General features: G+C 37.5%; 51 protein-coding genes. 26 read left to right on the top strand and 25 right to left on the bottom strand.

From position 1 onward, the window contains the following. Nucleotides 1-189 precede the first annotated feature (189 nt). The 7 genes from AC06G9_RS13350 (at nt 190) to AC06G9_RS13320 (ending at nt 9368) form a co-directional block, all read left to right on the top strand. The gene (locus AC06G9_RS13350) at nt 190-807 is read left to right on the top strand and encodes an RNA polymerase sigma factor (protein ID WP_248753419.1); all 618 of its coding nucleotides are present in this window, start codon (nt 190-192) and stop codon (nt 805-807) included. Nucleotides 808-872: 65 nt separating this feature from the next. Then, a complete protein-coding gene (locus tag AC06G9_RS13345; protein WP_480956464.1) occupies nt 873-1847 on the top strand; it encodes a FecR family protein in 975 nt (324 codons plus the stop codon). 126 nt (nt 1848-1973) lie between these two features. Beyond that, nucleotides 1974-5621, top strand: coding sequence for a SusC/RagA family TonB-linked outer membrane protein (locus tag AC06G9_RS13340; protein ID WP_480956463.1), 3648 nt, complete (start codon nt 1974-1976; stop codon nt 5619-5621). A 15-nt stretch (nt 5622-5636) separates the two neighbouring features. Further along, nucleotides 5637-6707, top strand: coding sequence for a SusD/RagB family nutrient-binding outer membrane lipoprotein (locus AC06G9_RS13335; RefSeq protein WP_480956462.1), 1071 nt, complete (start codon nt 5637-5639; stop codon nt 6705-6707). Continuing rightward, a complete protein-coding gene (locus AC06G9_RS13330) occupies nt 6697-7290 on the top strand; it encodes a SusD/RagB family nutrient-binding outer membrane lipoprotein (RefSeq protein WP_480956461.1) in 594 nt (197 codons plus the stop codon). The genes AC06G9_RS13335 and AC06G9_RS13330 overlap by 11 nt, the downstream gene beginning before the upstream one ends. Nucleotides 7291-7318: 28 nt before the next feature. Next, nucleotides 7319-8518 (top strand): purple acid phosphatase family protein, encoded by a 1200-nt coding sequence (locus tag AC06G9_RS13325; RefSeq protein WP_248753423.1) that lies wholly within the window; start codon nt 7319-7321, stop codon nt 8516-8518. 1 nt (nt 8519) lies between these two features. After that, nucleotides 8520-9368: a glycerophosphodiester phosphodiesterase family protein gene (locus AC06G9_RS13320; RefSeq protein WP_480956460.1), complete on the top strand. Its 849-nt coding sequence runs from the start codon at nt 8520-8522 to the stop codon at nt 9366-9368. Nucleotides 9369-9476: 108 nt separating this feature from the next. On the opposite strand, the gene AC06G9_RS13315 is transcribed toward AC06G9_RS13320, so the two are convergent. The 10 genes from AC06G9_RS13315 to AC06G9_RS13270 form a co-directional block, all read right to left on the bottom strand. Further along, nucleotides 9477-9674, bottom strand: a complete 198-nt coding sequence (locus AC06G9_RS13315; protein WP_480956459.1) for a hypothetical protein — start codon at nt 9672-9674, stop codon at nt 9477-9479. 142 nt (nt 9675-9816) lie between these two features. Beyond that, nucleotides 9817-10317: an SDR family NAD(P)-dependent oxidoreductase gene (locus AC06G9_RS13310; protein WP_480956458.1), complete on the bottom strand. Its 501-nt coding sequence runs from the start codon at nt 10315-10317 to the stop codon at nt 9817-9819. A 72-nt stretch (nt 10318-10389) separates the two neighbouring features. Next, the gene (locus AC06G9_RS13305) at nt 10390-11298 is read right to left on the bottom strand and encodes a helix-turn-helix domain-containing protein (RefSeq protein ID WP_480956457.1); all 909 of its coding nucleotides are present in this window, start codon (nt 11296-11298) and stop codon (nt 10390-10392) included. 413 nt (nt 11299-11711) lie between these two features. Further along, nucleotides 11712-12722, bottom strand: coding sequence for a purple acid phosphatase family protein (locus tag AC06G9_RS13300; protein ID WP_434439541.1), 1011 nt, complete (start codon nt 12720-12722; stop codon nt 11712-11714). 12 nt (nt 12723-12734) lie between these two features. Further along, nucleotides 12735-14384, bottom strand: coding sequence for a RagB/SusD family nutrient uptake outer membrane protein (locus AC06G9_RS13295; RefSeq protein WP_480956456.1), 1650 nt, complete (start codon nt 14382-14384; stop codon nt 12735-12737). Nucleotides 14385-14399: 15 nt separating this feature from the next. Next, nucleotides 14400-16991 carry a SusC/RagA family TonB-linked outer membrane protein gene (locus AC06G9_RS13290; RefSeq protein ID WP_480956455.1) on the bottom strand — a complete coding sequence of 864 codons (2592 nt, stop codon included), beginning with the start codon at nt 16989-16991 and terminating at the stop codon, nt 14400-14402. After that, on the bottom strand, nt 16988-17425 hold the full coding sequence (locus AC06G9_RS13285; protein WP_480956454.1) for a carboxypeptidase-like regulatory domain-containing protein: 438 nt from the start codon (nt 17423-17425) through the stop codon (nt 16988-16990). Before AC06G9_RS13285 ends, AC06G9_RS13290 begins: the two co-directional genes overlap by 4 nt. Nucleotides 17426-17444: 19 nt before the next feature. After that, nucleotides 17445-18554: a FecR family protein gene (locus tag AC06G9_RS13280; RefSeq protein ID WP_480956453.1), complete on the bottom strand. Its 1110-nt coding sequence runs from the start codon at nt 18552-18554 to the stop codon at nt 17445-17447. A gap of 163 nt (nt 18555-18717) precedes the next feature. Continuing rightward, on the bottom strand, nt 18718-19242 hold the full coding sequence (locus AC06G9_RS13275) for a sigma-70 family RNA polymerase sigma factor (protein WP_248753431.1): 525 nt from the start codon (nt 19240-19242) through the stop codon (nt 18718-18720). A 163-nt stretch (nt 19243-19405) separates the two neighbouring features. Continuing rightward, nucleotides 19406-20485, bottom strand: coding sequence for a baeRF3 domain-containing protein (locus AC06G9_RS13270; RefSeq protein WP_248753432.1), 1080 nt, complete (start codon nt 20483-20485; stop codon nt 19406-19408). A 559-nt stretch (nt 20486-21044) separates the two neighbouring features. On the opposite strand from AC06G9_RS13270, the gene AC06G9_RS13265 reads away from it, so the two are divergent. The 3 genes from AC06G9_RS13265 (at nt 21045) to AC06G9_RS13255 (ending at nt 24166) form a co-directional block, all read left to right on the top strand. Then, nucleotides 21045-22349: a Gfo/Idh/MocA family protein gene (locus AC06G9_RS13265; protein WP_293925156.1), complete on the top strand. Its 1305-nt coding sequence runs from the start codon at nt 21045-21047 to the stop codon at nt 22347-22349. A 459-nt stretch (nt 22350-22808) separates the two neighbouring features. Next, complete coding sequence (locus AC06G9_RS13260; RefSeq protein ID WP_045755869.1) at nt 22809-23165, top strand: response regulator; 357 nt, start codon at nt 22809-22811, stop codon at nt 23163-23165. A gap of 281 nt (nt 23166-23446) precedes the next feature. Further along, entirely contained in the window at nt 23447-24166 is a 720-nt protein-coding gene (locus AC06G9_RS13255; RefSeq protein ID WP_480956452.1) for a YoaK family protein, read from the top strand. A gap of 15 nt (nt 24167-24181) precedes the next feature. Here the strand turns inward: AC06G9_RS13255 and AC06G9_RS13250 are convergent, their stop codons facing one another. The 4 genes from AC06G9_RS13250 to AC06G9_RS13235 all read right to left on the bottom strand — a co-directional run bounded on the left by AC06G9_RS13250 (nt 24182) and on the right by AC06G9_RS13235 (nt 27781). Continuing rightward, on the bottom strand, nt 24182-24778 hold the full coding sequence (locus tag AC06G9_RS13250; RefSeq protein ID WP_045755871.1) for a methyltransferase domain-containing protein: 597 nt from the start codon (nt 24776-24778) through the stop codon (nt 24182-24184). 617 nt (nt 24779-25395) lie between these two features. Next, on the bottom strand, nt 25396-25581 hold the full coding sequence (locus AC06G9_RS13245) for a hypothetical protein (protein ID WP_045755873.1): 186 nt from the start codon (nt 25579-25581) through the stop codon (nt 25396-25398). A gap of 312 nt (nt 25582-25893) precedes the next feature. Continuing rightward, entirely contained in the window at nt 25894-26259 is a 366-nt protein-coding gene (locus AC06G9_RS13240; protein WP_045755874.1) for a response regulator, read from the bottom strand. Next, the gene (locus AC06G9_RS13235; protein ID WP_480956451.1) at nt 26252-27781 is read right to left on the bottom strand and encodes a PAS domain-containing sensor histidine kinase; all 1530 of its coding nucleotides are present in this window, start codon (nt 27779-27781) and stop codon (nt 26252-26254) included. Before AC06G9_RS13235 ends, AC06G9_RS13240 begins: the two co-directional genes overlap by 8 nt. A gap of 493 nt (nt 27782-28274) precedes the next feature. Between AC06G9_RS13235 and AC06G9_RS13230 the strand changes: the two genes are divergently transcribed. Both AC06G9_RS13230 and AC06G9_RS13225 read left to right on the top strand, forming a co-directional pair. Beyond that, nucleotides 28275-30788 carry a cation-translocating P-type ATPase gene (locus AC06G9_RS13230; protein ID WP_480956450.1) on the top strand — a complete coding sequence of 838 codons (2514 nt, stop codon included), beginning with the start codon at nt 28275-28277 and terminating at the stop codon, nt 30786-30788. Nucleotides 30789-30979: 191 nt separating this feature from the next. Continuing rightward, entirely contained in the window at nt 30980-32419 is a 1440-nt protein-coding gene (locus tag AC06G9_RS13225; RefSeq protein ID WP_480956449.1) for an SDR family oxidoreductase, read from the top strand. Between the two features lie 31 nt (nt 32420-32450). Here the strand turns inward: AC06G9_RS13225 and AC06G9_RS13220 are convergent, their stop codons facing one another. From AC06G9_RS13220 to AC06G9_RS13205, 4 genes are all read right to left on the bottom strand, one after another. Then, nucleotides 32451-32951 carry an RNA polymerase sigma factor gene (locus AC06G9_RS13220; protein ID WP_293925161.1) on the bottom strand — a complete coding sequence of 167 codons (501 nt, stop codon included), beginning with the start codon at nt 32949-32951 and terminating at the stop codon, nt 32451-32453. Nucleotides 32952-33385: 434 nt separating this feature from the next. Then, complete coding sequence (locus AC06G9_RS13215) at nt 33386-33739, bottom strand: hypothetical protein (RefSeq protein WP_248753439.1); 354 nt, start codon at nt 33737-33739, stop codon at nt 33386-33388. A 175-nt stretch (nt 33740-33914) separates the two neighbouring features. Next, complete coding sequence (locus AC06G9_RS13210) at nt 33915-34370, bottom strand: hypothetical protein (RefSeq protein WP_248753440.1); 456 nt, start codon at nt 34368-34370, stop codon at nt 33915-33917. 108 nt (nt 34371-34478) lie between these two features. Beyond that, nucleotides 34479-35861 (bottom strand): type III PLP-dependent enzyme domain-containing protein, encoded by a 1383-nt coding sequence (locus AC06G9_RS13205; RefSeq protein WP_480956448.1) that lies wholly within the window; start codon nt 35859-35861, stop codon nt 34479-34481. A 510-nt stretch (nt 35862-36371) separates the two neighbouring features. On the opposite strand from AC06G9_RS13205, the gene AC06G9_RS13200 reads away from it, so the two are divergent. Genes AC06G9_RS13200 through AC06G9_RS13175 form a run of 6 tightly spaced genes read left to right on the top strand, consistent with a single transcriptional unit; the run spans nt 36372 to nt 45102 of the window. After that, entirely contained in the window at nt 36372-36926 is a 555-nt protein-coding gene (locus AC06G9_RS13200; protein WP_248753442.1) for an RNA polymerase sigma factor, read from the top strand. A 53-nt stretch (nt 36927-36979) separates the two neighbouring features. Continuing rightward, nucleotides 36980-37972, top strand: a complete 993-nt coding sequence (locus AC06G9_RS13195) for a FecR family protein (RefSeq protein WP_480956447.1) — start codon at nt 36980-36982, stop codon at nt 37970-37972. A 1-nt stretch (nt 37973) separates the two neighbouring features. Further along, a complete protein-coding gene (locus AC06G9_RS13190; RefSeq protein ID WP_480956446.1) occupies nt 37974-41012 on the top strand; it encodes a TonB-dependent receptor in 3039 nt (1012 codons plus the stop codon). 4 nt (nt 41013-41016) lie between these two features. Further along, nucleotides 41017-42360 carry a DUF4876 domain-containing protein gene (locus AC06G9_RS13185; protein ID WP_480956445.1) on the top strand — a complete coding sequence of 448 codons (1344 nt, stop codon included), beginning with the start codon at nt 41017-41019 and terminating at the stop codon, nt 42358-42360. Between the two features lie 31 nt (nt 42361-42391). Beyond that, entirely contained in the window at nt 42392-43936 is a 1545-nt protein-coding gene (locus AC06G9_RS13180; protein WP_248753445.1) for a DUF6850 family outer membrane beta-barrel protein, read from the top strand. Nucleotides 43937-43956: 20 nt separating this feature from the next. Continuing rightward, nucleotides 43957-45102: a cytochrome-c peroxidase gene (locus AC06G9_RS13175; protein ID WP_248753446.1), complete on the top strand. Its 1146-nt coding sequence runs from the start codon at nt 43957-43959 to the stop codon at nt 45100-45102. Nucleotides 45103-45105: 3 nt separating this feature from the next. Here the strand turns inward: AC06G9_RS13175 and AC06G9_RS13170 are convergent, their stop codons facing one another. Then, the gene (locus AC06G9_RS13170) at nt 45106-45519 is read right to left on the bottom strand and encodes a DUF6713 family protein (RefSeq protein WP_411028102.1); all 414 of its coding nucleotides are present in this window, start codon (nt 45517-45519) and stop codon (nt 45106-45108) included. A 288-nt stretch (nt 45520-45807) separates the two neighbouring features. Between AC06G9_RS13170 and AC06G9_RS13165 the strand changes: the two genes are divergently transcribed. From AC06G9_RS13165 to AC06G9_RS13150, 4 genes are all read left to right on the top strand, one after another. Then, a complete protein-coding gene (locus AC06G9_RS13165) occupies nt 45808-46188 on the top strand; it encodes a DoxX family membrane protein (protein WP_248753447.1) in 381 nt (126 codons plus the stop codon). Between the two features lie 579 nt (nt 46189-46767). Next, the gene (locus AC06G9_RS13160; RefSeq protein ID WP_045756582.1) at nt 46768-47604 is read left to right on the top strand and encodes a sulfite exporter TauE/SafE family protein; all 837 of its coding nucleotides are present in this window, start codon (nt 46768-46770) and stop codon (nt 47602-47604) included. Next, nucleotides 47604-47984, top strand: coding sequence for a DUF1634 domain-containing protein (locus AC06G9_RS13155; RefSeq protein WP_248753448.1), 381 nt, complete (start codon nt 47604-47606; stop codon nt 47982-47984). The genes AC06G9_RS13160 and AC06G9_RS13155 overlap by 1 nt, the downstream gene beginning before the upstream one ends. Nucleotides 47985-48589: 605 nt before the next feature. Beyond that, nucleotides 48590-49522, top strand: a complete 933-nt coding sequence (locus tag AC06G9_RS13150; protein ID WP_480956444.1) for a hypothetical protein — start codon at nt 48590-48592, stop codon at nt 49520-49522. Nucleotides 49523-49525: 3 nt separating this feature from the next. Here AC06G9_RS13150 and AC06G9_RS13145 read toward each other — a convergent pair whose 3' ends face one another. Further along, nucleotides 49526-49909 (bottom strand): winged helix-turn-helix transcriptional regulator, encoded by a 384-nt coding sequence (locus AC06G9_RS13145; protein ID WP_248753450.1) that lies wholly within the window; start codon nt 49907-49909, stop codon nt 49526-49528. A gap of 153 nt (nt 49910-50062) precedes the next feature. Between AC06G9_RS13145 and AC06G9_RS13140 the strand changes: the two genes are divergently transcribed. Then, complete coding sequence (locus tag AC06G9_RS13140) at nt 50063-50740, top strand: YceI family protein (RefSeq protein WP_480956443.1); 678 nt, start codon at nt 50063-50065, stop codon at nt 50738-50740. A 100-nt stretch (nt 50741-50840) separates the two neighbouring features. Here the strand turns inward: AC06G9_RS13140 and AC06G9_RS13135 are convergent, their stop codons facing one another. Further along, on the bottom strand, nt 50841-51446 hold the full coding sequence (locus AC06G9_RS13135) for an MFS transporter (RefSeq protein ID WP_480958185.1): 606 nt from the start codon (nt 51444-51446) through the stop codon (nt 50841-50843). A 22-nt stretch (nt 51447-51468) separates the two neighbouring features. Further along, nucleotides 51469-52254, bottom strand: a complete 786-nt coding sequence (locus AC06G9_RS13130) for an MFS transporter (protein ID WP_480956442.1) — start codon at nt 52252-52254, stop codon at nt 51469-51471. A gap of 119 nt (nt 52255-52373) precedes the next feature. Here AC06G9_RS13130 and AC06G9_RS13125 point away from each other — a divergent pair, with 119 nt between their 5' ends. Continuing rightward, entirely contained in the window at nt 52374-52712 is a 339-nt protein-coding gene (locus AC06G9_RS13125; RefSeq protein WP_248753453.1) for a winged helix-turn-helix transcriptional regulator, read from the top strand. A 122-nt stretch (nt 52713-52834) separates the two neighbouring features. Further along, nucleotides 52835-53902, top strand: a complete 1068-nt coding sequence (locus AC06G9_RS13120; RefSeq protein ID WP_346574952.1) for a proline and serine-rich protein 1 family protein — start codon at nt 52835-52837, stop codon at nt 53900-53902. Between the two features lie 9 nt (nt 53903-53911). On the opposite strand, the gene AC06G9_RS13115 is transcribed toward AC06G9_RS13120, so the two are convergent. From AC06G9_RS13115 to AC06G9_RS13105, 3 genes are all read right to left on the bottom strand, one after another. Beyond that, entirely contained in the window at nt 53912-54868 is a 957-nt protein-coding gene (locus tag AC06G9_RS13115) for an alpha/beta fold hydrolase (protein WP_293925183.1), read from the bottom strand. A 191-nt stretch (nt 54869-55059) separates the two neighbouring features. Beyond that, nucleotides 55060-55815, bottom strand: coding sequence for a non-homologous end joining protein Ku (ku, locus tag AC06G9_RS13110; protein ID WP_045753955.1), 756 nt, complete (start codon nt 55813-55815; stop codon nt 55060-55062). A gap of 54 nt (nt 55816-55869) precedes the next feature. After that, entirely contained in the window at nt 55870-56061 is a 192-nt protein-coding gene (locus AC06G9_RS13105) for a hypothetical protein (protein WP_045753954.1), read from the bottom strand. Between the two features lie 510 nt (nt 56062-56571). On the opposite strand from AC06G9_RS13105, the gene AC06G9_RS13100 reads away from it, so the two are divergent. Next, complete coding sequence (locus tag AC06G9_RS13100; protein WP_480956441.1) at nt 56572-57624, top strand: hypothetical protein; 1053 nt, start codon at nt 56572-56574, stop codon at nt 57622-57624. Nucleotides 57625-57671: the final 47 nt, after the last annotated feature.

Below are 57671 nucleotides of genomic sequence, written 5' to 3'. Positions count from 1 at the left end.
ATAAGGGTTTCGAGCCGTAAATTTTGATTAAGCTGCCATAGTAATCGTCTCCAGTAGTATCTTAGCAGTACCTTAATAAATACGAATAATACGATCTTTTTATCGACCCTCAAATACGATCTGAATGAATAACAAGGTTGATGATTAATTAATATTAGCGTAATATCCTCAAGCTATCTTTGTCGGGTCATGTCTACCCAAATTAAGAAGGAAATCCTTTATTTATCTCGATTCAAGAACGGAGATCCGCGTGCATTTACATTTTTCTTTGATACTTATTGGGCAGAGCTATATATACTGGCTTATCGGCATGTGCAGGATGAAGCAATTTCGAAAGATATCGTTCAGGAAGTATTTATTCAGATCTGGGAAAAACGCCACCTGCTTAAGGAAGATTACGAATCGTTAAAACCTTATTTTTTTAAGGCAATCAAGAATAAGATTCTAAATCACTATGCGACTGAAAAAGTACGAGAAAACCATATGGAAAAGATGTTATACCGTATGGACAAATTTACTTTTTTAAACGATCATACAACAGCACAGTATCAAGGCTTAGAAAATATAGTAGATCTTGCTGTATCGAGGTTGCCTAAAACCATGCAGGAGGTATATCTTTTGAGAAATGACAATTATTCGATCCAGCAGATTGCTCAAAAACTCAATATTGCCGAGCAGACGGTAAAAAATCATCTGTCTGAGGCAAAGAAAATACTGAAACAGGATCTGACAAAGCGTTTTGCTGACCATGATGATATCTTTTTAGTTTTAGCGAGTGCTTATCTATTTCATCATTTCTTAACATAAAGAAAATAGTTTATTAAAGTACTTTGAGCCTCTTCACCTGTAATAAGTAAAACAATAGGATACAAGTGAAGGTACAACAGTTTAAAAATATCATACAACGTTATCTCGATGGCAAGCTGTCTGAGGAGGAAAAAAAGAACGTAGATAGTTGGTATGATGAAGTGTCTTCTGATCAAGAAGATATTTTTAGAGATCGGCAGCATAAATCGGAAGTAAAGCAGGCGATATTTGCTGCATTTCCTCCAGCCATACAAGCTGCTAAAAAACAGATTCGTATCGTACGATTGCGTTGGATTTCCGTCGCAGCTTCGATGTTGATATTAGGTGCTTCGGGTTTGTTCATCTACCAAAATTTACCACGAATTATTCAAGGGAATACTGCTGCTTCAATTTCTTTAAAAGAGCTGTCGACCTATCCTGGTGAACAACGGGAATTACTACTTCCAGATCATTCTATCATCACGCTGAATGGAAATACCCGGATTCGATATCATGAGCAGGGGTATCTGAAAAACCGAAAAATTTATCTGGAAAAAGGAGAGGCCTTTTTTGAGGTGCAGCGCGATACTTTACATCCATTTTCAATCGAAACGGCAGCATTGACCATCGATGTGCTCGGTACTTCTTTTAATGTAAATCACTCAGAAAAATCAAAAAACATCACCATAGATGTTAAAACGGGACGTGTACGCGTTGCTAACAAATTAAATGCCTCGGTACACGTGCTATTAGCAGGTCAGAGTTTGCAATATGAAAAAGATCTTGGAAGCTATAAACGGTATGATACTAATCCAGATTACGCCAATATCTGGACACGTGGAGGTATTTTAATCTCTGGAGCTAATTTTCAGAAACTACAGGAACTGATTTACAATCGGTATGGCTTGATCTTACACAGTGACGGTTTAGATACTGCCAATTTTAGCTATTCGCTGCTTTTACCCCACGTCAAATCGGTCGATCAGCTGCTTCATATGATCTGTAATATTCACCAAATTAAATTTAGGAGGGAAGGCAATGATATAATACTACATCAATAAACTTATAAAAAGTAAAAGAATGGGAAACGGGGAAGTTTTTCCATAGTAAAGTGCTCATCTGGCAAACCGCAAAATCAACCAGTGAGCACCCTTAGTTCATGTTAATATAAACATTAATGCAAATATATGTATAAAATTACGAAGCTCAGCACAGTTGCCGCTGCATTAGCTTTCAGCTCATATGTACCCATTTTGAAAGCTACTACTGCATCCGTAAATGTCCATAGTAGTCAAGTGAAATTACATGGAATCAATATCCATCTAAAAGCAGGAAATGCCTCTCAGGCCTTATTGCTGTTATCGGAGCAAACTGGTCTTGGCATCGGTTACGATAAAAAAGCGTTGCAATTAGAGAAAGTTGTTATAAAAGAGCGCGCCTTTCAAAATGCTGGTTTTGAAGAGGTACTGCGCTATATTTTGAGAAATACTCATATCCAGTTAAAAAAAGTAAACGGTGGAGTAGTTTTAGTGGCTGGACAAGCACAGCAAACTTTTAATGTGCGGTTTCATGTCAGCGATAATGCCGATAAGCCTATTGCAGGAGCTTCTATTAAAATAGTAGCCAACGGTCAAAGCATATTGACCAATGCTCAAGGTGATGCGCAACTGAAAGTTCCTGCGGGCATTTATACGATTTTGGTTACCCATATATCTTATGGGGCCAAACAAATAAGCGCCGTAAAGGTGGATGCCAATACTGCTGGCGTTCAGGAAGTTGTTTTAGAAGAAAACAAAAATGAAATTGGAGAAGTGGTCGTTACTGCCTTGGGAATCAAACGGCAGGACCGTTCGTTGGGTTATGCCGTCGGTACGATAAAGGGAGAAGATCTCAATCGGGTGAACAATGATAATTTTATGGTTGCTATGGCCGGAAAGGTTCCAGGGGTGTCTGTTAGTGCGACCGGCCCAACCGGTTCTTCAGTGAGCATGGTGATTCGGGGTGCTTCATCCTTAAGTACCGACAATCAGCCTTTATTTGTCGTTGATGGGGTACCGCTCATGAACAAGCTCAATAACATCGGTCAAATTGGTGATGATAACAAAGTCGATTATGGTAATGCGATATCCAATATCAATCCAGAGGATATCGAAAATATTTCCATCTTAAAAGGCCCCAGTGCTGCTGCGCTGTACGGATCTAGAGCTGGCAACGGTGTGGTTTTGATCACCACTAAAAGCGGTAAAAATGCCGAGAAAATGACCATAAACGTGACGAGCAATACCGTTTTTGATATTCCATATCGCTATATCGACTTGCACAATAAATTTGCAAGTGGCACTATGCCCTGGAAACCCGGAGATATCAATGGCGACCTTAAAATAGAGGAAGAGTCCAGTTACATGGTAGGACCTGCATTGGATAAAGGATATCAGGCCATTCAATGGAATAGTCCAATGGATGCGGATGGAAATCCGATTCCGACGGAATTAAAGTCTTACCCCAATAATATCAAGAATTTTGTCCAGACCGGCATAACGAGTACCAACGGGATTTCATTGGCTAATCGCAGTGAACGACTTGATTATCGGTTTTCTTATTCCAATATGAACAATAGGGGTATTGTACCTCATGCTGATTTGTTTAGAAATACGTTGAATATCAATGCAACCATGCGTTTGCGCGATAATCTTTCATTAGGTATGTCTCTGGATGCAAGCCGTAATAATGCTAACAACCGCCCAGCTACCAATCGTGGTACAAACCCGCTACAGGCGGCATATGAAGTTGCCCCGCATATTAATATCTTGGATTTGAAAGATTACTGGATGCCTGGACAGGAAGGGATACAGCAACGCTCCCAGTCTGTAGGAAATTTTAATAATCCCTATTTTCTTGCGTATGGCGTCAACAATGGTTTCGTACGTGATCGGGTATTCGGAAACCTGCGCTTAGATTGGAATATCCGTAAAGATTGGAGTGCGATGATCAGGTACGCGACAGATATTTACTGGGAGAATCGGGAAACCAAGATTCCTTACAGCTATACCAATGAACCAAGAGGTGCTTATGGTATTGTCAATTTGATGAATCTGGAACAGAATATCGATTTTCTGACCACCTACAATAAAAAGATAGGCGATTTTCAAGGTACGGGTTCACTAGGTGGCAATCTGCGCTATTCAAAGTCAACTTCTGTTCAAAATACTTCCAAGCTTGGAGCTGGTCTAACCACTCCCGGTTTATATACGCTTTCCAATATCAGTCCGTTGAATCTGGATTTTGCGAGTATACTATCTGAGGGTGCGGTAAATAGCGTATATGGATTGGTTAACTTAAGTTATCGGGATATGGTATATCTGGACCTTACTGGACGAAATGATTGGTCGAGTACGCTGCCGGCTGCCAACCGTTCTTATTTTTATCCTTCCGCTTCGTTGAGCTTATTGGCTGACCGCATCTTGATGTTACCAAAAGAAGTCAGTTTATTCAAATTACGGGGCGGTATTGCGCGTGTCGGAAATGATACTGGAAGTTATAATCTATTTAATGTATTGAGCAATCCGGGGAGTTGGGGAGATGTATTGCGCCTCACACGTTCTGGAAACCTCTTAATACCTGACCTGAAACCCGAACAGGCGACCTCGTATGAGGTGGGTACAGATATTGGCTTCTGGAAAAACAGATTGAAATTTGAAGGAACCTACTATACATTGGACAATAAAAATCAAATCATCTCTACTGCACTACCGAGTTCCAGTGGTTTTAGTTCGAGAAATATTAATGCCGGTCTACTGAGCAGTAAGGGGATAGAACTGGCATTGTCTGGACGTCCTATTGAAAAAGAAAACTGGACCTGGGATCTAGGTGTTAATTGGCACCGTAACCGAACGCGTATTCAGGAACTTTCAGAAGGTGTTGAATTTCACACGTTCTGGACAGATGGACGTGGTGGAGCACGTACTTACGTTGGGGAAGAGATCGGCGATCTGTATGATTCTAAACTCGTGACTGTTGAAGATCCATCATCGCCTTACAATGGTTATCCTATCTTGGATAAAAATGGTTCTTGGCAGGCCGTCCGTATTAATAATAGCCGCAATAAGATCGGTAATTTTAATCCTGATTTCAGTATGGGTATCCAGTCTTCCCTACGCTATAAAAATTGGACCATGAACATCGCCGCCGATATGCGTTTTGGAGGTAAATTTATGTCCCAGACTTATCGATATTTTGAATCGAACCTCACTACACAGCGATTTTTAGATCAGTTGATCAATCCGAATGGATTGACGGGGGAATCTTTACGTAACTATTTGATTGAAAATGATCTGGTGCGTGTGCAGGGTAATCGTTATCCTATTGTTGGCGGACCTGGTGATGAGTATGGTGGTTATCCAATAAATGTAGGCGGAACGGTCGGAAATTTTGGGGTGTTCAACCCAGGTGTCATTGCGGAATACGATGCCAAGGGAAATATCACGGGATATAAAGAAAATCTCGGAGGTGAGGGTACAAAATATATAGCTTATTCTGATAATTACCCTTGGGATTTTATGAATACGGCAACATTTGACGCTTCATTTATTAAGTTGAGAGAGTTGTCTTTTAGCTATGACTTGAAAGGGAAATGGTTGACCCGTATGGGAATAAATGGCGGAAATGTGGGTGTTTATACGCGTAATCTTATTTTATGGACAAAAGCCAATGTCGGTGTTGATCCTGAAATGGCTTTTCAGTCGGATACAGGAATTGGATTTAAGCAGGGTATCGAGAGGTATAATGTGACTCCCTGGGCAATGCCGATCGGATTTAAAGTTAATATCACTTTTTAATAAAAAGCTATAACGATGAACAATCATTTTAAAACTATAAAAATAGCCGTATTGGCATTGACGCTCAGTTTACAGATGTCGGGCTGTAAAGATCTTACTGAAATCAACATCAATCCCAATGGTGTAAGTGAGGAGCAGGCAAATCCTAACCTGCTGTTGTCGACTATACTTGCTGGTACGGCTAGTAAATATAATGAACTCAGTTTTACAGATCTTGGAGGGGTCGTGCAGTACACGCAATTGGATGCCTGGTTTGATGCACACAATGATTATAAATGGACCGGTGGAATCTTAAGCTGGGATGCTTATTACGGCTATCTACGTGATAACGAGTTGATGCGTCGCCGTGCAGAAGAATTAGGACTAGACTTTCATCAAGGAGTTTCGCTGGTCATGCGTGCTTACCTCTTTGGACTGATCACCGATCTATGGGGTGATGCTCCATATACCGATGCGCTCAAAGCCGAAATGGGAGGGGTGCAGTACAATTTTCCCAAGTTTGATCGACAGGACGTGATCTATAAGGGCATAATTGAAGAACTGAAACAGGCAAACGCCTTGTTTTCAAAACCTAATGGCCGCTATGATGTTTTGGCAAGCGCAGATATCTATTTTGGAGGGAATGTGTCCAAATGGCGTCGCTTTGCCAACTCGCTGGCGCTTCGATATTATATGCGTATCGCTGAGAAAGAAAGTTCGTATGCCAGAAAAGGAATAGAAGAGATGGTCGCAAGTCCGACAGATTTTCCATTAATTACATCTGCGGAGGATGATGTGTTGATGGATTTTATGGGAAATAATGCAGCAGATTCCTGGCCGTCCAATACCGTTTTTGATGCCAGTGGAAGTAACTTCCGAAGAATGAAAATGTGTGCAACACTTGTCGACCGTTTACAAGAGCTTCATGACCCGCGTATCGCTGTATGGGCTAAAAAAGTAGAGATTCCAATTGAAATTCGCTCGACAGAGCCAAATGGAACGGATAAAATTGTAAATGGTAAACGTATTGTTTCTCCAGATGTAGTCAAAGGTATTGCTGTAGATGTAGATGTCGAATACGTAGGATTGCCATCTAGTGTCTTCTAAAAACCCATCAGCTTATAATCTCAATCCTAGCCCGGGGCAGACTTCGATCAATCCACATGTCTCTTATCTGAATGATCGTTATAAAGCCGCTAAAGGTGGGATGCTGAAGGCTCGTTTACTTGCTGCATCTGAAGTGAATTTTATATTGGCAGAAGCTGCCAAGAAAGGATGGACCTTAGCAGGTTCTGCTAAGGCATACTATGAACAAGGGGTGCGCAATTCGCTTAAAAGTTGGGGCGTAGAAAATGATTATAGTGCCTATATTCAACAGCCTGGGGTTGCTTTTGATAATACATTGGCACAGATCATGGAACAGAAATGGATTTCGAATTGGACTACTGCATCTCAAGCTTGGTTTGACTATAGAAGGACAGGGCTTCCGTTGCTAAAGGCAGGTCCTGCAGCTAGCCGTTCACAACTACCCGTAAGGATACCCTATATGCAGAATGAAATGAGTGTCAATCAAAAGAATGCTGCAGAAGCTTTAGCACGTATCGAAAAGACAGCATACTCCCAAGCAGATAATGAAAATAGTGCATGGTCTAAGTCCTGGCTTTTGCAGGGAACTAATAAACCTTGGTAAAACATAGAAAAAACTAATAAAGATGATCATGAATATAAAAAATGTAATGGTATTATTGAGCTTGTGCTGTCTCACACGCATAAGTACGGCGCAAATTCAGAACCAAGGTGCCTATCCTGACCGTATGGTCCTGACTTGGTCCGATAATCCTGCTACGACACAATCCGTGACCTGGAGGATAAATAGCAGTTCCAATAAAATCATAGGACAGGTGGTTGAGGAGCAAAGCGGACCCGATCTGGAGCAGAGCGCACAAACAGTGACAGGGATCAAGAGTCAGTTAAAAATAGAGGGCAGTAGCCAACTAGATAGCTATGGACAAGTTACGTTTGCGCGATTGAAAGCGGGGACAGTATATGCTTATCGTGTAGGCGATGGGGAGAATTGGAGTGCGTGGAATCAGTTTCGTACGGCAGATCTAAAGGGTGGTTTTTCATTTATTTACCTGGGCGATGCACAGAATGATTTACGTTCGAAATGGTCTCGTTCCATTCGTAAAGCTTTTCAACAGGAGCCTAATGCACGTTTTATTGTTCATGCTGGCGATCTGATAAACCGTTCCAATAACGATAGCGAATGGGGTGAATGGCATGAAGGAGCAGGATTTATACATCAGATGATACCTGCTGTACCCACACCGGGCAATCATGAATACCGCAGGGACTCTTTGGGGCAGCTGGTCTTAGATCCGCACTGGAAAATGCAATTTCATCTTCCTAAAAATGGACCTGCGGATATGCAGGATGCGGTGTATTACCTAGATTATCAAGATGTGCGCATGATCTCATTAAATTCACAATTAATCATGTTGGATTCTATTGCTGCTCAAAAACAAGAACAATGGTTAGCGGATGTTCTGGCATCCTCAAAAGCTAAATGGAATATTGTTGTGATGCATCATCCGGTTTATTCAACAGCAAAGAATAGAGATAACACGATCCTTCGTGAACGTTTTAGACCTATTTTCGAAAAGTATGGCGTTGATCTGGTTTTGCAGGGACATGATCATACCTATGCAAGAGGAACAGCTGGTCAAGTTCGTCCAGTATATCTCCTTTCAGTAGCAGGACCAAAGATGTATGGTTCTGATTCGGAACGTTGGATGGAAGTGTCAGGTGCGCAGACACAGCTCTACCAAGTTATTCGGGTGACTGACGAAAAGCTTTATTTTTCAAGTTATAAACTCAATGGGCAGCTGTTTGACTCATTTGAATTATCTAAGAAATAAAATGGGACATGCTATTCGTATATTTTTGATCGCATCATGTTTGTTGTTTTCAACGGTCTATGCACAGTCTGTGCGATTGTTAGCAGAGTTGGGCAAAAAGGACATCCATATTGCGGCACATCGAGGGGTGCATACACAGTATCCTGAAAATTCTATTCCAGCGATATTGGAGGCTATATCTTTAGGGGTTTCTATCGTTGAGATTGATGTCAGAAGTACAAAAGACGGCGTGCTACTCGTGATGCATGATGCAACAGTGGATCGTACCACTACAGGGAAAGGAACGGTCAGTAATCTAACTTATGCTGATATTCAGAAGCTTTATTTGCGCGAGACACCTCATGGTTCTGCTTCTCCATATCAGGTGCCGACTTTGCAGGAAGTACTTCGTATCTGTCAGGGTAAAATTATCGTCGATATCGATTTTAAGGAAGAGAATAAAAAATATATAGCAAACGCTTTTGACCTGATTGCTGCAGAAAATATGGTTGACGAAGTCTTGTTTTTTCTCTATGATCACCAAGATATGAAACACGTTTATTCGCTTCATCCTACGATCACCCTTTTTCCACGAGCAAGAAATAGGAAAGATTTGAATGCCATACTGAAGTCAAAGTTGACCTCTGTGGTGCATATCGATGCATCTTTCGAAAACGTTGAACACTTGAAAAAGCTTAAAGATCAGGGTGTCATCTTATGGATGAATAGTTTGGGTGATATCGATAAGCAAGCGCTTAGGCAGGGTAATCGTGTTTACGAACTGTTTCTAAAGGAGTATCCTTATATTAAGATTATTCAGACGGACTATCCAGCGCTATGGACCAAGATGTTAGGGAGTGAAAATAAATAAATGGAGCAATTATAAACACCAAGTGTCTTCTATCATATGATAGAAGACACTTGGTGTTTTAAAAGCCTGTTTGAGGCTCTATACTTTATTTGTGAAAAAATAATGTCATTATAGTGCCGTTGATAGGGTATAACTTTTCCATTGCTCTACATCATTGGTGAGAATATCTATCTTTTTATAAACAATATCATACGCATCGCTTCCCAAAAACAAATGTACGGGTGGATTTTCTGATTTGCTTATGGCGATTAATGCATCGGCTGCTTTATCAGGATCATTGGGCTGATGGCCATCAATATCGTTCAAGTGTGCTTGTTCAGATTGACGGGCGGCTTCGTATGCTGCTATCGTATGCTGCGGAGTCTGGACAGATCCTTTAGCTAGAAAATCGGTGCGAAAATATCCTGGATATACGACCGTTGCCTTTATTCCAAATCCTTTTACTTCTTCAGCTAAGACTTTCTGTTAAACCCGCAACAGCAAATTTAGTGGCACAATAAATTCCCCAACCTGCAAATCCCCCCGAAAAACCACCTATCGAAGCAATATTAAAAATATGTCCCGATTTATGTTGGCGTAAATAAGGCATCGCGTTTCTAATGATATTTAAGGAGCCGAAGACATTGATGTCAAAACTGCTTCTCGCTTCTTCGTCCGTTAATTCTTCTAAAGTGCCTATTTGTCCAAAACCTGCATTGTTAACGATAACATCTAGCTTTCCAAAATGAGTCATACTCGTTGCAATTGCATTTTTTACATCCTCGTTGTCGGATAAGTTTACTTCTATTGGTAAAAATAAATCCGATACATCACCAAGCTCTTGGATCAAAGCGTGTTTATTCCGAGAGGTGGCAATTACCCTAAATCCTTCTTTTAATAATTTTTTCACTAGTGATAAGCCCAAACCTTTTGAAGCTCCTGTGACTAACCATACTTTTTTTGTATTCATCGTTTTGATTTTTATGATAATACAAATGTAAAATGATGCTCAAGAGTAGGATAACGAAAAGCTAACAATAACTTACGAAATTCTAACATTTCTAAATTTCGTGGGATTAATGTCTAAATGTTTTTTGAAGAAATTATTGAAATGCGTCACTTCGGTAAAGCCTAATGCAAAAGCAATTTCAGATACATTCCAATCGGTTTGGACTAAAAGAACTTTGGCTTCTTGTAGCAAGCGTTCGGCAATGATTTGGGTGGGAGTTTTTTGGGTGATTTCTTTGACTGCTCTGCTCAAATGGTTGACATGCACTGCAAGTTGACCAGCAAAATCAGATGCAGAACGAAAATGTACCCTTTGTCTGGTATCTTCAATAGGAAATTGTCTTTCTAGTAATTCCAGAAACAAAATAGCGATACGATGTGAAGCATTGATTTCCTGTTTTTCGATCTTTTTTGCGGGCTGCATTTTTAAGGTTTGATGCAGAATTTCAAACACCAAATTTCGCAATGCGTCGTATTTATGTACATACTCCGAATCAATTTCTTCGAACATAGTCAAGTAGATATGCTTTATCTTTTCGGTTTGTTCGTCGCTAAGTTCAAAAATTGGAGTTCCATTAGGCTGGAAGACTTCATAATTTCTTAAGTTTCCGAAATGATGAAAAAATGAAGGCGTAAACACACAGAAAAAACCGGATTGCTCGTCATCAATTGATTCCCAATTATAGGGGATCTGAGGGTTGGCAAATAAAAGTGCTTGCTTTTTTATCTCGATTTCCTTATCGGCATAATAAATTTTGTTTTTGCCAATTATTAAGCTGATTTTATAATAGTCTTTCCTACTGTATGGTACCGGTTTGGCATGGCTACCTACAAAATCATCTAATCTAAATACATTAAAATGGCCAATCTCTTTCCGGATATTATCAGGCACCCAATTGAGCTTGGTCTTATAAAAATCTTCGATTGATTGTGTCTTTTCCATTTTTCAAAGTTACAAAAAACAAACAAATGAAAGCGTGCTCGTTTTTCTATAATAGTCTTTAATCCAGACTTCATCGTATCTATTTGAAAAATTTTGATAGATACAATTGGTATAAATACGTTAGCTATTGATGTCCTAGCAGCATTTTTAGCGATCATGAAAAGGGGTGCAATGGATGATGAGTTTAACAAGATCAAGAAAAATTTAGCTTAGCAACACTATGTATCACCAAATTGGATATTATTGCAACTGTTGAAGAGATGGGTCAATATGGAAAAATAGGAGTCTGCTTCCAAAAGGCGTGAGAGTGGTTTTTATGTAAAATAATCTATAATTTTTAATTAAGGTATGGAAAAAAAGGAGATACAAAATCTGTATCTCCTTGTATTACTAGATTGTTTTATTGCTCCTGTTTACGGTGTATCGATAGAAAGGATGGTGCTATAAATAACGTTTCCTTGGTGGTCGATGCACTGCACCTGTAATCGATCCTGATTTAGGGAGAAGTACATAAACCCATAAATAGAGGCCTCAAAGCGACTATAACTTAAACCCTTTTTAACGGGAGTCACTTCAGAACCGCTTCCTGAAATAAACTGATGAAAACAATTGTTATCCATCTTTAAATGCTGCATAGAATGTTCGTGTCCAGACAGGTATAATGGAATCCGATGTTTGGTTAACAAGGGTTGCAAGACCTTCCTGACGGCTAATGTATCATAGTTCTCCGTGCGTGGACCTGCCGTATATAGCGGATGATGCCCCACTACAATCTTCCATTTTGCTTTAGAAGATTGAAGGAGCTCATCTAGCCAAGCGATTTGTTTTTCAGGTTGTTGACCCGTCACATGGGGCCCATATTGGCTATTCTGATAGAATTCGGGTATCAATGGATTGGTGTCTATAAAAGCGAAAAGCACCTCGACGTCATCCTTGATCTTAAATGTTTTGCTATAATAACGTGCTGGCATCTTCCACCTCCGGCTAATGCTGCTGTAGCGTATCTGGGCATCTGGATCTGACTTGTAATCATGATTTCCCAAGATCGGATACCAATCCCATTGTAAAGAGAAATCGGTATAGACATTTTCAAATGAATAATGCCATAGCGGATCGTGTTCGCTGGCAACACCTGAAGGATAAAAATTATCACCTGTCGAGATGATAAAATCATTGGGATGTTCGCTGGCCCATTTGCCCATTTGCTGTGCCACCTGGATCTGATGATCAGCACCATTGCGTCCCCAATCGCCAACAGCTAAAAAATGCAGGTCATACTCGTCTCTTAGCAAAGCGCGGCTATCGATATCTGCGCTTTCTATTCTTGTTGTTGATCCAGCAACTATAGGACCTAAAGGTAAAGCAGAAAGTCTACTGACCATAGCAGTACCCAAGGTACTGATGACAAATGCTCTTCTTTTCATGTTCAACTGTGATTAGTACCCGTTATTCTGTTTCCATTTTGTATTCACTTCCATCACGGGTCTTGGGATAGGAAATATACGGCGGAAGCGTTCTGAATATCCTGCGCTGTATAAAGATTTGAATCCCCAGTCTTCCTCAAATTTGCCAAAACGGATCAAATCATTTCTGCGCCAAGATTCATCAGAAAATTCCCTTGCTCGCTCGTCCAGTATATCGGTTAAAGTAGGTGGAGCAGTTAATGCAGGAGCATGGACATAGGCACGTATTTGATTCATGAGCGACATGGGTGTTTCCCCATGAGTAGGTGCTGCACCCCGCAAGATCGCTTCGGCTTTCATCAATAAAATATCGGCATATCGGAAGATCGGCACATCGTTACTTTGGTTTCTATTATTTGCAGCCGTGACGTTTACATCCATGTAAAATTTAACCGACCGGTAGCCCATTGATCGCCCTTTTTGATCATTACCTGCGTTGAGTGTCGGACCCCCATCTGGGCGAAGTTTGATTTCTTTGGTCGTTTCCATATGCCAGTCAAAAGTGACATTAGCATCGCTTCCGGCATAGTCTTGATCGATCCCTTTTTTAGAAGTTTTGATTAAAAATGGACGCGTTAAATCTGGAGTATAGTCAGACCAATAATATTGAAGTCCACCCATGTAAGCCGCATTTCTGTCATCACCCGTCAGGTTGAATTTGGCTAGAAAAGTAGGTAATACGCGAAATGTGCCGCCTACGCTTTGTGGCAGTTTGGCAAATTGATTTTGTCCGCTGCGGTGTATCCAAAAGCGTGCATAATTCATTCCTTGCTGTTTCTCTCGATCGAAAGGCATAGCAAATATGAAATCTTTGATCTGTGGACCATTGTCGGGACGGAATTTTTCCATGAACTTGTGGCTGCTGAGGTTAAATTGACCAGACCCAATAATGTCATCGCACATCGCTACTACTTGTGCTAGTTTTTCATTGGGCATGCTTGCGGTGTAGTTTGCGACATCACTCGAAGTATATACGGCCCAATTGAGGTATAATTTGGCTAACAAAGCATCTGCCATGTAACGTGTTGCTTTACCGTATGTGGAGGCAGAAACTTCTTTGGGCAAACGATCTCGAACAGCCAATAATTCGGTGGAGATGAAGTTGGCAATTTCAGATCGTGAAGAGCGATCTGGAATTTGATCAACCTTGCCGGTGATCAGTGGTGCTCCTCCAAAATTGTCCATCAATATAAAGTAAAAGTAAGCTCTCATGGCGCGCATTGGTGCGGCTTTATCACTTTCATTATCCCCAAAAATAGCCAATACATTGTTGGAAAGATTGATACCGGACATAGCTGCATTCCACATCGTTGGCAGGATGGCATTATCAGGAGTCCAATTATGGACGTGGAGTTCGCGGAATCGACCACCATCATACCAATCGGTACCCAAAGAAAGGCTCACGGCTTCGTCAGAGGATAGGGTTTGCGCCATCCAGTGATTGTTGCCTAATGCAGCTCGATATGCAGCATAAACATCTGCTGATATGGCTTCTGCTGCTCTATCACTAGTTGGAAATTCGGTATACTGTGATTTGATGTCTACATCTAAATCGGTACAGGCAACTAAAGTTGCCGCAAATGCAGATAGGGTAAAAAGACGTAAATATGGTTTTGATTTCATGATAAAATATGCTGATTATAAGTTAAAGTTTACACCTAACAGGATGGTTCGGGTGCGTGGATAGGTCTGCCTGTTATCAATACCAGGGGTGAGGCCACCAAGATCTACTTCAGGATCTACCCCCTTATAGTTGGTGAGGACAAATACATTGTTCATGGTAGCATAAAGCTTGATGTTTTTCAATTGGCCACCGATATTTCGAATGTTGTAGGACAGTCCGAGGCTGGCTAAGCGTAGGTAATTGCCATTTTCCAGATAACGGTCTGATAAATAGTGTGCATTGATATCGGTTGCTTTTTCCGTCTCGATCACACTGGCCAGGAGGTTTTTCTGACCGGCATTGCCCACAACATTGGAATGGCGTGCTCGTGTCGCATTCATGACCTTGTGACCAAATACTCCTTGAAACATACCGGTTAAAGCAAAGTTTTTGTAGGTTAACGTATTGTTCCATCCTAAAGTTAGCTTTGGTTGCGCACTTCCGGTGATGGTGCGATCTTTATTGGTTGGCGTGATGGTGGTTTCACCTGTCCGTTGTTTGGTTTGTGCATCGCGTACATAGAAGGTTGATATACCTGCATCATTATAACCAGCCCATTCCCACGTGTAGAACTGACCAATTGGGGCACCCTCTTGAAGCCGTTGCTGAAAAGCATTACTTTGACCGGCTCCACCTAAGTCTGCTAAATCTACGTAGTCAGTCGAAAATTCTTGGTTGGTAATACGGGTTACTATATTTTTATTATGGGATGCCACGATGCCTGTGTTCCAATTGAAATGTGTTGATTTTACAGGAATAGCATGGAGGGAGAGCTCGATTCCTTTATTATTGATTTCACCGACATTGGCTGTTAATGATCGATACAAATACTTGGTCGTGGAAACGGCATAATCATAAATGAGGTCCGTGGTGTTTTTATCGTAAAATTCTAATGTACCACTTAATCTATTATGGAGAAATGCGAAATCTAGACCTAGATTGAGCATACCAGTGCGTTCCCATCGTAAATCTGGGTTTGAATTACGGAGCGCTGCGAGCGTCCGAAGATCGTTGCCGAAAGCATCGGTGTAGAAACTTGATGTGGCGCCGTAGACTTGTCTTGCGGTAAATACATCGAAGCCCAAAGAATTGCCGCTGACGCCATAACCAGCACGCAATTTAAGATCATCGAAGAAATTCATATCACGAATAAAGGATTCTTCGGATAGTCTCCATGCTCCCGAAATGGAGGGGAAAGTCGCCCATCTGTTGTTGGTTCCAAATGCTGATGATCCATCTCGTCTTACTGTAGCTTGAAAAAGGTACTTATTGTCATAAGCATAATTTACTCTTCCATATACAGAGATCATACGTAATGTCGAAAGGTAATAGTTACCAAACCCCAAGATATCCACAACATTGGCCATACCTGGATTATAATAGCTTAATCCATCATCGTAATAGTCCGAAGTCGTCAACTGAAACCCATCATTATTATTGTTTTCTTCCCAGGAATAACCGGCTAACGCTGAAAACTTGTGTACATCTCCAAATGTGCGATCAAAGCTCAGGTTCATCTCCATGATCTTGCGTTCATCTTCTACTGCAGCGCGGATAGATTTTCCATTTTGATTACGTGCTGCCATGGATAAACTAGAATAGTATTGCGCATTGTTATACTGACGGTTCTGTAAGGAGAGGTCAATGTTATAGGTCAGGCTGGGCAATATTTTATAACCGACTTTGGCATGCGCTTGTATCATTTTGCTTTTGGTATAGTTCGTATTCTCTTCTATCAATGACACGGGATTAACATATTGAGAACGATCTGTTTTTTCAAACCAAGCACCAGATTCTGTCCGGACCGGAGATACGGGTAAATAATAATACATGGCATCGTATACACTTAAGCCATCGCCAAGCGCTAGGACATCATTTTGTTTGGTGATACTGGTATTGATATTGAAAGAAGCAGTCAGGCGATTGTCCAGTGCATTGGTTTGTACAAATCCACGCGCGATCTGGCGGCCTAAATCTGTTCCTTTGATCACACCATTGTTTTTAAAGCTATTGAGGCTGGCACTATATTGCGTTGTCTCTGTACCACCGATAAGGGATACATTATGATTATTGGATATGCCCGTACGTGCTACCTCGCGTTGCCAATCGGTATTTGCAGCGAGGTCATCTGTAGGCTCCATCGAAAATTTGTTGTCAGCAATATACTGTCTATACTGCGCTCCGGTCATCATCTCATACCGTTTAGCGATTTTGTCTATTGCCAAATATCCGTTGTAACTGATACTTGCCTGTCCAGCTTTACCGCGTTTGGTCGTCACGATAATTACACCATTGGCGGCTTTGGATCCATATATAGCCGTTGCCGATGCATCACGCAAGACATCGATCGACTGGATGTCGTCTGGTGCCACAAGCGCAAGTGATGCCCCAGGCACTCCATCGATCACATAATACGGTTCCATTGCTTCTCCACTTCTTAAGGTCGAAGCGCCACGCAAACTGACCGAAGGTGCGGCATTGGGATTACTATTGTTGGTAGATATGGTCAATCCCGGTACTTTACCCTGAAGCATCTGAGCAGGAGAGGTCATGACACCAACATTCATATCTTCTGCTTTGACGGTCGTAATGGAACTGGTAAGATCTTTCGGGCGATACGGCCATATCCGATAACCACCTCATCCAATGTCGTTGCTGTGGGGGTAAGCTTGACACTTAATGCCAATGGTTTTCCAGGTTGGACACGGTAACCGGATAGGGTATCTGATCGAAAACCTACCGAAGAAAATATAAATTGATAGGGACCACCTTCGGGCAGATTGCGAAAAGAGAAAAGTCCTTTTTCGGAAGAACTTGTCGTGAAAGCTTTACCCGATTCCCGATGAAGGGCTTTAATGCTGACTCCAGATAAAAACTTGCCATTTTCATCTTGTGTTGCTCCTTTTACTTGTTCCTGCTGTGCTTGTACTTGGGTAAACCCTGCAGTAAACAGTGCAAAGAATAACATGCTTTTTCTGAATTGGTTCTGTTTGTTAAACATGATTTTATTAGTAATTGATTTATGGATTGATAAGCTGATCGGTTATGGATTCTTTTTGACGATAGATGGTATAAGAACCATCCGGTTCTTGCACATAACGCAGGTCATTGATGAGACAGATCACTGTCAGTACTTCTTGCAGTGTTTCGTGCTGTGGATCGATACTGCCTGTATATTGGATGTTAGCTACGTCTTGCTCACCTATTTCTATTGAAGCGTTATAGGTTGTATTGAGGGTAACAAAAACCTCAGACAATGGAATATTGTTGAGTTGAAGTAAAGTAGGGCTTGTCTTATTTTGGTCAGGAGTACTGATCGCTGTTACTGCTTGTTTAATAACACCGGCATGATGCGCTATGATATCCATCTTCGTATTAAAATATAGCGATTCTCCGCTGTTTTTTAGGAATACATTTTCAAATGCAGGGTGCTGAGCAGTTGAAGCAACGACAACTCTTCCGGTATGGAGTGTCACAGATATATGTTTTGCTTGTTTGCGTGTATCAATAGTAAAAGAGGTGCCCAGAGCAGTTGTTTTTGTTCCGTTAGCGTATACGCTAAAGGGACGTGAGGCATCTTTCGCAACTGAAAAATAGGCTTTCCCATCTAAGTAGATGATGCGGTTCTGATTGCTGAAATGTTTTGGATAACGGATGGTACTTTGCGCAAATAATCTGACTTTAGAGCGGTCAGGCAAAGTATGTGTCTGGATGGATGTCTGGTTGTTGATTAATGAAATCCAGGTCTTATCCTCTTTAATACTTGTTTTTTTTTGTTGCTCGACTAGATTAGGACTGTTGATATAAGTATTTGGTTTTATCCAAAACCAAATACCTAATGATAACAATACGATGACCGAAGCAGCGGCATAATAGGTAACCCGTTTGAGATCAATTTTGCTATTGGAATGCTGTTCTAGAGGTTTACTTTCCTTGTTGATTCTGTCACGGATGTACTGTGCCATTTTAGTTGAGGGAGTGATCTGAGTAGGATCTCCTTCATGGGACTGCCATTCTTGATCAGGAAATATATCTTCAATGATGGATGGATCTTTCCATAAATATTTTCGGATAAATTGCTTTTCCACACTTTTCTGCTGATTGCCTGTTTTCTTTTTTCTGAACCTCATAATAGCATTACGTGGTTCGACAGGCTATCCCTAGCGACTTAACAATTATTTAATCTAGGATGGATGGAATACTGAAGTATCTGTAATTTTATTTATCTTATTATGAATAAGTTAATGGTTACGAAATGGAGTGTCTATCTTGTGTAAGATACCTATATGTCACCTAGAGCATAATCGAATATATATGCTGTTTGAGTTGCATAAGCGCTTTGCCAATATGGTGTTCGACCGTTTTTGGGGAAATGGAGTAGAGCTGAGCAATTTCTTTATGCGTGAGTCCTTGTTTACGACTCAATTCAAAAACAATACGACGCATTTTGGGCATATTTTCGATGTCCTGCTCCATGATCTGCAAGATATCTTTACTTTCGATAGCAGTTATCAAACTGTCGGTGAATGGGGTATTTGCCGATTCGCCTTCATACTTAAAACGGTTAGACTCTTTTCGGAGCAAATCGATCATCACTTGTCTAGCCATTCCAAAAATTTGGATATGAATGCCCAGTTGTTCGTTCAATTGGTTTCGTTGCTTCCATAATTTGATGAACGTAAGTTGTGTTACTTCCTCAGCAATGTATTCGGAACGGGTTTTTAGTAGAATAAAGCTATAAATTTGGGTATGATATTGGTCATAGACCTGAGTGAAAATTTGATGGTTATCTTCTTTTATTGCTTTAATATGTTCCATACCTGAGCAAAGGTAAATTGTCCTTGCGGCATATTTATTAAGCGAATATTATGATTTTGTAAAGAATCTATCCATTTAAATTTTGATCAGGATACTCATCCATCCTGATGTATGGTATACTTTGCCATTGATCAAGATGGATGAGTGAGACTGTTTTAAGTCATTAATACCTAACTTGTAAGACTATTTCTCCTAGATCGGCTAAATCTTCCTGTGTTGTGAAGACCACACGACCTTTTTTTGACAATACTTCCCAAGCGATATTACTCACAATATCATCAACTGCATTTTCGTGGTTTGTATCTTCTACTAGATCAAAAGTTCTTTCGTCTAGCATGACCACTGGTTGCGCAAAATCATTATGAACGATCAGAAGCTCTCCGCGACCATCTAATGCCGCTTGATAGATTTCTTGTAAGTCGGTCAGTACTTTACCTGTCCCAACAGCTTCTTTCATCTGACTGATGGCTTGTGTGCGTTCTTGCTGTTGTAGGGATTCAATAATCTTCCAAGATTGTTTGACGATTTCATGAGGAGCTACATGATTATAATTGATTGCGGCATGACCAATATAAGCAGCTGGTATATCGGCTACCTGTTGTAGTTTGCTGTAATTATCTTCTGTAGCAATCACGATGCAGGGCAATCCAGTTTCGTGGTGCACTTTTACGAATGCTTTATCGACATGATTTAGATACTCGCGCACCATGTTGTCCACTTTCCGGGCATTGCTGCCCTGGTCTGCATTTTCAACTTGAAGTGTATTTTCAGCAAAAGGAAAGTCATCATTAGTGATTTCACCGATTATGCTATCATTGACGGCCTCATAAATATGTACACCACTCTGAGACAGTAACATCAATACATAATTGGTACTTCTATTGTTGGATTTGATGAGTGAGCGTACAGCAAATCTTTCGGCGATATGGACACCTTGGTGGCTGGTCTGCCATGCGGATTTTATAATTTCCTCGGTATCATTGGATAGAAAAATATGTAAACTGTCCAAGCTATAATTGAGATCAATTTTAGCACTTATAGTCTGTATTTTTTCTAATAGTGGTGCGATCGTTTTTTTATCAAACTCTGAAGTCAATCGATCCTCGGCTTCTTTAAGTAAATTTTTCAATGAAACTGCATCTGTCAGGTTGTCGGGATGCGTACGATGTGTATTCAGTGATATGGTTACACAAGGAATACTTTTTACATTGGCGATTTTCTGTAATTGTTCTTTTAATATCATAACTTTTACATTTTATTAATCAGAAATTTAATTTAAAACTGATATTTGTTGTGTGTTTTGTTAATATAGTTAAAAAACACTTCATACCCAAGAAAGTTTGGGTATTTAACTTTATCTTAACAGGGAAAAGATCTTGTTGCTGAATGTGTAGATGAGCAACGATAAGGTGTATTTATGGGAGCAGAGTTAAGGTAGTTGCAAATTAACCAGAGATACCAGTAGTATGTTAGGAACGACAGGGATATGAGGGCATGATGGCTAGTATTTTTAATGATGTGGATCTTCATTCAGGTGCATATCTTTAAGGTACTGATTTTGAAAATAAATTAATAGCCCTGTAAAGATTATTTAATTGCGGTTTTAAAATAGGCTGATCTTGTATGATAGGGCAGCGTTCCCAAACTTGACCTGGTACAGTTTTATTATTTTTTTGTTTTTGTTAAATAAAATACGGTTCTTTATATATTAAATGTCATTGAGACATATAAATTGAACTGATGCACTGACCTCTGTGCGTTCGTTCGAAGACCAAAAATAAACGAACAAACTGCAAACGATTATGAATAACACATCAAGAAGAAAGTTTATTAAAAATTCAACAGCCGTTGTTACAATGGCTGGATTGACGGCTATATTTCCTAAACTATATGCTGGAGTAGGGGATGATCGTAAGATCCGTGTTGCCGCTATTGGTATCAATGGTATGGGCTGGTCCGATCTTAATGCCCTATTAAAGCATCCTGATGTGGTCTGTACAGCGCTTTGTGATGTTGATAACCATGTCCTTCAGAAGCGGATAAAAGAACTTAGAGAAAGAGGCATTACCGCTACAGGTTATACAGACTATCGTGATGTATTAAAAAGTAAAGACGTGGATGTGGTGGTGATCGGTACTCCTGATCACTGGCATTGTTTACAGATGATAGAAGCATGTCAGGCAGGAAAGGATGTTTACGTTGAAAAACCCTTGGGCAATTCGATCGCAGAATGCCGCGCGATGATGGTAGCTGTAGAGAAAAATAAATCAATTGTACAAGTGGGACAATGGCAACGCAGTCAGCAGCATTTTAAAGATGCTGTGGCTTTTGTACACTCTGGTAAGTTGGGTAAAATACGTCTGGTAAAAGCATGGGCATACCAAGGATGGATGAAAAGTATTCCGGTCAAGCCAGATGGACCAGTCCCTGCTGGTGTCCATTACGATCTGTGGTTAGGTCCAGCAAAGAAACAGCCTTTTAATCCAAATCGTTTTCATTTTGATTTTAGATGGTATTGGGATTATGCAGGTGGATTAATGACGGATTGGGGTGTTCATATGCTTGATTATGCACTACTGGGAATGAAAGCATCCACACCGATTTCAATTATGGCTTCTGGTGGAAAATTTGCTTATCCGCAAGATGCTGCCCAGACTCCTGATACTTTGACAACGGTCTACGAATTTGAGGGTTTTAATATTCAGTGGGAGCATGCTACTGGTATTGACGGAGGTCCTTACGGAAAGGACCATGGGGTGGCATTTATTGGAAATAACGGAACATTAGTACTGAATCGGAGTGGTTGGGAGGTCATACCCGAAAAGGGACGTATGGAGGGGGTTGCTTTTCAACGTGCCGTGGATGATGGATTGGACCTGCATGCCGTTAACTTTATCGAAGCCGTTAAAAGTAGAGATTCATCTACTTTAAACTGTCCTGTGAAAGCAGGTGCTGAAATTGCAATTTTCTCACAAATGGGTAACATTGCATACCGTACAGGAAAGAAAATTTATTGGAATCCAGATACGTGGTCTTTTGGTATGGCTGAGGCTGATCAATTAATTTCGGCAGCTTACCATAATGGATACCGCTTGCCAAAAGTTTAAGTTTATCCTTAATTATTGTATTTGTGGCAGAGCACTTTAATATGCTCACAAAATGACAATCTGGAGGGTTCTCATAAAAGCTATTCAATCTTAAGAATTGTGATCGATCAATAAAATTAGCAAAGAATATCTTTAACTGTGTTGATGTAAGGACATGTACAGCTAGAGAATTATGGATAATATCAACTTGAGGAGATTAATTGTGCAGTATGCTGATGGTTTCTTTCTAAAAACAGCGTGTAGTTCTACATAAAAAAATCATTAAATAAGAGACATTTTGGATCGTTTTCTTATTTAATGATTTTTTTGTTTGATTGCTATTGGGATCGGATTTATAGTAAATACTAATCGCATTCTTTATTTGGTTGATTTTTACTATTTATGATGTTTATGTTTTGTTTTTCAGGGGCTTTAGAATATTGAATTATAACTTTATATTTGTAAAAAAATGGTAGCGGTATGAAAAAGAAAGTTGTGCTTATTCAGGATGACGAAGATATTCTAGATATAATGGATGAAGTATTGAAAGATGAAGGTTTTGAGGTTACTTCATCGTTATCAACTGAGCCCATTGAGAAGATTGACGAGATCGATCCTGATGTTGTAGTCGTGGATGAGCATATCAGGGGCAGTAAAAAAGGTTCTGAAGTTATTGAGCAGCTGAAAAGTGATGCAGAAACGGAAGATATTTCTGCTGTGTTAACATCGACATCTTATGACTTACCTCAAAAGGCAAAAGACTGCAAAGCTGATGATTATATTGAAAAACCATTTGATCTGGATCATATGGTTGATGTGGTGAAAAAAAATTCTTAATTGTAGAATGGCTTCTTTATCTTAAATTGAAGCCATTTTATTTTGATGCTACTTGAAAGATCGATTTAGATCCATAACTGGAAATTTAAATGATTAAAAAGTTTTTATTGAATATTTCTTACAACAAGTGAGATCTCAATAGAGAAAGAAGACTTAGATTAAGTTAAAAAAAAGTAGTTTTGAAGGTGTGATCTAAGCCTCTCTTTCTTTTAATCTAAAGAAATTATTGCACTCCAAAGCTAGGGCAGGGCTAGATTCCTTATATATTTATATTCATTATTATGTTTAGGCATCGAGATAGGGGACGTACTTTTGTCCATAATGTGCAACTGGCGGCATTATTGTCGATTGTTGCTGGTGTGGTGAATATCGTGGGGGTTTTGTCTTTTAAGACATTGACAACAAATGTGACCGGACACTTCGCTTTTTTTTCAGAAGAACTTTTTTCAAATAATTATGGGTTAGCTTTTTTAAGCATCATCTATGTCATTTCATTTTTCTTGGGCGCATTTTTAGCGAATACAACCATGGAAATGACTTCCAGAGGTGCGGCTCATTATTCTTATATGCTGCCGCTCTCTATTGAAATTTTTCTCCTTGTACTTGTTGCTTTTTCACCGGCTAACTATGCTGTTGTGCTCTCCTGTGTATTATTGATGGCTATGGGGCTACAGAATGCACTGGTGACAAAAATATCAGGTTCGGTGGTACGTACCACTCATCTAACAGGGTTGTTTACAGATCTAGGAATAGAATTATCCCAAATGATTTTCTATAAAAAAAGCAATGAACGTAAGCGCCTAAAACGTGCTATCCTGCTCAAAGCAATTATTATCGGAGGTTTTTTTTGTGGAGGAATAATAGGAGCATTGATGTATGGATGGTTTGATAGAAGAACGTTGTGTCTACCAATATTTATTTTATTGGTGGCGCTTTATAATGACCGAATGCTATTGGGTTATTATAGATTCATAAGAAAACATCAGAGCAATCATCATTGATCAGGCGAAATCTAGTTATTTGATTTTTGTCCAAAAATTGAGTAGTCCACTACAGGCGGTCTTATCCAGATCAAAACTCGTGGGAATCTCATCCCATCCGCTCCAATAAGAAACAATTCGTGTACCGATCGGCATTTGTACGAGTTGTTTTCTAAGGTATTCGGTATAGGCATGATAGAGCTCTTTGTCGGGTATGATATCGTGATCTATCGGACAAGATGTATCCATATTTTCATAAAAAGAATTGTAAAAATAAAAAGCGTCATAATCTGCAAAAGAGATTTGATCAATGTTTGCATGAATAAATTCTACGTTATCAATAGCATGTTTTTGTGCGATTTCATTGGAAATCTGGACCAGTGATTGGCGTTGTTCAACTCCATAAAATTTACCTGCTGTACAAGATGCCCCAACAAGACAAAATTTGCCTGCACCTGCACCTATATCTAAAACCTTGTCATTTGGGTGCTGTACCAAATAGTTGGCGGCCATCTTTGCAACATCCACCGGAGTCCAATGTCTTTGTGCTAATTTTTTTATGTTGGGGGGGTATAAATCGTTAAATGTACTATCATCAACATTTACATCTGATCTCAATGCTTTAAAAATCATTTGTTTTTGTGGTTATGAATTAATAGGATGATCCAGTAAATAGATGGGTCCTATCATTTATGTAAGCTATTCGTGTTAAAATTCTTTAAGTAGATGATTATCGGTTCAGGACTCGTCATTAATTGTATTTTGAGCTGATTTCATCATCTAAATTTGCCGATAGACATTTCTTGTATTTCTTTATGAATATCATTTTCAAATGTTCTCGTGGATTTGTATGGATGCATCCAACGGTATCAGCTCCATCACGGATATTTAATTTTACTAAATTACAATAATATATTTTGCCTACAACCATTATGCTGCTACTTTAGATTGAGAAATAGTCTTTTTACAAAAATAGTGAAACAACATAAGATTTAAAATTGGATCTGTGTATTGCTGAATCCGTAACTCATGTCATGGTGATATCGATCTCGATTGTGAAAATGAGATGTAGCGGGATAGGAAATGATGAATATTAAATATGCCCCAATAAATTCGTTACTTATTGGGGCATATCTATAACTTATAATCGGAAAGTGATAGGAGAATGGATCTGCAAGCGATTCGCTACCTATTAGTAGCGAGCACCCCTATCATTTAACTGTTCATTTGGATATCGCCGGAAGAGCAGATTAGGATTCGTCTTTTGTATTTTTGACTAGGCCTATGCCTGAGAAAAAAAAGATTAGCCCGATCATCCCCACTACGATAAAGGTCGTATATGCTGTACTTTTATTTATAAGTTCATATCCTGTATAAATTAAAGCAATAATACCCAGAATAGTGAGTACGGTGCCGAAAACGCGTTTTACATTCATTTTTATTTATTTTAAATTGTATAAGTATAGACTTTTCTGATAATTGTAAAACCACCTTTGTTTTAATTACGAAAAACTGCTCGATTTCTAATACTACCAGAAATAGTAAGCCTGATTGCTATTATTCGTTTGTTAGCAAGTGAATTAAATAATTTGTTTTTCAAAATTTATATTTTTAATGCCTATTGCTGTAATTTGATCAGCAATTCATACTGTATATAACCTCTGAAGGAACGGAAAGTTTTTTATTATGAGAAAAAAGAAACAATAGAGTTGATTTGAGTTGGGATGATCTATACAAGCTTATTACCATTAGTTTGGTAATAAGCTATTTATTTTTGTTATGATATCATCAAGGTCAAAAGGTTTGGCTATAAAGCCGTCGGCCCCGACTTCCATCGCTATTTTATTTCCATCGCCACTTGCGGATAAGACAATAACAGGTAGTTTTTTTATCTCCGGTGTATTGCGAATGGCTTTTAAAATTTGGTCACCAGACAAGACGGGCATCCATAAATCCAGTAAAAGGATGTCTGGGGAATACGTTAGAATTTCTTTAATAACATGAATACTATTAATCTGAGGTAAAACTTCAAATCCCTCTAATTCGAGTAACATTTGAAGTACATCAAGTATTCCTTGATCATCATCACAAACCATTATTTTTTTACTATCCATAGTTTTTATTTTTCATGATTGGTAATGTAAAATTAAATGTTGATCCTTCACCAATCTCACTTTCAACCCATAAAGTTCCTTTATGATTGACAACAATTTCATGAGATACATACAATCCTATTCCTAAGCCAGGATATTTTTTTTGAATATCGCTTGCTCTAAAAAATCTTTCAAAGATTTTGATCTTATCTTGGTGATTAATACCCATTCCATAGTCTTTGACGGATATTTTAACAAATTTCCCTACATTATTGATATAAACTTCCACATTTTTAGATCCTGGAGCATATTTGATTGCATTGGAAATTAAATTATTAATTACCTGTAATATTTGCATTTCATCGCCAATAACAGTCGCATTTGTACAGCCTGTAAATGAAATCTGATGTCCAGGTATAGCAACAGACAGATTTTCGATCGCATCCTTTATGGTTTTATCAATTTCAAACGGTTCCATATGCAATTCAATATTGCCGGAATGGATTTTAGATGTATCCAGTAATTTCGAAATAAGCTTATTCAATTTTTCAATGTATACGGATACTTTATCGAGAGAAGTAGTAAACTTTTCTGGATTTTTAGCCGGATCCATACGTTGAAGGAGTTGTACCAGACTCTTTATGGTGGTAAGTGGAGTTTTTAATTCGTGACTTGCTATCGAAAGAAAATCATCTTTACGACGATCTAATTCTTTTTTTTCTGTAATATCTTCTATTGCTATTAATATCCGATCTTTATATTGTCCTTCGAGCTCTATTCGATATGCATTGAGCAGCATTACTTTTTTTCCGATGTGTTGAAAATGGTGTTCTACTTCATAATCAGTAACTGGATTATTGGTAGGCAAAATCTTTGTCAAAAGGTCTTTTAGGGGGGCAATGTCCCATTGATGGTTTCCTAATTCAAAAAGAACTTTACCAACAGTCTCTTCTTGTGATACTTTAAATGTACTTAGAAAGTGATTATTGGCACTTAATACAACATAATTGGAATCGAGTACTAATAAGCTTTCTCTCACCGTCTGAATGATACTGGACAAGAATGCTTCTTTGACCATAAGTTCTTTGGTACGTTGGCGTATTTTATCTTCTATAAAAGATTTTTCTTCACGCAATTCATACTCTACTCTTTTTCGATCTGTTACGTCATGTTGCACACCGATAAAATGTGTGATTAAACCTTCCTCATTTTTGACTGGGGAAATTAATAACTCATTCCAAAATAATTGACCATTTTTGCGGTAATTTCTAATTTCGACTTTACACTCTTTTCCCCCTCTCTTTATACTATCTTTAAGTAATTGCCTTTCGGCTTGGGATCTGTCCTGTGCTTGTAAGAATCGACAGTTGTGACCGATTATTTCATCATTTGAATAACCTGATATTTTTTCAAACGCACTGTTGCAATAAATTATCGGATTATCTGGTTGCAAATTATCAGTGATGATAATACCAGAGTTGGCCGAGTTTAAGGCCTGTAAATATATATGGAGATTTTCATTTATCATATACTTTAATTTCATTTTGTGAAGTCTTGTGCTATAAAAACTTCATCTTTAAAACTTAATATCTGTATGGTGATTTTACAAATATTATGCCTTTTCAACTCCTTTTGATTCAATTATTTTTTAATTGACCCTCATGTGTCCCCCATAAAATTAAATCATTCATCTTTTACATTCATCTATTGTATCCTTTTATTCCACTATTTTTCTTTGTTTAAAGATGATAAACAGAAGTTTTTGATTGTTTTCATTTTAAAGTACCCAGATGTAATCTTCAGTACTAAATGATGCAGGTACCCCTATTTCTTAACTATACATAGTGTATCGCAGAGTGGAATACCCGTAGAAATCCTGGTGAGATACGTATTTATCGAAATGATACTAAAAATAGTATAGTAAAAATTTTAGGATGGAATCTCACTCATGTGGCTGTGATTGTTTGTTATCATATTAAATATTATTTTCTTTGAAATAATAGTGTTAACTTACTATCTAACTAGTTGGCTTAGATATGGGTTATCCAATTCCTAAGGACCTAAAAGGTCTTAATGCTGCGCAGGTCAGGCAGTCAGTTGAAAAAGATGGTTATAATAGCCTGAACACAAAACGCGATTCTGGTACGCTTGATCTATTGCTCAATATCGTGAAAGAACCGATGTTGATCTTGCTGATCGTGATTTCCGTTATTTATTTGATTGTTGGAAATTATACGGAGGCCTATTTTATGTTGGCTGCGCTTACTTTTGTCTCCGGAATTTCTTTTTATCAAGATGTGAGGAGCCAAAATGCGATGCGGGAATTAGAAAAATTAAATGAACCTCTAAGTAAAGTAATACGTGATGGTCAGATCATTGCTATTAAAACGCACGAAATAGCCGTTGGGGATCTATGCATAACGGAAGAAGGTCAAATTATCAATGCCGATGGAATAATTGTGCATAGCCATGATTTTTCAGTAAATGAATCTTCCCTAACAGGGGAGAGTCTGTCTGTGTTCAAAGATGCTAATGGAAGGGATAACTGTGTCTACAGTGGTACGATCACGGTATCAGGTTTGGCCGTTTATGAGGTAAAGAAGATCGGACAGCAAACCAAGCTGGGTCAGATCGGTCAGTCTATGAAGTCAATAAAAGAAGAAAAATCGCCGCTGCAGTTGCAAATTGAACGCTTTGTGAAAAATATGGCGCTGATTGGACTGATCGTTTTTATGTTGGTCTGCCTGGTGAGCTATTTTCAGACACGCAGTGTGATTGATAGTTTATTAAGTGGTCTTACGTTAGCCATGTCTATCCTTCCGGAAGAAATCCCAGTAGCATTCACCACTTTTATGGCGCTAGGTGCATGGAAATTAATGCGCGAAGGAGTCATTATTAAAAAATCAAGTATTGTGGAGACACTGGGTAGTACTACCGTAATTTGTACGGATAAAACAGGTACAATAACCGAAAATACAATGAATTTAGTAGCTGTTTATAGTGAAGCAAAGCAGCGTACGGTGTATGAGCAGGACTATCATCTGCCCGATGTGTCCGATGTGATCCAGACGGCTATGTGGGCTAGTGAACCTGTACCTTTTGATCCGATGGAAAAAGAACTTCATCAGCGTTACGAACAGACTGCTAAACAGGATCAAAGGGCAGAGTTTGAGTTATTTCACGAGTATCCATTGGAGGGTAAGCCGCCCATGATGACTCATTTATTTAGAAATGATGCTGGCGACCGGATTATTGCTGCTAAGGGAGCTCCCGAAGCTATTCTTGAAGTGTCTAGTCTTTCCGTAGAAAAGAAAGAGGAATTGAGGCAGCTTATTGTTCAATTTGGGCAACAGGGATACCGCGTACTGGGGGTAGCGAAAGCACATGATACACATCATGATTTTCCAGAAAAGCAACAGGATTTTCAATTTGATTTTGAGGGTTTTGTTGTTTTTTATGATCCTCCAAAGAAAGGTATTGAGGCTATATTTAAGCAGATCTATGAGGCAGGAATCAAAGTCAAAATGATCACTGGAGATAATTCCAACACAGCAACATCCATTGCCCAGCAGGCGGGCTTAAAGGATGCGTCGATACATATTGACGGGAAAGATTTAATGCTGTTGTCGAAAGAAGTACTGGATAAGCAATTGCATGACTGTACCATATTTGCGCGAATGTATCCGGAAGCAAAACTGGCTGTAATTCAATCCCTCAAGCGTAGTGGTGAAGTTGTGGCCATGCTGGGTGATGGTGTTAATGATGCTCCTGCTTTAAAGGCTGCCCATATTGGGGTGGCTATGGGCAATAAAGGGACAGAGATAGCAAAAGCTGCTGCTGCTGTAGTTCTTGTCAATGATGATTTTTCAAAATTAGTGGTCGCGATCGCTGCGGGTAGACGGATCTATGCCAATATCAAGAAAGCTATTCAGTATATCATATCTATCCATATTCCGATTATTCTAACAGTCTCTCTACCGTTGTTTTTGGGTTGGATATATCCACAGATCTTTACGCCAATACATGTTATTTTTTTAGAATTGGTCATGGGACCTACTTGTTCGATCGTGTATGAAAATGAACCTATGGAACCGAATGCCATGCAGCATAAACCACGTCCAATTTCAGAAACATTCTTAAATTGGAAAGAACTCACAATTAGTATGATTCAAGGATTGGTAATTGCAGCAGGTGTTCTTTTTATTTATCAGTACGCTTATCATCAAACACGAGATGAGAATACCGTGCGCAGTATGGTATTTACGACCCTCATTTTTTCTAATATCCTGCTTAGTTTTATCAATCGTTCTTTTTACTATTACATCTACGAGACCATTACTTATAAGAACAATCTCATCTATTATATAAGTTGTATCACTTTGGGAATGCTCTTTTTGATGCTGTATTTTGAACCTGTTTCGCACTTCTTTAGTTTAACATATTTGAACGCTGTTCAATTGCTCATCTGTCTATTGGTCGCTGGAGTGAGTACACTTTGGATGGATGCTTATAAATATTGGAAAAGATCGAGAACTGTACATGTTTCCTGATATGAATCGTCGTGCATGTGATCAGGTAAGATCTGTCATGATTGCTTTAAGGGAATGTATAAAAAAAGCAGGTTAAGATATATTATTGATTAAATTTGAGTGATATATGTTTCATTGACCATAAGATATTTTGCGGATACGATCTTATAGTGAGTATTAAATACGAGTGAAGAACTAGAAATTTTGAAGATATGAAAATATTGTTGACGGGTGCCACGGGTTATATCGCACAGCGTTTGCTGCCGGTACTACTCGAGAAGAAACATCAAGTGGTCTGCTGTGTACGTGATCGGAATCGTTTTGATAAAAGTAAATATGAAGGATTTGATTTTGAGGTAATAGAAGTAGACTTTCTAAAGAAGGATTTTGTGAGCCAAATTCCGGAAGATATCGATATTGCTTATTACCTCATGCACTCTATGTCATCTTCAGAAAATGATTTTTCACAAACTGAACTCCTTGTTGCTGATTGTTTTAAAGCTTGTATGGAAAAAACAAGCGTCAAACAGGTAATTTTCTTAAGTGGTATTGTGAATAGTAAGCACCTCTCGAAACACTTACAGTCTCGCTTGAACGTCGAAGAAAGATTGCACTCCAGCCGTTATGCAGTCACTACTTTAAGGGCAGGTATTATTGTAGGGTCGGGTAGTGCGAGTTTCGAAATCATACGGGACTTGGTGGAGAAGTTACCGATTATGATTGCACCTAAATGGTTAATGACCAAATGCCAACCAATAGGTATTCGTGATGTACTGGGCTTTTTAGATGGGGTGATGATGCAGGAGTATACATTTAATAAAGCTTATGATATCGGTGGGCCTGAAGTCATTACCTATAAAGATATGTTGCTGCGGTTTGCTCATGTTAGGGCGCTTAAGCGTTGGATATTGACAGTCCCTGTCATGACACCAAAGCTTTCTTCTTATTGGCTCTATTTTGTTACTTCTACTTCTTATCCGCTTGCTAGCAGTTTGGTGGAGAGTATGCGCGTAGATGTCATAGCTCAACCTAACGATCTTCAAGAAAAAATTAATATCCAGCCCATGAGTTATGAAGAGGCTATTCGTTTGGCTTTTGGAAAAATTGAACAAAACCAGGTGATATCCAGTTGGCGGGAGGCCATGAATATCGAAAGATACCCAGATCAATTTGTAAAACTGATAGAAGTTCCGCAAGATGGATGCTTTAAGGACATCAGGTCTATGGACGTGTCAGATCCCGATCTTGTACTAAAACATATCTGGTCGATCGGTGGAAAAACGGGGTGGTACTACGCAGATTGGTTATGGGGTATCCGTGGATTCCTTGATAAGCTGGTTGGAGGTGTTGGATTGCAACGAGGAAGGACAAATTCGGAGATTTTATCAACAGGTAGTGTAATTGATTTTTGGAGAGTAATATTAGCCGATAAAAAGGATCGTAGATTGTTGTTATATGCGGAGATGAAATTACCAGGTGAAGCATGGTTGGAGTTTAAAATTGATAAAAATAATGTTTTTATCCAAACAGCCACTTTCCGTCCACTTGGTATTTCGGGTAGATTATATTGGTATGCAGTCTTACCTTTTCATTCCTTTATTTTTAAAGGAATGATGAAGAATATTGCTAAAGGTACGTCAAAAAATAAATAATGAAGTTTGCTGCTTAAAATCTGGTGTTGCGCTAAGATGACTGGTACATTTTTAATTTTTGTTGTAGAACTTTACGTGTCAAATGAATACGGGATTTAACTGTTCCCTCCGGAAGATTAAAGGTTTCGGCAATCTCGTGATACTTGTAACCGTCTAAGTGTAAACGGAAGATCTCCGCATTTTCAACTGGAATGCTATTTAAAGCCTTTTGGATATCATCATGAATCATTTTGTATTCATTTGAATTAAAGGATGTGGTATCGAAGTGGTCGCTATGGATACAATCTTCATATATGATGTGTTTACGTCTTTCTCTTCGATATTGATTGATGTAAATGTTTTTCATAATCACATACAACCAAGTCATTAATTTAGGATCATTTATAAAATTATGAACCGATTTAAGTGCTCTCATAAGCGTTTCTTGAATCAAATCTTCCTTTTCATCGTAATCAGACGTAAATTGACTAGCGAAATGGTTCAACACTTGTCTTTTTTCTTGAAATAAGACATTTAAATTTACATTTTCCATAATAACCTCCATGTTATGATGTGTAGTATATTTAATAACGCTTATATCTTTATAATAGTTTGATAGTGAATGTGGTATATTGTTTGTTTTCTAACTATACGTATAAATTCGTTGCATGCATTTGTATGTAAATTGTCTTATTTTCATTTTATCCATGAGTTTATTTAAATTTCAAGCATTTTTTAAATCGATATAATTTTTAAATCAGGTATTTATATCGTATGCTGCAGGAGACTTCATTATTGCTTTGATGATACATAGGCATATGATCGCTCCAAATCATGTTTCTAGAAAAATGTAAGGGTAAAAACTTAAGTTGTTCAGAATGCGTGACCATTTAGGAAATCAGCACGAGTAAGGAAATAAAAAAAGGAATGCAAATTGACTTGCATTCCTTTTTTTAGATGAATATCTAAATCAAGATATTGTTTTTTCTATAAGAAATTGCCATCATTATCTTCTTCTTCAAGACCATCTTCTTCGATGTCGCGATCGTCATCGTCAAAAACTTCTTCCTCAGGATCACCCTCTAACAGATCTTCCTTTGGATTGTCTATTTCTAATTCATCCTCCTCGGGATTTAATTTATCACTGTCTGGATCTACTCGATCGATTAAGCCATCTTCTTGATTTTCTCGCTCTATTGCTTCGTGTTCCGCATTGCCAACTTCTTGAAGAGGATCATATTGTCTGGAGTCTTTCAATTGATTTTCAGATCGGTAATCTTGTTCCGATAGATTATTTTGTTTTGGAACAATGCTGTTACTATTTTCTAATATTACGCACATAAGCAGGCCTAGTCTGTTTTTTGTGTTGTTTTTTTCAATTGTGATCATATTTTGAATTTAAGGAATGGAATTTAAGATAAAGAGTAAGCTCTGCCAGCGTGTTTGTCACTTATTTAACGAGCTGGTTAGAATAGGGAATGCTGTAATTTTAATAATTACTTTACCCATTGTTGTGTTATTCTAATTCAGTATCCTCTTTATCATTAATTTCTACTTCATCGATATCCTCTTGCTCAGGCAATTCTAGCGGCTCTTCTCTTGTGAGATCATCATCTTCCTCCATTGGAAGTTCTTCTTGGGGCTCACCTTGTTCTATTTCATCTTGATCTTCATCGGGAAATTCTACTGGATCTTCTGTATCTAATTCGCTATTTTTTGAAATATTTTGTGTTGATTCTTGTCCATTGGATGGTGTATCCTCATCTTCATCCTCTGGTACAAAATTTGGATCTTCTAATTCTGGATCAGGATTCTCAGCAGGATTTTCTGCCTGTTTTTGCTCGCGTAAATCATTCGGATTTTTTGGCGAACCATCAGGATTGTTGATTTGTGACTGATCGGCATTTTCCAATATTACTGCAACAATAAAACCTAGTCCTGTTGTAGTGGTATTTTTTTGTTGTTTCATCATAACTGTCCTTTTTAAATTAATCAATGTATAGAAAGAACAGTCGACATGCTGTAATAGTTGTTCCAATAAATACCTGAAATAAATGAATTAGTACGTCGGTGTATTGATCTATTTTTGATAACCCAATATTTTTAAAAGATGATGGCTTGTTTGCTTTTCAGAAAAGACAGTATATTGTAGATCTTCATGATCATCCCGATCAATGATGATATGTTTTGGTGATGGAATCAAACAATGATTTATTCCGCCAAAACCACTAAGAGCTTCTTGGTATGCACCTGTATGTAGGAAGGTGATATATTGTTCATTGTCGGTATCTGGCAACATTACATATCCGCGATCAATCGTGTTTGGATAGTAATCGGCACTGTCACATGTCAATCCGCCTAGCACATAGGGTTTATAATTTTGTTTTAAATTATTGATAGGAAATACGGGATATTCCTGATGAATAGCCCATGTATCTGGCAAATGGGTAATAAAAGAACCATCAATAATAGCCCAATCTACACGGTCACCTTGTTTTTTTTCATTTATTTTGAAAATTGTAGCTGTTGCTTCTGCTACCGTATATTTTCCAAATTCGGTAATGATGTCTGGTTCCTGAACGCCTTCTTCCAGACAGATGTTTTGAATGGTAGATATAAGCTGTCGGACTAAAAGTGATAGATCAATGTTGTCATTTAGTGAGCTTCGAAAGGGCATACCGCCTCCGATATCTAATGTCGTTAATTGTGGATTTATCCTTTTAAATCGGCAGTAAAATCGGATAACTTCTTCTAATACATTCCAATATTCATTTCCTGTATTGAATCCTTTTTCATTAAAGAAATGTAACGTGGTGACGGACACTTGCCCGTTTGCTTTTATATAATCATGATAGTGACTCATGATATTATCGGGTGATAGCCCAAATCTCGACTCATGAGGATAGGTCTGTAGAAAACTCAGGTTTATTCTAATTCCTATAGTTAAGTTATTGGTGTTACTCAGATTTTCAAGATAATGTAAAAGTTCACTTTTACTATCGATGATAGGCATGACAGAACAATGGTCTTGCTGAATCAAGGATAATATTCCAGCTTGATAATCAGAGGTCTTATAGCCATTGCAAATTATTTTTGTACTTTTTTTAATATTTCCATCTTCTATTAAAGATTTGATTAAATCGATATCATAAGCTGATGAGATTTCAACGCCTATATTGGATTGAATAGCTTTTTGTAGTATATGCCTAAAATGAGAACTTTTTGTACAATAATAGTACATATAACTGCCCTGATAGTTCGTTTTTTGTATGGCTTCTTTGAAATATAACTTCATCTCATTTATCTTTTCTTCAATAGTAGGAAGAAACGTAAATCGTAAAGGGGTTCCATAGTCTTTTGATAATCTGAGTAAGTCAATATCTCTATAAAATAATTTAAAATCTTTTATATCGAATTCGTCAGGTAGATCGATCACTTCGTGGATCAATAGTTGTTCTTTCATTCACCAATGCCTGTTTTAATAAAAATAATGCGAAGATATCATTATTGTGATCTTACATTAAGGTAGTAAATGTATAATAAATAGTGTTTTTCGAGGTTGTGCTCTAGACTATCAATAAAACTTGTTTGATCCGCTAAAAAAATGAAATATTTATTGTAATATTCCTATTAGTGAGAAAAAAATATTATGTTTGTTTGATAATAAGATTAAGCATCACTTTGTAAGGTCTTGTAAGATTTGATAATACCAAAACCATTATAGGAAAGATCCATTTTATATCGCTATAGATTTAATATCTGTAGCGATTCTTTTTTGATTATAATTTCTGAGCAACTCTTCTTTTTGATATTTGCTTTAAATAACCTTTGACTCATGTGCATGCAGCTGATGTTTGCAAACTGGTTCATCACTTTTCTCAGATCCATACGATGAATTTAGTCGCGTATCGGATATTTATATCTATTATTTGGAATAAATCTAAATAATATGTTATCTTAGCGACCTTGAAAAATGAAAACGCACTGGGTCAATATTACAAAAGGGGATAAGGAAAGTTTCTTTATCATTTATGATACACTGTATAGGTCTTTGTTTCAATACGGGATGGTTATTGCCAAGGATAGAGAAGTTGTTAAGGAAGCAATCCATATTTTATTTTATGAGTTGTGGGAAAAGCATGAGCGTCTTCCGGTCGATATTAGTGATCCTAAATATTATCTTTTTGTCTGGCTCAAGCGTATTATTTTTCGACAACTAAAAGCCCAGGAAATTTGTTTTGAGAGCTTACTGGAAGAACCTTATGAGGAATCTGTAGAGACTCAAAAAATTAGAATTGAGGAAATGATGGAAAGAGAGCGACATATCCATGCCGCTATGGCTAGGCTGACCAAAAAGCAACGCCACTATATTGAATTGAAATATTTCTACAATAAGTCTTACGACGAAATTGCTATTTCCGAAAATGCTGCTGTCCGAACAGTATATAATGTCATTTATGAAGCTATAAAGAGTCTTAAGAGTCATTTAACAGTGATTTTAATTCTTATTTTAAATTATTATAAATAAAATAGGTAAAAATCAGGTATTTCATGCACTACTCTTAAAATGCATGAAAAATAATGGATAACCCTACTCTTGAAAAATTGATCTGTGATCCTTCCTTTGTTGAATATTGTCTGGATCGTGAATCAGAGAATGTTACTTATTGGAAAACCTGGATTGAGGAAAATCCGCAATACGAAGACTTAGCAATAGCAAGTAAGGCCTTAGTTTTACAGCTCCAGACCATGCCATCTGAGGACGAAATCGCAATGGCAAGACGGCGTCTTTATCAAGCGATCGATGAAGTTAAGGTAAATCGAAAAATTCTGTTTCGGAAATGGTTTCCCTACGCTGCTGCGTGTGTACTGCTTTTGGGTTTGTCCATCTTTTTGTTTCAGCAAAGTCCGGATATGCTGCAGAGCCCCTCGCCAAAAGTCGCTGTTGTAAAACAATACGTTCCCGCCGGTAAGTACATGAACGTGCAACTGACTGATGGAACAAAAGTACGATTAGGGCCTACTTCTACACTCGACTATCCTCAGCAGTTTGCAGCGAGCGAGCGAAAAGTGAGGCTCAAAGGTGAGGCTTTTTTTGATGTAGCTCATCGTAAAGACCAGCCCTTTACCATCGAGACAGGTGAATTTCAGGTTAAAGTCTTGGGAACCTCATTTAATATTCATGCTTTTGAAGAGGACAAGGTAGCAAAGATTGCCCTGTTTACGGGTAAAGTGGAAATCTTTAATAATAGCATACGCCTGATCATCTTACCTGGACAGGCATTTGTATATGACAAAGTGTTGGACAAATATACTATAGAATCTTTTGATCAGGGACAAGAACGAGAGACGATGAATGGGGTACTGCACTTTAATCATGCTACTTATTCGGATATTGGCCAACAATTGGCTCGTAAATATGGCATTTCTTTTCAGGCTGATGCAGATGTAGATCTTGATTTTTCTGGAACTATAGCGCATGAAAATCTGGATCAGGTATTGGATAAATTGACTTTAACCACCTCATACCACTTCTTTCTTGAATCTAACACCTTAATTGCTCATAAAAAATAATATGAAAAAAAATAATAGACTCAGCGCGATCTGGGTTCGTTCTTTATTTCTTGGTATCGCTTTTTCCTATCATGGACTATCGGTATCGGCACAACAGCTCCATATTGAAAGTAAAAGCCAGTCGCTTAAATCCATTATGCAACAGATCGAGAAACAATCGGGCTATAGCTTTCTGTATGATGAGAAAACCATCAATCTCAACCGGAAGGTTTCACTACAAATGACTGGTTCACTGACTCAGATCTTACAAAGTCTGGAACAGCAGACTTATCTGCAGCTGAGATTGTCAGGAAGAAATATCTTAATCAACAATGGCTCTGTAGGTGTACTGACCGGGAAAGTGACCGATGAAACGGGATTGCCCTTATCCTTGGTTTCGGTGTTTTTTAAAGAACTAAACCAATATTTTTTGACAGAGCAAGATGGTTCTTTTCGGTTCCAGTTTCCAGCACATCGCCTGAAATCTGCTGAGGTCAGGTTTTCGATGATCGGAAGGCAGGGCATTACGCTTAACGTAGCGCTGGATAAACAGCAGACAGGAATACCCACTGTTACTTTACCGTTATTAAGCGTGGGCCTCGACGAAATTACGGTTAGCCCTCGTACGAATCAAAATTTAGAAAGTAATAGTTCACTTTATATTAATCGGGAGGTTATTGAACAGTCCGGAGCGCTTAGTCTCAACGATTTATTGAGTTTGGTACCTGGCCAGAAGATCGCTGCTCCATCTTTACAGCAGGTACAACAGGCTAATCTACGTAGTGCTTCATTCGGTACAAATTCTTTGGGCACCAAAGATCCTTTTTCATTGAATAATTCTTTTGGAATTGCTTTGATTATGGATGGAATCGCGCTGTCCAATAATGCCAATATGCAGACGCTCAATCCAGGAATCAGCGGTATGGGGAATTCTTATGTAGGTGGTAATATATCTGGTTTAATGGGGAGTGAAGACCGTCTTGACCGTTATACTGGTGATTATACATTTGGAGGGGTGGATTTACGTCAGATTGCAACGGATAACATTGAAAGTGTTGAAATAGTGGCTGGTATCTCTTCGGCAAAATATGGAGATATGACCAATGGGGCTGTGATCATCAATCGGATTGCTGGTGCAACTCCTTTCAATTTTAATATGCAACTTCGTGATAATGCAACTGTATATGGACTAACGAAAGGTTTTCAAACTAAAAAGTGGGGTGCTTTTACGGTAGGCGGTAATTTTACACGTTCGTATAATGATAACCGTGATAAGCTCAAATCGTATGACCGTGTTGGAAGCAATTTAATATGGAGTACAGCAGCTGGTCAAGATCGTGCTTTTACCAATACATTTACTGCTGATTACGGTCGCAATCTGGACAATGTACGTCGTGACCCAGATGATCCTACTGCAACACTTCTGCGCTATAGGGCCTATAATTTTTCTGTTGGTAATCGGACCAATTACAGAATCGACAACAGTTTTCTGACTAATATTGGTTTTAATGTGCGTTATAGTGAGACTTATCAGAATACCTATAAAGAGCAATTCATGAATAATACCTACATCATCTATACCGATGCGACGGATGTAGGGGTAACAAATGGAAAATATGCTTCTGGTATCTATACAGCAGTGACCAATCTGGAAGGCAAACCTGTTGATTTTACGGCTAGACTGGATTTGAATGGTAGTTTCCATACTGGTGGTATTTTACACCAATTGAATTTTGGTTCTTCATACAATTTTTCAAAGAATAAGGGGCGAGGGCAGATCGTAGATCCTACACGACCTCGAAATAATACTTCAACTGCAAATGGAGATAACCGTTCTGAAAGATATTATGATTATTCACGTATCCATGCCCAAAATCAGATTGGATTCTACGCCGAAGATGTTTTTAGAACAACTATAGCAGATCGCAATCTGCATGTACGGATAGGAACGCGGTTGGATCTGTTTGAAGGTTATGCTACATTTTCACCACGTACGAATATCAATTATGAAATCACTCCGGATCTGCGCATTGGTTTAGCTTATGGATGGGGTAGTAAAGCTCCCGCATTGGCACAGTTATATCCTGGTCCAGTATTCTATGAAATCCCGCTATATCAACGCACTGCAGTAAAAGATAATGGTGCTGTGGATGAAGCAAATAGTTTATACTTATTATATGTAGATAAGTTTACTCCTGACAATAGCAAATTGAAACCTGCACTTTCTGAGCAGTTGGAGTTATCGTTGTCCTATGAACATCGCGGATTTAGAGGGGGCTTGAATGTTTACAGTAAACGCAATTATCGGGATATATATAGCGAAATGTCTTTTAGCTCAATCTTATTGGGTAACTACATAGACAATCCGGATCAAGAAGCTGAGTTGCCCTATGTGATCGACGGTCAAAAGCGTCATCGCCTGTCCCGCTATAATTTTGTTAATGGGAAAACGACTAAAAACCAAGGTATAGAGGTCATGTTATCCACTCCAAAATGGACGGCGATAGCGACTTCATTTAATCTGCGCGGCGGTATAACCAAATCTATCTATAACCCAGTTCAAAATTGGAAAAACGTAACCAATAACACCAATAATCCAAATTATGCTGTAACCGGTTTATATCCTGTATTTGAGCGCAGCAGCTGGACCAGTAATGCTGCACTTACTTCGAGTACCCATATTCCAAAGGCTAAACTCTTATTAAATTTTACTACGGAATTTAATATTTTGAATAAAACCAATACACGTGCTACGGACGGTATCCCGATCGGATATTTTACGCAGGACGGAAGATATTATGAGATTGATAATTTTGATAAAGAAAATGTCGACTATGCACATCTGCTTCGTCCGATCGAGGAAATAAACAATCAAAATCAGCCAGGTGTATACACCAATTTTCATCTCAACTTATCAAAAGAAATTAGTAAACGACTGACCCTAGCTTTTCATGTTTACAATGTATTTAATTATCGCCCGCAATATAAACGATCGGATAGTGCGATGGTCATTCCTAATGGTAAACCAAGTTATGGTGCTCAAGTAAGACTTAAACTTTAAGCATATGAAATTACAACAATATTTAATGCTGATGATCATTTTTATGGGGTCATTGAGCAGCTGTCAGAAAGAATTATTGCCCAATAATGGTCCTGTGGATGTTACAGTCAATATTACTTATGAAAGCGAGGAGTATCAAGAAAAATTACCTGTAGACACCATCACGGTTAATATCTATTCGTTGAAAGGGAAAAAGATATACAGTGCTCAAACTGATGCTGAGGGTCATATTAAGTTTCTACAGCTTGCTCCTAATACCTATAGGATACAAGCTGTGATCAGCTTTAAGGTCGATTTGTTTAATCAATTGCTGGATCGGCAAGAGGATTTTGATATCACCTTTAGTTCGGAGATCAAAGAGATTATGGTCGGTAGGGAAATAGATCATCACTGGGATCTGTCCTTGGTGAGTGGCAATTTCAATCCAAATGGCTTGGTGATCAAACAGATCTATTATGCGGGTTCGCATGCGACTTTGGGTGCAAGTTTCCGAGATCAATTTATTGAAATCTTTAATAATTCGGACCAGATCCAGTATGCTGATAGTTTGTGCATTGCTGAGGCATATGGAGCAAATAATAGAAACGCGATCTATACATATCAAGCGAATAGTAAACAGTACGATTGGAGTAAATCATATGGAATGCCTACCAATATCAAGGCGAATTCGGACTATGTATATGCGCAAACTATACTCCGCTTGCCAGGTCAAGGTCAGGATTATCCGATCGCTCCTGGTCAAAGTATTGTAATAGCGGCTACGGCAACCAATCATAAAGCGCCTTATGAGGGAGCTGATGGAAAAGTAATCGCTGTTCAGGATCCAAGTTTAACAGTCGACTTGAGCAAGGCAGATTTTGAAGCTTACTATGCACCTTATATCGGTACAACAAGGCCTTTGGCATCTGATGTGGATAATCCCAATGTGCCGAATGTGGAGGTAATCCGACGGGGAAGTGGTGCCGATTTGATCATGAGCCAGACGGCACAACAAAGCTGGTTTATCTTTCGATCTGATGCTATGGGACCTGAAGCAAATTGGAAGGGTTACGGATTGCCTTATGCGGATGGTCAGGTTAATAATTCCAAAGCATATATACAGGTGCCCGTTGATGTGATTTTGGATGCAGTGGAACTACAGTCTTCCACTTCAACGCAATATCCAAAGCGATTTTCTGCTCAAAATGATGCGGGATGGATTGCTGTGGATGGTGGAGCTCGTTCCTCAAATGCTGTCATTCGGAAAACCAAATCAGTGGTCAATGGAAGAAGAGTGCTGAAGGATTCTAATAATTCTAAGGATGATTTTGTTTCCATAAAAGCAAACCCAAAGGGTTTTGCAGATTAGATCAGGTACTTGATTAAAATTAATACAATTCATGAAAAAACGAGATATAATAGGATTGTTGTTTGCAACTTGGGGAGCCTGCCTTCCAGTATATGCGCAAACGACTGTAGAGCAGGATACTATAGAGCGCCGAATACGTCAATACACAGTTGATAACCCGATGTGGTTAGAGAAGTCTGTTTCACCTCGCTACAGCCTAATTCAATTGGGATACAGCCAGATCAGTGGAGAGTATCGGGCTGCTCAGGATGCTCAAAAAATAAAAAATATCAATTTTAACTCGGAGGGTGCGGTAACAATTAAAGATGTACGGCTGTGGGGAAGATTTGCTTATAACCGCAGTACGGAAGATAGCACGAGGTTTGCCCATCAAACGCGAGAAAATCCGGCATCACCCTGGTACTTTGGGTCGTATGGCTACAATCATTATGAAAGGATCAATTATCTTATTCAGACTAGGGGACAAAAATACTTTGCTGACCGTCGGTACTCGGTCTTCGGTGGCTTGGATTATCATGTGGGTAATCATTTTAGTAATAACGATCCAAGAGGTACGATTGATGCAATTCAAGTCAATGGAAGCCTAGGGGGGAGTGCCCATATTACTTCTGAATGGGAGTTAGGGGCCGAGGGAAAGTATGGCTATGGCCAAGAGCGTGTGGAAATAGCCTATCGTAATGATCAATATGCGTTAAGTGCGGTTGAATCTCCTTTTATGAACTACATCGTGAGAGGATATGGTTGGAAAGTGAGCGATTGGTTAAATGAAAAGAATATGTATTATCAGAATGATATGAAACGTTATGGTGCTAAGTTTTATTTATCGTGGGATGGGCATTTGGGAAAGTTCTATGGTAATATAGGATACCTGCAGGAAGTACAACGCTATAGACAGACGCTACGTAATGATTCGCGCATCAATGAATTGAGCAAGTTCAATCTCGATCAATTGAGCTACCAACTTTTGTGGAACTTAAAACAGTCTAATCGTACCTATCTGGTATCTTTTAATAGTTTCATCCATAGCGGTAAGGATCGGGTGATCGAAAGTGGCGATGCACAGAATTATGTCTACAGAAAGAAACATCATACATTGGATTTTTCGTATTTGGTGCATAATAAAAAGTGGCAACAGCTATATGAAGCTAATATAGGGTATACCAATCAATTGCGTCATGATGGAGGTACGGAAACACGATTGGATTATGACCGTTTGGACTATGGATTGGCAACATTATTTACCTATGCTACAGCAAGAAATCAAGAGTTTGAATTTGGTTTGACCGCTTTTATGGAAAGAAATTTAGGTGCTGCATGGACGCTTCCTGTAATCAATGAAAATGTATTTCATCAATATGTGTTTTATCATGATGTTCTATATCATCAGGCAAATGTTTGGGGAGGTAAATTACGTCTGGGTTTTATGCAGCGACTTAGAAAAAGTAATTACATCAAGTTGACAGCAGATTATACGTATCGTAAAGCGGATCAAGCTGATGCTTTGGATAGAATGAATTTGGCACCTTTGGGTAGAACACGCGAGGAGGGAAGTTTACGTTTAAGTTATGGATTTTAAGTTGGAGATATTTAATTTTGATGAAGAAAAATAAGTTTTTGGTGGCATTGATGGTTTGTTTACCTGTACTAATCAGTGCTTTTGGAGATGCAGTAGATACGGGATATTCGATGGCTGATCTTCGCCGGATGTACAGCAGTGGCGATATGAGTCAGTGGCCTAAACCACATCTAGATGCTTCAGTTCAAAAAGGATTTGTTGATATTGGAGTTTTGCCCGCGGTTGAATATCCGCAATCAAATCCCTTCAGTAAAGAAAAGGCTTCATTGGGAAAACTATTGTTTTTTGATGCACGGTTATCGGCATCGAAGCAGTTATCCTGTGCGAGCTGTCACGATCCGCAGCTCGGTTTTGGTGATGGTAAGAGTTTAGCTCATGGACACGGTAGAAAAGAAGGAAGACGTAATGCGATGACTTTGTATAATGTGGGATATTATAAGAGTTTTATGTGGGATGGAAGGGCTAAAAGTCTGGAAGACCAAGTTTTGTTGCCTGTGCAAGATCACGTGGAGATGAATACCGTTTTGGACACGATGGTCGCACATGTTCGCGAGATAGCAGGATATCGCACCCATTTTAAAAGCGCTTTTGGGGATGATGTTGTGACTTTATGGAGAATCCAGCAGGCATTGGCGACTTATGAACGCAGCATTGTGAGTTATCCAAATAAATTTGATCGCTTTGTGTCGGGGCAATCTGATGCGCTCAATGATCAGGAATTAGAAGGACTTCATCTCTTCCGCACTAAGGCTCGATGTATTAATTGTCATAATACGCCTTTGTTTTCAGATAATTTGTTTCATAACGATGGACAGACACTCTATGGTACCAAACAGGAGGATTTTGGACATTATCATTTAACAGGTGATCAGAAAGATATAGGCGCATTTCGAACACCTTCACTGCGTAATGTTGCATTGACGGGGCCTTGGATGCATCATGGGAACTTCCCTACGCTGAGGGATGTTGTAGAACTCTATAATCTGGGCAATCCTGCTCCTATACAGAGAAGAGTGGTGGTTGATGAAAAGACAAGACCCATTCATTCCCCCTTGTTAAAAAAACTTAATCTTTCTAAAACGGAAGTCGATGCGGTATTGGCATTTTTGCAGGCATTAAGTAGTCCAACGCAACGCCGTATAGCAATGCCTGAGCTTCCCGAATAGAGCTTATATATTAAGTGTATTATTATTTATAGGATGAAAACTAAACATGAGGTATGAGCATGAATCTTTCGTCAAATCTAGAATCCCACATATCGCTATTCCTATAATTAATGTCCAGGAAATATAGTCTTTGAATTCATTCTTTTTATGTTTGATAAATAAGAGATGAACAATTAGATGGAGGATCATAAAAATATCAAAACCCTTGATAAATGCGCTAGAGGATTGAATAGGGGTGAGTCCTTCATATATCAAGAAAAATAATGGGATATGTGCTAAGAGGAAGATCACATACCCGATTTGCTCATTGAGCAAAGAGAGTCCTGGAAAAATCCGCCATTCTTTACACCTTATGGCATCGATTTCATGCAGGATGAACAATACGATTCCGATATATAAAAAGATCTGTTCTGGCATCTGATGTCACTATTTTTGAATTTAGTGGATAACTAATTAAATTTAGAAGCAAATATAGGACTATGTCCCTAAAATACAACTTCATTAATAAAAAAGGCATGCTGTAAAACAAACTAGATGATAGATAATTCGAAAGCTCTTGAGTGGGAACTAATTTTGGTGAGATCAAGTAATGGGATTAATGATAAAAGAGCTTGTGAATAAGAAGTCGTATCAAAAATATTAAAAAAATAGAACAATAATTGTTTAAAACTGTTCTAAGTCGTGAATAAACAAAATTAATCAATTATGAAAAACAAGATTCTTTTCGTGTTATGCTTATTGACAGGCTTCATGTTTATTAATGCAGGCTTGGACAAATTTTTTCATTATATGCCTATGCCTAAAGATATGCCAGAGGAAATGGTAAAATCGAGTAAGGCTTTTATGGAAATAGGCTGGTTGCTGCCTTTAGTAGGTGTGGTCGAGATTGTTGGTGGACTGTTGCTGATCTCGGCTAGGACTAGGGCATTAGGCGCCCTTGTTATATTTCCGGTCTTAACAGGTATTTTGCTGACTAATATTGCAGTAGCTCCTTCTGGACTGCCCATCGTATTTGTATTGATCGCAATTGTCTTATGGATCATAATCGATAATTGGAAAAAATATCTTCCGATGATTGACAAATAACTTATCCAAGAACTTTTACGTTTTTATTAATGTCTGATTTATGCCCTATCTTACGTCATGTAGATGCCTAGATCAATATTAAGAGAAGTTCAACCTGTTTTTGTGGTTTGCTTATATCTGATTAAAGGATATGACATACTCAAGAAGAGTAGTCATATCCTTATTTTTTATTTTTTTTGATTCTTTGTTCTATAGGTAAATCCAAAATTGCCATTAGCAATAAGTAATATCCTTTTTTCAATCCTAACTTTGGTGATTTTTGAGTTTGCTTATTCATGACTGTAATATTTAGTGTTACTATGTTTTAAGAAACTTTTTTCAAAGCTTGTGCCATCTTAAGGGGGGGAACTTATTAAGGGTATTTATCTGATTAGATTTGCGTATTTTAATAATGTATGATCGTTATTTATACTTAAAACTTACCTGCCGCTGTACAAAATCAATAATAATAGATTAATAGCGTCTATATTAGAGAATCATTAGAAAGTAAGCAGATTACCTTTTAAAATTAATATTATCCCTAACTTTATTGCCTTAGAAAATTAAGGATTTTCTACGTTTAAATTCTATTATAAAAATATGACCGTTTTAACGTTTACATTGATTATGCTACTGGGTGCAATTTGTGCTGGCATTATTGGGTCCCTATCGGGGCTTGGGGGGGGAATAGTCGTAATTCCTTTACTGACTATCTTGCTTGGAGTAGATATACATTATGCAATTGGGGCCGCATTGGTCTCCGTAATCGCAACTTCATCTGGGTCTGCAGCGGCTTATGTTAAAGAAGGTATTGCCAATATGCGTCTAGGAATGTTTCTGGAGATTGCTACAACAGCTGGTGCGGTTGTAGGTGCTTTAATTTCTACTGCTGCACCAAGTTCTGCTATTGCTATATTATTTGGTTTTGCTTTGATTTTTTCTGCTGCAAATTCACTCCGAAAAAAAGAAGAGCATATCGTGACTCAATCCAGTAAACTTGCTGAAAGATTGAAATTACCTTCCACTTATCCTGTTGTAAAAGGACAGGAAGTGGCATATGGCACCAAAAATGTTATTGGTGGTTTTAGCATGATGGGTCTTGCTGGCGTACTTTCTGGCATGTTGGGTATTGGTTCGGGGGCTTTTAAAGTGATCGCCATGGATACCATCATGAGAATTCCTTTTAAAGTCTCTACAACGACCAGTAATTTTATGATGGGGGTGACGGCATTGGCTAGTTGTGTTATTTATCTTCAAAAGGGATATATTGTTCCTGACATATGCTTGCCGGTGATGATTGGAGTATTGATAGGGGCAATGATTGGATCCAAAATATTGATGGCTACGGATCCGAAAAAGCTCCGGATATTTTTTGCTTTTATCATTTTTTTCTTAGCTTTTAATATGATTTATAACGGTTTTAAAGGTAAATTCTAATGCAGGTTACAGATAAAATTATTCAAAAAATAATAGGCAATGTCTTAAAATACGGTGTAAGAAGTGTATTAATCATCAGTATAATCGGGGGATTGATCTTTCTTTTTAATCATGCGGATGAACCTGTTGCCTATGGAAGATTTACGGAAAATGATCGAAGTATAGTCGATGTTGTTTCTGGGATTTTAAAGGGTGTAGTAGATCTTCAGGGACGTGCGATTATTTATTTAGCGATTTTAGTGCTTTTTTGTACGCCTTTGTTAAGATTGTTACTTTCGTTATTGAGCTTTATGCTCGAGGGAGATAAGCTGTATGTTTTTATAACAAGTATTGTTCTTGTTATTATTGGGTTTAGTATGTATTTTGGATTTGGACATTAAATACGCTACTCATCCAAGTACTTGATGTCAGTTGTTCCTACTGGCTGTATGAAAATTCTTGATAATTGAAAAGTTCTCCACATGGGAGAACTTTTCTATATAAAGGGTACTTGTTTTTCTATTTTCTCGCTTTCTTGATTTTTTCTTCTATAGGTAAATCCAAAATTGCCATTAGCAATAAGTAATATCCTTTTTTCAGTCCTAATTTGGTCGCGTTTTGATTCTCTGCATTCATAACAGTCAATTTTTAATGTTCAGTAGATATAACATATAAAGCTTTTTACAAAGCTTGTGCCATCGTGGATCGACTTTGTAATCAAACGTATTTATTTTAATTGTTTTACGTATTTAACTGATCCTCATTTGTTATTTATACTTGCTGATTGAATTGCATAAGCTCAATATTTTCCTTATTTGAGTTTTAAAAGATATTAATTTTAGATAGTATGATATTTGATTTGCAGTTTTTTTCTACCTATCTGCGACCAGGGTATTAATTTTTATGGTAAATTTTACTTATTAGAATGTGTTTTTTAGATAAAATAATCTTAACTTGCTAACAGTGAGTTTGATAACCTGTTTGACAACCTTTAATGTATATACCGATGATCCTAAAACATTCGAAATTACTAATTGCCTGTTTTTCCACTTTTTGTATTCTTTCCATCATTTCTTGTAATAAAGATGATTTGAATCGTAATACAGAACTTTTTAATGCTGATTACAAGGATATCCAACTGAATTCTGGTTTTTCTAGTAATAGCATTGCTATTCATTCGAAGGAGTGGTCGGTTGCATATGTGAAAGATGCTTTTACAGGTGAATTATTATCCGATAAAGAGGGAAATCCAGCTGTATTAACTGCTGTTGGTCAGGTAGAGTTAATGGGTAGCTGGTTGAAATTGGAGAAGACTGATCAAAATAATTTATTAACGATGTCCTTGAAAGAGAATTTCAATCGTATTCCAAGAAAATTTTCAATCGGTATCGTTGCTGACGGCAATCAAGATGAACTGTCTTTCACTCAGAATCGGGGAGAAACCTATGAGATTATCAAAAAGGAAATTATAGAAGTACCGGGAAGTCGAAAGGAATATAAAAGTAATGAAGGTTGTGGTATCATCCAACTGAATAATCATACTTCTAGAGCAAAAAATATGGAAACTACTTCGATATTTAAAGATGTTAAATACATATCAGAGTTTACGAGTACTGATCAAGATGCTTTTAGTTGGATGAATACGCCAGACTCACTTATTTTTATGGGAGAGATTTTAAAAGATGGAGTGACGTATTGGTCTAAACAAGTTCCTTATAAGGAAGGCCGGTATTTAGAATCTTATATGAATGATGGAAGTAAACAAGAAGTGCTTGTTGAACCCTATACAACAATCCATGTAAGTGGTGAAATCTCCTACTTAACGCGGGAGTGCATATATACTTTTACTATTAAAAATAAGTCTTCGGGTCATGAATTTGATATTTCTGGTGTTTGGAAACAAAAAGTACCTTTGTCTTCAATAACTAAAATCTTTTAATCTTTATATCTGTGATGTTTGATCTTGTTGCTTTTTAAAAATAGCATTTCGATATGCTTCACCCCATTTTGCAATTTCATCTATAATGGGTTCTAATGTACGACCATATTCGGTCACTTCATATTCGACAGTGATGGGTTTTGTGTTGAGGACTGTGCGACTTATCAGATGATTCATTTCCATATCTTGCAACTCTTTGGATAACATCTTTGCAGCGATGCCGTCTACTTCGCGAAGCAGGTCCATAAAGCGTATTTTACCACCTTCCATGAGTGTTCCAAGTATGTGAAATTTCCATTTTCCGGATAAAATTTCCATAGTGTCTGTTATCGCTGTTATCCGCGCTTTACATCCTGACCTATTATTGATGGTTTGATTTTTTCTCATGAGCTACTTATTGATCCAAAAATACGAAGTAAAATTACGGAAACGATTATTAGTTTCCAATAGGAAAGTAGTTTCCAAAAGGAAACTGATAGCAATTGTAAACTATCACTAAGTTATCTTTGCAGTGTATTTAATTAATAAAATTATAAAAAAATGAAAAAATTATCAATCGTAGCCGTATTGGCTTCTGTAATATTAGCCTCATGTGGTGGCGCTAATGGAGACAAAGCACAAACTGGAACAGAGCAGCAAGTAGCTGAACAAAAGGGAGAAACTTTTACAGTTGATACAGCTGTTAGTACCATTAAATGGAAAGGATACCACAAAGGTGGTTTTGATCCAAGATTTGGTACTTTAAGAAGTGAAGGGACTGTATCTCTTGAAGAAGGTGCAATTACTGGTGGATCTTTTGTTATTGATATGAATTCTGTAGTTACAGATAAAAGTTCGGTAGATCCTGCAAAATCAGGTGGAAAAACTTCTGCTGACTTAGATGGGCATTTGAAAACTGGTGATTTCTTTGAAGTAGAAAAATACCCTACAGCTAAATTTGAGATCACAAGTGTAACTGCTTTTGACGCATCTAAAGATAAGAGTGTAATTGCTGATGCAACAAATATCATTAGCGGAAATTTAACGATTAAAGATAAGACTGTAAATGTTACGTTTCCTGCAAAAGTAAATGTAACAGATAATGAAGTAAGTGTTCAATCTAAATTTACGATCAACAGACAAGATTGGGGATTAGCTTACGGTACTGAGGGTGATCCGAAGGATTGGATGATTTCTCAGGAAGTAGATATGGAATTGAATATCACTGCAAAAAAATAAGCCATTAAAAAACACGCTTTAATTATTTAAAGCGTGTTTTTAATGATTGGATATGATCAAAATCGGATCACTAACAATATTTATACTATTTGTTGGTTATTTAATGTCCAATTTTGTCTTTTTTATTGGGTAATAATATAGTGAAAATTGCTACTCCTGATAATAAGACAATAGAAATAAGGGTCGAAAGCCCATAAGCATGAGTTAGATTTTTCATTTGTAAGAATGTTTCTTTTTGGTCATGTAAATATATACCTAACACTAACGCAATGCCTAAGCAAATAGCAATTTGTTGTATGGTCAGATAAATACCAGAACCTATCCCAGTAAGATCTGTATTTAAATCCTTTAAAGCGATGGTCATTAAAGAAGGTAGTACAGTTCCGCAACCTAAGCCGTAAAAGAACAATATTCCATGGAGTTGTTGAATAGAAACTTTGCTTTGATTGTAAATGAAAAGATGTGCTATTAATGCAATTACCATCATGGTTAATCCGATAAGGATGATCTTTTTGCCGTTTTTTTGAATAAAACGACTTACTATCACACTGGCAATAACATAGCCTATTCCTTGATATACAAATGCAATACCTGTCATGGTAGGTGTAAAGTGCTTATATGCCTGTAAATAATTAGAATTTATAATGAAATAAGCATCTTGTACCATGTAATAAGCTAATGCGGCACCTAAGCCTAAATTAAAAATTTTATTGCTAAAAAGCGAGAAATTAATTAGGGTAGCATGACCAAGATCGTATTGATTTTTCTGTTGTTTCAGAAAAATATAGTATGAAGAGTATAGAAGTGCTTAATAAGATAATAATCCATAGGGGCCAATGTAACTCAGGTCCTAATATCAAAGGACAGATTAAACAAATGAGTACTCCAAACAATTGAAACATGGATATCAAGTTAATGTGTAATGTTGTTTGTGCTTGGGTAGTGGGAATGGTTAAATAGGCCATAAAAAAAGCAAAAATACCAATAGGAATATTGATGAGAAATATCAATCGCCAGCTTTCATCGATCCAGGTCTGATCTGGAAGGATACCTCCCAGCAGTTGACCTAAGATAGACGCTACTCCAGCAACGCTACCATAAATGCCTAATGCCAATGAACGTTTTTCTTGTTCTTTAAATAAGAAGGTTAACAATGCGATGCCTTGTGGCACCATAAAACCTGAACTTATACCTTGTAAAAGTCTCCCAAATAGTAATAGATATACTGTGTTTGATAGCGCACAGATGAGGGATGAAGTCGTAAAACCAAGCATACCGATGAGGTATATTTTTTTTCTACCATAGTAATGACCTGCATTTCCAGAACAAATTAATAAACTTGCATAGCCAATTACATATAGAATAATGATCCATTGGGTTTCACTTGTAGTAAGTTGCAGTGTCTCTTGTATAGAGGGTAGGGAAACATTGATGATAAATAAGTCGATAACGAATAGAAATATCCCTGTAGAGAGGATGGATATTTTAAGTATATCTCTGATCTGAAGCTGCATATTAAAAGTTTTTGTTAATTTTATCAAGCAAATTTAAGGGTGTCACTTTTCGTTATCAAGTAGTTATAATAAGTATACTAAGTATAGTTTTATGTACTCATACTCAGTATAAGACAATTATGGAAGAAAAAAATATAAAAAATTTTGGGAGTTGTTGCGATGTCAACGGTATCTTTAAAATTATAGGTGGAAAATGGAAAGTTTTGCTTATTAAGTCTATTGCGCAACAATGTCCAAAAAGATTTGGTGAGTTGAAAAGGGAAATGGAAGATATTGCGCAGACGACGTTGACCATGCAATTGCGAGAATTGGAAAGGGATGGTATTATTTGTCGCAAAGTTTATCCAGAATCGCCTCCTCGGGTTGAATATAAATTAAGTGATATGGGGAAAACATTATTGCCAGTTATTGAGATGCTGGACCAATGGTGGGTGGAATACAAAGAAATACAGCTTTAAATCAGGAATGTCATTTAATATGATGCTATCTGATTGGAGTGATCGGAAATATAATAGTTATACACGTCTTTTAATCCTTTTCCATTTATGCTTGTCAAAAGAGCATCATCTAAATTATTATTATGTTGAAGAAATCATATATAATCGCCATATTCTTGTTTTGCTTTAGTTTGACTTATAGTCAAAATAGAATAGGCAGTGGGGGAAATGTAACCATCTTCTCGGATCGTGATCCATTTTATTTGTTTATCAATGGTATTCAATACAATGACCAACCTTCAAAACAGGTGCGTGTTGAACAATTGAAGGATCATCTTTATGATCTTCAAGTTGAATTTGTCGGTAGAGTGAAATCTTCACTCTCGAAAAAAGGAGTTTCCGTATTGAATGAAGATGGAGAATTTTTGGATTTAACGTATCTAGCAAACAGTATCAGAAGTAATCGCATGCGTAGCTTGACACTATATGCCATGTTTCCTGCAGATAATCATCTTCCTGATCCTAGAGCTGCTCAGGTATTTGCTTATGGAAGACCGAAGCAGATCGTTGATTCTGAATCGGAGTATGAATATGGTCATGAAACCTATTATGGGGATGAAATGACAGTATCCGAATTTAATGCTTTTTTGAAAACGATTGATCAAGGTGGATTTGATAATGATAAGTTAAAAATCGCTAGTATGTCTACTTCGCAGGTTTCTTTCTCACTGAATCAGATCAAAGATGTACTAAAAAGGTTTTCATGGGATGAGGGTAAGCTTGCTTTTGCCAAAATGGCATATGCAAATTGTCCTGAAAAAAGGAACTATATGTTGCTTACTGATCAGTTTTCTTTTGGCGACAGCAAGAATAAATTGTTGGATTTTATTAAAAATCAACCAATTGATAGTGAATATCTCGAAAGAATGAGTGAGGTTGAATTGAATAGTTTGATTAAAATGATGAGTCAAAGTGGTTTTGACGAAGATAAATTGAAAATATTGGCAACTGTAAGTGAAAAGGTAGCATTTCCTGTAACTTCTATTAAGAGAATTCTCAAAGAACTGAGCTGGGACCAGGGGAAATTGTCTGCGGCGCAAAAGCTCTATCCAAATTGTCTCGATAAGCGTAATTATGCGATCTTATTAGATGAGTTTACATTTTTAGATTATAAAAATAAATTTACTGCTTTTGTTAGAAATCAGAAATAGGGTTTTAATTTAAGTATTTGGTGAATGTAGTTTGCTATCAAGCCATAGTACAATTTCTTGGTATACTTCATCTTTAATTGATTCGTTGAGGAGTTCATGGCGCATCTTAGGATATAGGTGATATTTTACGTCATTGTTTCCATGTGTAGTAAGATCTTGTACAGTTTTAATTACCCCTTTTCCAAAATTACCGATCGGATCTTCTTCACCGCTTTCTAAAAGAAATGGAAGTGTGGTCGGAATATGATCTGTCCAGTTTGGACCGCTACCTCGATTGGCGACATATGCGGTTGCATAGAAGGCGTTATTTGAAAATGGGATACCACATAAGGTGTCAGCGATAAAATGATCTCGGTTTTCTTTGGCTAAACTGAGCCAATTACTGTTTTTTTGATTAGGCTCATCTTTAAATTTTAGGTTATTGAATGCTCCGAATGAATAATTAATTAAAGTGGACTTCCGTTTAGGAAGTATTTTATTTAAAAGCCCTAAAAGTCTTTCGCCTATAATGGCAGCTTGATCCATCGTGCCTGTACCGATAAGCACTACACCGCAAAATAGATTTCCTATTTCTTGTACAATGCACCTTGTGATGAATGATCCCATCGAATGTCCGATAATAAAATGTGGTAGATGGGGATATTGATTTGCGAGCAGCTGCGCCATTTCAATACCGTCGTCTACGAGTCGGACACCGGGATTCTGACGTTGTATATAACCTAGGGCACCTTTATTTTTTACAGAGCGTCCGTGGCCTATATGATCGTATGTCATAACCAAGAAACCTTTTGCTGCCAGAAAGCGTGCGAAATCATCATATCTACCGCTATGCTCTTGCATACCATGTAAAATTAGTATTGTGGCTTTTGCTTCTTTTTCTGTTGGAAAATATAGGGTCTTGAAAATGTCATGTTTACTTCCGTTAAGATCTATAATCTCGTGGAAGCTGGATTCTGAGTGGATCATATTTTTAAATTCGTTCGGTTTATTCCTTAAATGAATCTTCTTTTTCAAATGCTCTATTTTTATTTATTGTAAAATACAACATCAGTTAATACTGATCTAATATAAAGGTTATTTTTTATTAAAAATAGTGATTAGTGCTCATGGATATGCGATGAAGGATCCATGAGTCTTACATACAGATAGTTTGAGAACTAGGCAAGACTTGCTTTTAATCTTGCTAGCAAATCACTAGCTTTTGTATCGTCGATATTTATCTTTCTGATCGATGCTCGTTTTCCTTTATCTTTTTGATGAATAATTTTTATTAAATCTTGAGTATATTCATTTTTATATTTACTGATATCAAATGCTGTACTGTGTTGTTTGATGAGCTGAAGAGCCATATCCATTTCCTCTTTCTTAATTTTAACATTAGCTGGCAATTTCAATTCATCGATAGACCGAATCTCCTGTTCATAACGTATTTTATTGATCAGTAAGCTTCCTTTGTATGGTTTCACAATAGCCAAGTGTTCCACATTGCGCATGACGAATGAGCCAAGGCCAGCTGTTTTACTTTTTTCTAATGCTTTTTCGAGCAATTGATAGGCTTTTTCTCCACCTTTTTGGGGTTCTAAATAATAGGGTGTATCGAAATAAATACTGTCAATGTCATTTAGCTGTACGAATGCATGGAGGGCTATAATCTTACTTTTTTCTGGACTTGCTTCTTCAAAATCAGCATCTTCTAAGAGTACATAATGATCTTTAAGGAAATATCCTTTTACAATATTTTTCCAAATAACCTCTTTTCCTGTTTTTTCATTGACTCTTTTGAACTTAATGTTCGCTTGGTCTTTACGATCAAGCATATCAAAATCCAAATTACTACTTTCAGTTGCACTATACAATTTCACAGGTATATTGACAAGTCCAAATCCTATAGCTCCGGTCCATATTGCACGCATATGTGATGTACTTTGATGTTTAGGGATAAAAATGTGTTTTATAATTTTCTGACTCTACATAGAGCAGGTTTGTTTCAATTTTCTAAGAAGTGAATCGATGTATTCTGGAAATTGTGTCAGGGCCTCTCTTAAATGTCTTTCTCCTTCGATGTAGCCTTCTGTTCTTGCAATTTCCAATGCAGAATCATATACTTTATCGAGGTAGCCATCTGGCATTTGAGCAGAATCTAAATCAGTGTTGTTCATAGCTTTACATTTAAATGTTGTGAGTTTTATTGTTTAGTGATATCCTGTGATATTTAAAATATAAAACAGTTTATTTAATATAACATATTGATAAGCAAATAGTTTTAAAAATTACGAATTCATGTACGGATATATTTTTATTGGTACAAGGTGAATGTGCTGATACAGTGATGGATGCTCCCCCGATACGTTTTTTGTTTATACACAAACTATTGATATGTATTGGAAAACGGATATTTTAAATTTGTGTAGTGTATGATCATATTTATGATCAATATATTTTCTTAATGAGTGGGGTTAATCTGTTATGATAGGATATCTAACAGATAGTAGTAGTATTTGATGTGGTCATCTTATGTTTTTTCTAAAACCTGATTGAAAAGAGCGGATGACTAGTTAAATTTATATTGACCTTTTTGACTATCAAGAAATATTGCTTAATCTATATTTTTTATTTCATTCTTAAATAAAAAAGTAATAAATTTATATAACCAATAAAAATCATACTTGATGAGAGAGTTAATTAAAAATAATCTTGGTGTGAGATCTTTTTGTTGCTACATACTTGTCAGTGCTACTGCTGTTGCTATTGGTATATTTTTTATACAATGTTTTGATCAAATTGTTTCATACGAGTTTACTAAAATCCCATATTTTTTGTTAGACATGTTTATGATAACCTTTAAGGCTGCTATTTTAGTAGCATTGATCACATTATTTTATTCCTATATCCTTAGATCAAATCAAAAAGAAAATGCAAAATCTGGTATTATCAAATGGCAACCATTCTTTTCAATACTGTTTACATTTGTATTTTTGCTGTTTATACATTTTATGTTAAGTGCAGATACACCTCTAATTATCCATAGTTATGCAGTTGCTATTGGATTCTCAGTTGTGATTGTATGTGTGTTATTGTTATATGGAAATAAGGCTTACTATGATAATTTTAAAAAAGTGTCATTTTATCTTGATAAAGATGAATCTTCTAAACTTATAAATGAAAGTTATTTAGGGAAAAATTTGATTTCTAATAATAATAATAATAATAATAATAATAATAATAATAATAATAATCGGCAAAATATCAGGCAAGCAGTAGATCCTAATGAAGAACTCATCAAGAGGGTAGAAGAACTAATGAAATTTACTGAAGAGCAGGAGGTTGAACCTATCGGAAATGTCAATTTAAATATTGTAATTTATGTTTACGGTGAAGGTTTTGACTATTGTTTACTTGATTCGGGATTGGATATACCTTTTTTGTTTGGTGATGAAAAACCTGAAGCTGTATTAGAAGAATGTCATTTTTTACATATTAACCTTGCTTTATACATTAGGGTTGATCAGGTATATATATTTGATTTTGATGAAAATTATGTGATACTGAATCCAGCTGTTGATCGCAATTTATCCAATATCAGAAGCAGGAGAGTGAAAGAAAAACTGAATAGTTATCGTGTTATTGGAAAGCCATCGGGTTATTTTCATATACATCCAGATCTGAGTATTGAACTTCGTGCTTTATTAGATAAGTATATGAATAAACGTTTTGAAAATTAATAGTTGTATTTCTTTACTACTTATATCTATCTTTTTGATTTGTGAAT

This window comes from Sphingobacterium sp. MAE, assembly GCF_056711605.1.
This window is presented reverse-complemented; position numbering and strand designations above follow the sequence as displayed.

Coding starts and splice junctions, on each gene's coding strand:
- AC06G9_RS13295 (WP_480956456.1), bottom strand. CDS start 14,384: ATGAAATCAAAACCATATTTACGTCTTTTTACCCTATCTGCATTTGCG.
- AC06G9_RS13320 (WP_480956460.1), top strand. CDS start 8,520: ATGGGACATGCTATTCGTATATTTTTGATCGCATCATGTTTGTTGTTT.
- AC06G9_RS13265 (WP_293925156.1), top strand. CDS start 21,045: ATGAATAACACATCAAGAAGAAAGTTTATTAAAAATTCAACAGCCGTT.
- AC06G9_RS13255 (WP_480956452.1), top strand. CDS start 23,447: ATGTTTAGGCATCGAGATAGGGGACGTACTTTTGTCCATAATGTGCAA.
- AC06G9_RS13195 (WP_480956447.1), top strand. CDS start 36,980: ATGGATAACCCTACTCTTGAAAAATTGATCTGTGATCCTTCCTTTGTT.
- AC06G9_RS13180 (WP_248753445.1), top strand. CDS start 42,392: ATGAAAAAACGAGATATAATAGGATTGTTGTTTGCAACTTGGGGAGCC.
- AC06G9_RS13285 (WP_480956454.1), bottom strand. CDS start 17,425: ATGTTTAACAAACAGAACCAATTCAGAAAAAGCATGTTATTCTTTGCA.
- AC06G9_RS13155 (WP_248753448.1), top strand. CDS start 47,604: ATGCAGGTTACAGATAAAATTATTCAAAAAATAATAGGCAATGTCTTA.
- AC06G9_RS13340 (WP_480956463.1), top strand. CDS start 1,974: ATGTATAAAATTACGAAGCTCAGCACAGTTGCCGCTGCATTAGCTTTC.
- AC06G9_RS13150 (WP_480956444.1), top strand. CDS start 48,590: ATGATCCTAAAACATTCGAAATTACTAATTGCCTGTTTTTCCACTTTT.
- AC06G9_RS13190 (WP_480956446.1), top strand. CDS start 37,974: ATGAAAAAAAATAATAGACTCAGCGCGATCTGGGTTCGTTCTTTATTT.
- AC06G9_RS13240 (WP_045755874.1), bottom strand. CDS start 26,259: ATGGATAGTAAAAAAATAATGGTTTGTGATGATGATCAAGGAATACTT.
- AC06G9_RS13335 (WP_480956462.1), top strand. CDS start 5,637: ATGAACAATCATTTTAAAACTATAAAAATAGCCGTATTGGCATTGACG.
- AC06G9_RS13170 (WP_411028102.1), bottom strand. CDS start 45,519: ATGCCAGAACAGATCTTTTTATATATCGGAATCGTATTGTTCATCCTG.
- AC06G9_RS13225 (WP_480956449.1), top strand. CDS start 30,980: ATGAAAATATTGTTGACGGGTGCCACGGGTTATATCGCACAGCGTTTG.
- AC06G9_RS13120 (WP_346574952.1), top strand. CDS start 52,835: ATGTTGAAGAAATCATATATAATCGCCATATTCTTGTTTTGCTTTAGT.
- AC06G9_RS13115 (WP_293925183.1), bottom strand. CDS start 54,868: ATGATCCACTCAGAATCCAGCTTCCACGAGATTATAGATCTTAACGGA.
- AC06G9_RS13105 (WP_045753954.1), bottom strand. CDS start 56,061: ATGAACAACACTGATTTAGATTCTGCTCAAATGCCAGATGGCTACCTC.
- AC06G9_RS13300 (WP_434439541.1), bottom strand. CDS start 12,722: ATGAAAAGAAGAGCATTTGTCATCAGTACCTTGGGTACTGCTATGGTC.
- AC06G9_RS13175 (WP_248753446.1), top strand. CDS start 43,957: ATGAAGAAAAATAAGTTTTTGGTGGCATTGATGGTTTGTTTACCTGTA.
- AC06G9_RS13145 (WP_248753450.1), bottom strand. CDS start 49,909: ATGAGAAAAAATCAAACCATCAATAATAGGTCAGGATGTAAAGCGCGG.
- AC06G9_RS13270 (WP_248753432.1), bottom strand. CDS start 20,485: ATGATATTAAAAGAACAATTACAGAAAATCGCCAATGTAAAAAGTATT.
- ku (WP_045753955.1), bottom strand. CDS start 55,815: ATGCGTGCAATATGGACCGGAGCTATAGGATTTGGACTTGTCAATATA.
- AC06G9_RS13140 (WP_480956443.1), top strand. CDS start 50,063: ATGAAAAAATTATCAATCGTAGCCGTATTGGCTTCTGTAATATTAGCC.
- AC06G9_RS13210 (WP_248753440.1), bottom strand. CDS start 34,370: ATGATGAAACAACAAAAAAATACCACTACAACAGGACTAGGTTTTATT.
- AC06G9_RS13130 (WP_480956442.1), bottom strand. CDS start 52,254: ATGCAGCTTCAGATCAGAGATATACTTAAAATATCCATCCTCTCTACA.
- AC06G9_RS13220 (WP_293925161.1), bottom strand. CDS start 32,951: ATGGAAAATGTAAATTTAAATGTCTTATTTCAAGAAAAAAGACAAGTG.
- AC06G9_RS13215 (WP_248753439.1), bottom strand. CDS start 33,739: ATGTGCGTAATATTAGAAAATAGTAACAGCATTGTTCCAAAACAAAAT.
- AC06G9_RS13185 (WP_480956445.1), top strand. CDS start 41,017: ATGAAATTACAACAATATTTAATGCTGATGATCATTTTTATGGGGTCA.
- AC06G9_RS13200 (WP_248753442.1), top strand. CDS start 36,372: ATGAAAACGCACTGGGTCAATATTACAAAAGGGGATAAGGAAAGTTTC.
- AC06G9_RS13230 (WP_480956450.1), top strand. CDS start 28,275: ATGGGTTATCCAATTCCTAAGGACCTAAAAGGTCTTAATGCTGCGCAG.
- AC06G9_RS13275 (WP_248753431.1), bottom strand. CDS start 19,242: ATGGAACATATTAAAGCAATAAAAGAAGATAACCATCAAATTTTCACT.
- AC06G9_RS13350 (WP_248753419.1), top strand. CDS start 190: ATGTCTACCCAAATTAAGAAGGAAATCCTTTATTTATCTCGATTCAAG.
- AC06G9_RS13280 (WP_480956453.1), bottom strand. CDS start 18,554: ATGAGGTTCAGAAAAAAGAAAACAGGCAATCAGCAGAAAAGTGTGGAA.
- AC06G9_RS13325 (WP_248753423.1), top strand. CDS start 7,319: ATGAATATAAAAAATGTAATGGTATTATTGAGCTTGTGCTGTCTCACA.
- AC06G9_RS13235 (WP_480956451.1), bottom strand. CDS start 27,781: ATGAAATTAAAGTATATGATAAATGAAAATCTCCATATATATTTACAG.
- AC06G9_RS13205 (WP_480956448.1), bottom strand. CDS start 35,861: ATGAAAGAACAACTATTGATCCACGAAGTGATCGATCTACCTGACGAA.
- AC06G9_RS13100 (WP_480956441.1), top strand. CDS start 56,572: ATGAGAGAGTTAATTAAAAATAATCTTGGTGTGAGATCTTTTTGTTGC.
- AC06G9_RS13245 (WP_045755873.1), bottom strand. CDS start 25,581: ATGAATGTAAAACGCGTTTTCGGCACCGTACTCACTATTCTGGGTATT.
- AC06G9_RS13125 (WP_248753453.1), top strand. CDS start 52,374: ATGGAAGAAAAAAATATAAAAAATTTTGGGAGTTGTTGCGATGTCAAC.
- AC06G9_RS13305 (WP_480956457.1), bottom strand. CDS start 11,298: ATGGAAAAGACACAATCAATCGAAGATTTTTATAAGACCAAGCTCAAT.
- AC06G9_RS13165 (WP_248753447.1), top strand. CDS start 45,808: ATGAAAAACAAGATTCTTTTCGTGTTATGCTTATTGACAGGCTTCATG.
- AC06G9_RS13260 (WP_045755869.1), top strand. CDS start 22,809: ATGAAAAAGAAAGTTGTGCTTATTCAGGATGACGAAGATATTCTAGAT.
- AC06G9_RS13250 (WP_045755871.1), bottom strand. CDS start 24,778: ATGATTTTTAAAGCATTGAGATCAGATGTAAATGTTGATGATAGTACA.
- AC06G9_RS13310 (WP_480956458.1), bottom strand. CDS start 10,317: ATGAATACAAAAAAAGTATGGTTAGTCACAGGAGCTTCAAAAGGTTTG.
- AC06G9_RS13290 (WP_480956455.1), bottom strand. CDS start 16,991: ATGAATGTTGGTGTCATGACCTCTCCTGCTCAGATGCTTCAGGGTAAA.
- AC06G9_RS13160 (WP_045756582.1), top strand. CDS start 46,768: ATGACCGTTTTAACGTTTACATTGATTATGCTACTGGGTGCAATTTGT.